Consider the following 55,976-nt stretch of genomic DNA (forward strand, 5'->3'; position numbering starts at 1 on the left):
TTCGCGCAGCGGTAGTTCAGTCGGTTAGAATACCGGCCTGTCACGCCGGGGGTCGCGGGTTCGAGTCCCGTCCGCTGCGCCATATTCGGTCACCTGGAACACTGAACGCCAGGTCACCACGGAAAGCCCGCTTAGTGCGGGCTTTTTGCTGTCTGGCGTTTGGGTTTAGCGCCGGTCTTCCCCGGCATTCCGGTCGTGACGGTAATCGCTGACAGCCTCGTAAACGGCCTTGCGCAAGCGGTTGATGCCGCCGATGGGGCGATGCGCTTCAATTCCGAACCATGGGTTGAAAGACAGGTTGTCGCATTGCAGGTTCTGCGCCGGCGTGTCGAAGTCCTGGGCCGGTACCCTGACCCGCGCCACCGTCTGGAACGGCGCGTCACTCCCTTGCCATTCAATGCTGGTGTCTTCGATCGGCATGTACTTGCTCGCGTCCTGGCGCTGGATCTGCAGGACGAAGCAGGCGGGCATCCGATCGGTCGATAGCTGCTGGTACAGTGCGCTGCGCAGGAAATTCGGCAACTTCTGATTCTGCGCGGGCAGGGTGTAGGCCGGGCAGCTGTCAGGGTCGGGAATCACGCGAAACTTGGCATTGGCCTCGCCAAACTTGTAGGGCGAAACCGAAAAGTAGGTCGTGCGCGTCGGGCTTTCCGGGGCAGGGGAGAGTGTCGCCAGGGCAATGAACAGATGGCGCACCTGCCAACTGCGCGGGTCCCAGGACGGGAAGAAGGCCATGGCCTTTTTGCCGTCCGCCTGGGCGGCCACATTCTGACGATACTCGGCGACATCGCTGACAAAGAAGTTCGGATGACTGAACATCACGAAGTCCTGTTCTGCTCGATCCGCTTGGTCGCCGAGCAGCTGTTTGCCGGGCACATCGCGGAGCTTGATCGCCATGCCGCGAGCATCACGGATGCTGTCGAATTGCGGGTAGGCGTTGCCATTGGACAGGCGCATCGTCGCTTGCCAGGTCTTGCCGGGTTCGCTGAACACCCCCTGACGCAGATCGCCCGCCAATTCCGGCAAAACCTGCACTTCGGCCTGCACACAGCCGTGTGCCTTGGCATGGGCGTCACGCAGGTAACGAGTGCTTTCGCGGTGCTGGTCGACGATGCGCACCGCCGTCTGGATGATGGCCTGGGTCATCGCGGCTTCGCCGGCCGGAATCAGCTCCTGATTTGAGACCGGTCCGCGGTGATGCCAGGCGAACCAGGCCGTGGCCACTGCCCAGCCGAGCACGCCCAGGCCCAGCAACCAGAGCAGGGTCTTGCCGAGAAAGGCGCCCAGACGCATCCATAGAAGCTTCATGGCAGTTGCGCCTCCAGGGGGCCGCCCAGCACTTTCAAATACTCCAGCAACGCCCAGCGCTCTTCGGGTTGCAGCAGGCGGCCGATCACGCCGTTGCCGCGTTTGCCGGCGCGAAATTCGTGGCCGCTGTTGTGATTGCCAGTGATGCGGGTGTCGAACACAAAACCATTGTCGAAGGCTTCGGTGCGATAGCCCAGGTGCCTCGGGTCGTATTCGAAGGTGCCTTTGTAAAAGGTGGTGGCGCGTTCGTCCTGGGGCGAAAGCAATTGGTAGATGCTCGGCACCGAACCGTTGTGCAGGAAGGGCGGCGTCGCCCATACGCCCGCTAGCGGTCGGGCCTTGTAGGCGCGCAATTCCTGGACCCCGATCGGCAGGCCGAAGCCATCCATGTCCGCGCGCTCGGCGGGCGTGATGGCTGCCTCGCGATAGGCGCGGTTGCCAACGAAAGCGGTGACGTAGGCCAGGCCCTTGGCGACCGACAGCTGGCTCAGGTCCAGGGGGGCGCTGGGGGTGGGATGCAGTTGTACGTCCAGTTGCGCCAGCTCGGCCGGGTCCCACTGCAAGGCCGTCAGGTCGAAGCGATGATCAGCGATATTGTTGGCGGCGCCAGGGTCGGTGCCGATCACGTGCACGGGCAGCATTTTCAGCTGTTGCACCGGCCGCCCCTCGCTGGGGATGACCTGCGGTACGTGGCAACCGGCGCAGTTCTGCGTGAACAGCACGCGACCCTTGGCGGCCAGCGGTTTGTCGACCACGCCTAGCAAGTCTTCCGGCCAGGCTGGCGGCTTGAGTCGTTGCAGGGTTTCTTCGATCAGGTGCAAGTCACGCACCCGCACGCTGGAGGGATAACGATCGTCGCCCTTGAGTGGCTGCCCGTTGCCATCGAAAAAGTTCAGCGTGGCGCCCACGCCCAGGGCTTCACCGATATTGCGCGCCATGGGCTGCTGCGCCGAGCCATTCCACTGCACCCAGTCGAACGTCCACATGTCCCACAACTGTGGGTAGTCGACGGGGGCGTTGGCCACGCGGTAGTTGGCGGGGGAAATCGCGTCGCCGAAGCTGGCATTGGCAATGCGCCCGAACGCGTCGGTGCGGCCGGGGCCTTCTTCGGTTGGGTAAAGCCCGCGATGGGTGTCGTTCCAGGCCACCTTGAGGAAGGTATCGAGGGAGCCCTTGAAGGCCTCGCGCAGAGCCTGCTTGCCGTCCTCATAGTCGGGGCCCAGGACCTTGCGGGCGAAACGTTCAAACTTCCATGGGTTGTAGTAGGTGGACACCAGGCTCGCCACCAGGGCCTGTCCGAAACTGCCGCCTCGCAGGGTGGGCACGCTGGAGGGCAACACATGCTGCGCGGCTCCGCCGTCGATGCGCACGGCTTGACCCTTCAGGTGCAGCTCACCGGTATGACAGGCAGCGCAGGTAATATCCAGAAATGTATCCGCACTGCCCGGATTCTGATGCCGGGCGAAACCCGCGGGCAGGTTGCCGGGGTTGTCCGATGTGGCTTTCTGCGCGGGATCGATCAGGAAACCGAAGCGTGCGAGGTACTCGGGGGCGGCGAATCGTTGCTGCGAAAAGGGCTGTTCCAGGGCGGTGAACCAGTCGTAGCGCAAGCCCTTGACCTGGGTCCCCTGGGGCGTGAAATAGTAGCGCTGGCGCTCTTCGGCGCTCCATTGATCCAGGTAGTGCACCTGTTGCGCGGCCGCGTGGCGCGGCAGTTTCGGGTTGGCGACGTAGTACAGGACCACGGCCAGGGCCAGGGCCAACAGGGCCACAATCAGGCCCAACAAACGGAGCAAGAGGCGCACGTAGACCATCCTTGTCGATCTTTTCTTCCGTTATGCCTCAGCCCCAGGTAGGCGGCAAGAGGCCATTACGCCATATGTTCGGCCTCCCTGAACGCAAGATGACAGAAGTTTCATCGTCAACAGGTCCAAATGCGTTTAAACACCTGAACTTATCGCCAGTTTGCGGCTCTCATGCCGGTAGCCATTGGTCGTGGCCGCCTGATAAGCTCGCGACTTTACTCGATTGCCCTTTAGGCGCATGAACAAGGAAATAGCATGAAACAGCATCGGTTGGCGGCGGCGGTGGCCCTGGTTAGCCTGGTACTTGCGGGTTGCGACTCGCAAACCAGCGTAGAGCTGAAAACCCCGGCGCAAAAAGCTTCCTACGGAATTGGCCTGAACATGGGCAAGAGCCTGGCTCAGGAAGGCATGGACGATCTGGACTCCAAAGCCGTCGCCCAGGGCATCGAAGATGCGGTCGGCAAGAAAGAGCAGAAGCTCAAGGATGAAGAATTGGTCGAAGCCTTCGCCGCGCTGCAAAAGCGTGCCGAAGAGCGCATGGCCAAGATGAGCGAAGAGTCGGCAGCCGCCGGCAAGAAATTCCTCGAAGAAAACGCCAAGAAAGCTGGCGTCGTGACCACCGCTTCCGGCCTGCAATACGAAGTGGAAAAGAAAGCTGATGGCGCCCAGCCTAAGCCGACTGACGTAGTGACCGTTCACTACACCGGCAAGCTGACCAACGGCACCGTTTTCGACAGCTCCGTCGAGCGCGGCAGCCCGATCGATCTGCCGGTCAGCGGTGTGATCCCGGGTTGGGTCGAAGGCCTGCAACTGATGCACGTCGGCGAGAAGTACAAGCTGTATATTCCTAGCGAACTGGCTTACGGCGCGCAAAGCCCAAGTCCGGCGATCCCGGCCAACTCGGTACTGGTGTTCGACCTGGAACTGCTGGCCATCAAGGATCCAGCAAAAGAAGACGCCGCCAAGTAATTCGCGTCTGCTTCGACAACAACGCCTCGCTCATGCGGGGCGTTGTTGCATCTGGTGCTGCATGGTAAACAAAGCGAACAGTTGCCGTATGCTGAAGTCATAGACAGTGTGGGGGGCGGCCCTAACCTTCGGCAGACCTCCAAGTCAATGAAATATTAGGATTTTTTAGATGGGCAAAAAACGCCCGATCTGAGTTAAGCCCTTATGAAACGGGCCTTTCAGCCATGAAAAGTGGCTCTGTTCACAAGGTTATCCACAATTTGTGTGGATAACATTCTTGCCGGAGGCATCATGAAAGCACCCTGGAATTTTGCTCGTTTCCTGCCCCTGGCCGGACGCCTGCTCGCCCGTGGGCGCTTGCCGACCTTGCTGTTCGCGGTGGCCAGTAAAAGTGCCAGCCAAGGCAACCGGCTCGGCAAACTCAAGGACGATCTGCGCCTGTTGCAGGCACTGTGCCTGGCCTATTGGCGCGGTGAATACCGCGCCATAAGCCCCAAGGCACTGATCTCGGTCGTCGCCGGCCTGATGTACTTTCTCAGCCCGGTCGATGCCATTCCTGATTTTCTGCCGCTGTTCGGCATGATCGACGACATCGCCGTGCTGGCCTGGCTGATGAAAGTCCTCGACGATGAACTCAACGCCTTCCGCGCCTGGCGCAAACGCCAGGTGCCGGAAAAGCTCGCCGTGGTCGAGCGCCTGCCCGATACCCCTGAGAAACTGAAGCTTCAAGGACCGAAAAAGTCCTGATTTGGTCCAGTCTGCGCCGCAGATAGATAGCCCCCGCGACCTTGGCCGCTGTTAGGATTACACTTCTAGGGAAAAGTGCCGACTCGCTAAGTGTTTTTGTCCTACGGGGTAGTCATGGATATTCAGATAATTACACGCGAAGGCGAGCCCGAATATGCGGTTCTGCCATGGGCTCAGTATCAGGCTTTACTCAAAGCAGCAGGCATCAACGAAGCACCGTCGCGTCCGGCCCCGGCGCCGCTCGCGACCACCCCGGACCCCATTCTTCCAGGTCTGGATCAACTCCGCAGTTTGCGCGAAGGGAAGGGCATCGCCATCGAGGCGCTGGCCCGCACGGTAGGCATCAGCCCGTCATACCTGGCCATGATCGAAAGTGGCGAGCGTCTGCCCGACGCCGCGATTCGCCGCAGCCTGGCCTGGGAATTGACGGTGCCAGGGTGGAGGGATGAATCGTGAGCGTACGCATCAGTCGTCAACATTGGGACGGTCTGTTAGGCGAACTGGACCAGGCGCGCCGACAGCGCCATCTCCTGACCTACCGCGCCTTGCTGGAGCGCTTGCAGCTGCCGACGCCCGCCATGCAAACCCTCACCGCCGCGCTCGAACACCTGGCCGCACTGGACGCCAAGGCCGAACAGCCACTGCGCAGCTCGTTGGTGATCAGCCAGGGCGCCAGCCGCTTGCCACGCACCGGTTTCTTTGAATGCGTCGAGCGCCTGGGCCGTTTCTCCGGCCCATCCGACGGCGTCGCCGCCGCCTCCTGGCACGCCTCGGAAGTGGTTCGCGTGTTCGAATACGAGTACCCCGAATCGGCGGAGGCCTGAGTGTTCCTGAAGCTCAAGGCACGGACCGGCTACTGGCTGGCCCGCCGGTTATTCCACTGGCCATGGTTCGTGCGCCAGCCCCGCGGCTGGAGCTGGATGGAGGGGCAGTTCGCACGCATGGCGAACCTGGGCGATGTCGGCGCGCAGAGTTTCTATGGTCACATCCTGACCTTTCGTGGCGTCGGCCTGGGAGCGCGGGAAGAGGGTGTCCGCCTGTTACGTCTGGCCGCATTGGCCGGTGATGGCAAGGCAGCCTACCAAGTGGGTGTGATCAGCCTGGCTGGGAGCCCGAGCAAGGCGCCGGACCCGGCGGAAGCGGCGCGGTTTTGGGAGATGGCCGCCAAGGCCGGGCATCCGTTGGCCGAGATCAAACTTAAAGAGTTGGATGCTGGCGGTTCTTCGCAGTAATTCGTTTATTTTTCGATACACACAGGTGGCGTGAGGGAAACCTCGTGCCTCGTTGCTTTTTATTGGGCGAATTTTCTGGGTAAGGTCCTCGGAAATTTCCTTCAAGTTGTGGCGGTTTTCGTGAACTGGACGAAAAAGCGAAAAAGCGAAAAAACGAAAAAGCGAAAAAGGCGAAAAAGGGGACGGATTTATTTTTCCAACAAAGGGATGGGAAAATAAATCCGTCCCCTTATCACTTATCAGTCGTCCCCTTATCAGTCCATGTAAACCTGATGGCTGACTAGGCTGCCGTATTCACGTTTCTGGCCTGAGTGGGCGTTTCTAGTGAGTTGCTGGAGCTAGCGGCCAGGTGGTCCTGCCCGACCACCGCCGTGATGCGCAAACTTTTCTAACTACTAATGAACGAACGCACTCAAGTCGGCGCCCAATCCATTGATTGCTTGCGTAAAATCCTCAGCCTTGATTGGCGTTGAAGCATTTTCCAGTTTGTTTCCAAATACCTTGCGCACGACTCTCGCTACCGGTTCGTTGGTCGCCGGGTCGAGCAAGACTGCCTCTACATACAACTCGGTGTCTTGATCGCGGTGCCCGGTGACGGCACCCACGCCTCCTACCACTGCCGCTACGGGAATGATTTCATACCACTTCATGCCTTCGTTGGAGGCGTTCACGCCGGTAATGGCAGCTCTCATGACCAAAGGACGTGCATTGGGGGGCAGGGGCTGCAAGGTATTGGATACCCTGTATCGCTTTGACAATGCGCTAACAACAGCCTGGTTGGTCGTCTGTTGAAGTTGCGTGAATGCCTGCATGTTTATGCGATCCGTCGCCGTGGGCGCAGGAAACAATTCCAACCCATCGAAGTTCACCGTATCAAATGCCGCAGGACTAAAGCCTGGGGAAACCCAGCGCAGTGTCGACGCGCCTGTGGCAGAAACCGACGGCTGCAAAACATCATAACGATCCAGGTACCCAGAGTACTGGTCTACTTCAGTGACCTTGGAAGCGCAGCCATTGAGCATCATTGCGCTCATGACCAAACCAGAAAGCCAATAGCGTGATTTATCCATGTTGAGTCCTGTATTGATAAGCAGGATTGACCCTTGAAGCAGGCCTGTCCTAGATTTCGCCGTTGGCCGGAACATCAAAATGACCGTTATTCAGCATAGTCAGGTAGGGGCGCTGCAACCGATTCATTTCTCCATGGTTTGTAGAGAGAGGGGGTAAATAACCAGGCGACACATGATGAACCGATGAAATCGGTGGTCAGTTCGAATGCAATCGCCCCGTCCCCGCCATGCTATCAATCACATGCACGCTATACCCCTGCACATTCTTCGCATGATGCTTCGCCTGCGAAGCCATCTCCGCCAACTGGCTCGCATCCAGCTGACCACATGCCTGCGGATGTAAATGCACCACCCCAATCGACAGCGACAACAAGGGAAACTCCTGGCGCACGCCCTGGCGGTTGGGGGCGGTGAAGCAGCCGGCTTCCAGGTGTTCGCTGCGGTAGAAGCGTCGGCACTGGCTGTGGAAGTCGTCGAGCAGTTGGTTTAAACGTTTGCGCCAGTCGTCCGGGCCCAGTACCAGCAGGAAGTCGTCGCCGCCGATATGGCCGACGAAGTCGCGGGAGGGGTCGATGCGGTCGTTCAGGCATTGGGCCAGGCACAGCAGGACTTCGTCGCCACGGCCGTAGCCATAGATGTCGTTGAAGGGTTTGAAGCTGTCGATGTCGACGTAACAGATCACCGATTCGCGCTGCTGTTGCAGCAGCCGTGTGAGGCATTGCTGGATGGGTACGTTGCCCGGCAGCAGGGTCAGGGGGTTGGCGTAGCGTGCTTGCTGGATTTTCAGTTCGGTGATCAGCTTGAGCACGTCGATCACCCGGCCCAGGCCCAGGTAATGGCCGTTGAGGGTGATGATGAAGTCTTCTTCGATGCGTTGCCGGGCGCGGCTGGTGATCAGTCGGCTGACCTGTTGCAGCGACTGGCTGATCTCGACGGCGAGGAAGTCGTCGCTCATCAGGCGGCTGATCGGTTTGCGGGCGAACAGGTCGGTGGCGAACGGCTTGAGCAGGGCGTCCGAGAGCGAGTGCCGATGGACGATGCCGCAGGGCTGGTCGTGCTCGTCCAGCACCGCCAGGGAGTTCAGGTTGGCTTGGCGGCGGAAGGCTTCGAGCACGGTGGCGGTCGGGGTGTTGCGGGGCACGGCGGGCTGGTCGTTGAGCAGGGCGCTGAGGTCGCTGCCGTCGTCGGCCAATGCCACTGCGCTGCTGTCGCGCCGGGGCATCAAGGTGCGGGCATCGCGCGGTGGATGCTCCTGGGGACGGCAGAGGAGATAACCCTGGACCAGGTCGATGCCCATTTCGGTCAAGACTGCCAGTTCCTCCGGCAACTCGATGCCTTCGGCGATCACCTGGGCCCGCGAGGCTTTGGCGATCTGCAGGATTGAGCCTACGAACTCGCGCTTGAGGGCATCCTGGTGGATGCCGTCGATGAAGTGGCGGTCGATCTTCACGTAGTCGGGGCGCAATTCGGACCACAGGCGCAAGCTTGAGTAACCCGCGCCCAGGTCGTCCAGGGCAATGGAAAAGCCCATGGCCCGATAATGATGCAAGGCGGTGTGCAGCAGATGGAAGTCGTCGGTCGGGGTCTGCTCGGTGAGTTCGATCACCACCTGGTTCGGTGCGATGCCGAAATCCTGCAGCAGCTGCAAGGTGCGACCCGGCTGGTGGGCCGCTTCGAGCAATGATTCCGGGGAGACGTTGAGGAACAGTTTGCCGGGCAGCTTCTGTTCGTTGAAACGCCGGCAAGCGCTCTGCCGGCAGGCGATTTCCAGTTCGCTCAGGCGACCCGCCTGGCGGGCGACGGCGAACAGGGCGACAGGAGAGTGCAACGGGCTGTTGGAGGGGCCGCGGCTCAGGGCTTCGTAGCCCAGGATGCGTCGTTCAGAGAGGCAGATGATGGGTTGGAACAGGCTGTGCAAACCGCTTTGAGCCAGTATTGAACTCAAGGCACTCAGCTGTTCGGTTGTGGTCATGGCGATCTCTGGCGAAAAAAAAGGACCGGAGCGCTCTTGGGTGCAAGAGGGCTACCGGTCCGTTATTTCACGACAGAATGATGACTGTTTGATGACGCTCCGGGGAGCGTCAGCATTAAATTGCCATCAGCTTAGTGCTTGGCGACCGCGGTATTGAGCTTCAGGTAATCCAGGAGGATGCGCCCGGTTTCGCTCAGGTAGGCATCGTCTTCCGGCTTCGTCTTGTCGTCCTCGGCCGCGATAGCGTCTTCGTCTTCTTTCTTCAGCTCCTTGAGCGGCTCTTCGCCCTTGGCCTTGCGACGGATGTTCTCCATGGCGAGCTGCTTGGCTTCGATATCGGCGTGCTGGGCACGACGCTCGGCTTCATTGAGGCTGACGGTTTTTTCCGCCATCAGTTTCTGCGCCAGGGCCAGTTTGTCGCGGATGAACACGAACTCCGCGTCCTTGGCCGTGCGTACGTCATGCTCGGACTTGAGCTGGGTGATGTACGGTTTGAATGGGTCGAGCGCAGGCTTGATCGCCGCCTTGATGGTGTCCCACGGCATGGCTTCGGGCAGGGCGCTTTCGCCGATTTCCTTGGTGTCGATGATCGACGGGTAATCGATGTCCGGCAGTACGCCCTGATGTTGGGTGCTCTGCCCGGAAACCCGGTAGAACTTGGCCAGTGTCAGCTTGAGCTCGCCATGGTTCAGCGGCTGGATGGTCTGCACGGTGCCTTTGCCGAAGGTCTGGCCGCCGATGATCAGCGCGCGATGGTAGTCCTGCATGGCACCGGCGAAAATTTCCGAGGCCGAGGCGGACAGGCGATTGACCAGCAACGCCATCGGGCCTTTGTAGAAGGCACCCGGGTTTTCGTCTTCGAGGACATCGACGCGGCCGTCGGCGTTACGCACGAGCACGGTAGGGCCCTTGTCGATGAACAGGCTGGTCAGCTCGGTAGCTTCCTGCAAGGAGCCACCGCCATTGTTGCGCAGGTCGATGACCACGCCGTCGACCTTGTCTTTCTGCAACTCGGTCAGCAGCTTCTTGACGTCGCGGGTGGTGCTCTTGTAATCCGGATCGCCGGCACGGAAGGCCTTGAAGTCCAGGTAGAAGGCCGGGATCTCGATGACACCGAGCTTGTAGTCCTTGCCGTCCTGCTTGAGGTTGAGGACCGACTTTTTCACCGCCTGGTCTTCAAGCTTCACCGCTTCGCGGGTGATCGGCACGACCTTGCTGGTCTGGTCGTTCGGTGCATTGCTGGCCGGGATCACTTCCAGGCGCACGATGGTGCCTTTCGGACCGCGGATCAGCTTGACCACTTCGTCCAGGCGCCAGCCGACCACGTCGACCATTTCCTTGTTGCCCTGGGCTACGCCGATGATCTTGTCGGCCGGTGCGACCTGCTTGGTCTTGTCCGCAGGGCCTGCCGGCACCAGGCGCACGATTTTCACCTGGTCGTTATCGCTCTGCAACACGGCGCCGATGCCCTCGAGGGACAGGCTCATGTTGATGTCGAAGTTTTCCGCGTTATCCGGCGACAGGTAGTTGGTATGCGGGTCGTAGGACATGGCGAAGGTGTTGATGTACGCCTGGAAGATGTCTTCCGCACGGGTCTGGCCCAGGCGCGCCAGCTGGTTCTTGTAGCGCTTGGTCAGGGTTTCCTGGATCTGCTTGGAGTCCTTGCCGGCGATCTTCTGCCGCAGCACTTCGTCCTTGACGCGTTTGCGCCACAGGTCGTCGAGTTCCGCGGTGGATTTCAGCCAAGGGGCATCCTTGCGGTCGACCAGCAAGGTTTCCTTGGAGGTGAAGTCGATCTTGTCGACGCCCTTGTTCAGCTCGGCAAGGGCAAAGTCCAGACGCGCCTTGACGCGGTCCAGGTAGCGCTTGTAGATGGTGAACCCGGCGTTGAGGTCGCCGCTCTTGAGGAAGTCGTCGAACTGGGTCTTCCACTTGTCGAATTCGGCGATGTCGCTGGCCATGAAGTAGCTGCGCGACGGGTCGAGCAGTTTCAGGTAGCTGTCGTAGATGATCAGCGAGCGCGCGTCATCGAGCGGCGGCTTACTGTAGTGGTGGCGCTTGAGCAGTTCCACGACATTCAGACTGGCGATGACTTCGTCACGGTCGGGCTGAAGCTTGTCCCAGCTATTGGCTGCGAAAGTATTGCCGGACATCGGCAACAGGCCGATACCGATGAAAAGGGCGAGGGCAGTGCTGGGGAACAAACGCTTCATGTTGATTCGACGCGGGGACAATTGATAACGCATATTAGGCCGTCTTTGAAGTCGCCGGTTCCACATGGGCCGGTCGCATAATGCAAAAAGCCCGGCGCTACAGCTTCGGGCTCAGTCCAGACTCACTATGGAGGCACTGTGAAAGCATTGCAAGGCGTTGACGGTCAAGTGGTGTGGGATGAAGAGCCCAGTCCTGCGTGTGATGCGGGGCAAGTTCGGATTCGAGTGGCAGCAGCGGGTCTCAATCGCGCCGATCTGTTGCAGAAGGCAGGCCTTTATCCTCCACCGCCGGGGGCCAGCCAAGTGCTTGGGCTCGAGTGTTCCGGGGTGATCAGCGAGGTGGGCCCGGGCTCGTCCTGGCAGGTGGGCGATCGGGTTTGCGCCTTGCTGGCCGGGGGCGGGATGGCCGAGGAGGTGGTGGTCGACGGGCGGCATGTGTTGCCGGTTCCCGACGAAATGTCACTGGCCGAAGCGGCCGCGCTGCCGGAAGTCTATGCCACCGTCTGGCTGAACCTGTTTCAACTGGCGGCACTCAAGCCGGGTGAAAAAGTGCTGTTGCACGCCGGAGCAAGTGGAATCGGTTCAGCTGCCATTCAGCTTTGCAAGGCGTTCGGCAATCCGTGCTGGGTCAGTGTCGGCTCTGCCGAGCGCCTGGCCTACTGTGAAGCGCTCGGCGCCCAGGGCGGCGTGGTGCGCACTGACGACCTGGACAGCCTGCGCGACCTGGGGCCGTTCGACGTCATCCTCGACCCGGTAGGCGGCAACTACGCAGCGCTGAACCTGAAACTGATGGCGGCCGATGGCCGTTGGGTGCTGATCGGCCTGATGGGGGGGCGTGAAGCGAAGCTGGACCTGGCGCAGGTGCTGGCCAAGCGCGTGCAGTTGCTGGGCTCGACCCTGCGCAGTCGTAGCGATCAGTTCAAGGCGGATCTGTTCAGGGATCTGGGCCAGCATGTCTGGCCGCTGTTTGCCGATAAACGCTTGAGCCCGCAACTGGCGAAGGCCTTCCCGATCAAGGATGCCGAAGCGGCGTTTGCGGAGTTGGCGAGTAATACGGTGGCGGGGAAGTTGGTGTTGGTGATTGACGAGAGCCTGAGCTGATATCGGGTTGGGCCTGAAAAGATCGCAGCCTGCGGCAGCTCCTACAGGGGATCGCATTCTCCTGTAGGAGCTGCCGCAGGCTGCGATCTTTTGCTTTTACTTCCAGTTATGGATCGGCCAGCCGGATTTTTCCGCCTGCTCAAGCAATACCGGGTCCGGATTGACCACATGCGGGAAATCCACCTTCAGCAGCAACGGCAAATCATTGCGTGAGTCGGAATAGAAACTCGCGCCCTCCAGGTTCTCCTCCTCCGCATCCAGCCACTCCAGCAGCCGGGTGATCTTGCCTTCGCGATACGTCAGCGTACCGACGGTCTTGCCGGTATAGGCCCCGTGCGCCACTTCCAGCTCGATCCCGAGAATCTCGTCGATGCCCAGACGTTCGGCAATCGGCCTCACCAAATGCGTGCCCGAGGCCGAAATCACCAGGATCCGGTCGCCGGCCTTGCGGTGGGCGGCGATGGTTTTGGTGGCGTCGCTGAAGATGATCGGTTCGATGAAATCTTCCACCCACGGGCCGACCAGGTGCTCGACTTCTGCGGGGGTACGGCCGATCAAGGGTTCCAGGCTGAAGGCCATGTAGTCCTCCATGGCCAGGTGACCCCTGCCGTAGGCGTCCATCAGTTCCTTGTCGCGACGCAGGAAGGATTCGCCGTCGACCCAGCCGAGGCGGACCATTTGCTCACTCCACAACGAGGCGCAGTCGCCGTGGATCAGGGTTTCGTCCAGATCAAAAATTGCCAGGGCCATTGGGGTTCTCTCTGAGAACAGCTGCAAGCTTCAAGCTTTAAGCTGCAAGAAGTGGATTCAGTGGTCAGCAGTCTACAACTTGAAGCTTGCAGCTTGAAACTTGCAGCTGCCTTCAAGCCACCTCACACAGGGCGGTCGGATCGATGGAAAGTGCCAGGCGCTGACCATCGGGATGCAGGTCGGACGCCGAGCGGTTCAGCACATCCACCACCAGCTCCACGCCGCGGGCTTCAATGCGGTAGCGAATCACATTGCCCAGCAGGCTGTGACTGCGCACCTGGGCGTCGAGATCGCCGTCCAGGCTCAGTTCGATGGCTTCCGGGCGAATGGCGATGCGGTGGTTGATCGGCCGTTGCAACAGCATGGATGCGCTGGCGGCGTCCAGCAGGTTGTAGTTGCCGATGAAACCGGCGGCGAAGACGTCCACAGGTGCCGTGTACAGGGTTTCGGCGTCACCGCTTTGTACGATTTTTCCCTGGTTCATCAGGAAAATGCGATCGGACATGGTCAGCGCTTCTTCCTGGTCGTGTGTGACGAAGATCGTGGTCAGGCCCAGCTCGCGCTGGATCTGACGGATCTGTTCGCGCAGGTGCTTGCGAATCCGCGCGTCCAGGGCCGACAGCGGTTCATCCAGCAACAGCAGGCGCGGGCGGGTGACCAATGAACGAGCCAGGGCGACACGCTGGCACTGGCCGCCCGACAACTGGTGCGGGTAACGGCTGGCAAAGTCGTTCAGTTCCACCAGCTGCAACACCTCGGCGACACGCTTGTGGCTGTCGCCGGCGTTGACCTTCTGCATGCGCAGGCCAAACGCGACGTTTTGTTCCACGGTCATGTTGGGGAACAGCGCGTAACTCTGGAACACCATGCCGATCCCGCGTTTTTGCGGGCTCAACGGGACGATATCGACGCCATCGAGCAGGATCTTGCCGCCATCCACCGGCGTCAGCCCGGCGATGCAGCGCAGCAGGGTGGATTTGCCGCAACCGGACGGGCCGAGCAGGGTGACGAATTCGCCTTTGTGGATTTCGCAGTTGATGTCGTTGAACACCGTGGTGCCGGCGTAATTCTTTTGCAGATGTTGGACGCTGACATAGCTCATTCGCTTTTGTCCCTGTTCAAGATGTTGGCGATCCAGGTCAAGACCAGCACAAAGAGGAAATAGGAAATCACCAGCGCGCTGGTGAAATGACCGCTGCTGTTGCGCATGTTGTTGAGGTAGACCTGCAGGGTTTCGTAGCGGGTGCCGACGAGGATGTTGGCGAACACGAACTCACCGAACAGGAACGAGAAAGACAGCAGCAACGCCACCATCAGGCCCTTGCGCAGGTTCGGCAGCACCACCAGGAACGCTGCCTGAAAAGTGCTGGCACCGAGCAGTTGGGCGGCGTCCATCAGGTCGCGCAGGTTGATCGCTTGCAGGTTGTTGGTGATGGCGCGGTACATGAACGGCAGCGCCACGGTGAAGTAGCAACCGATCAGGATCCAAGGCGTACCGACCATGGCGAACGGCCCGGAACCGTAGAGCTGCAGCAGGCCCACCGACGACACCACCGGCGGCACGGCGAAGGGCAGCAGGATCAGGATGTTCATCAGTGCATCGAGTCTGGGGAAGTGGTAATGCACCACGAACAGCAACGGCAGGATCAGTACCACCGCCAGAACCAGGGCGCCGACGCAGACCAGCAGCGACTGGCCGAAAGCGCTCAGGAACCGCGGATCGCTCCACAGTTGTACGTACCATTTGATGCTGAAACCGCTGGGCAGGATGGTGGCCGACCAACTGCTGGAAATCGAATAGATGAAGGTGCCGACCAGCGGCAGCAACATGATGGCAAACAGCAGGTAGACCACCACCCGATGGTAGACGCCGGCAGGCCCCAGTTCAGCGCGAGACATGGTAGCTCCTCTTCAGCAGCAGTTGATGGACGATGGTCACCAGGGTCATCAACGCCACCAGCACCACGGCCAGGGCACTGGCCAGGTTCGGGTCCAGGGAAATATCACCCGAGACCATCGCGGCGATCCGGATCGTCAGCACGTTGAAGTTGCCGGTAGTCAGGGCGTACACGGTGGCATAGGCGCCGAGGGCGTTGGCCAGCAGGATCACGAAGGTGCCGAGCAGCGCCGGGGTCAGCACCGGCAGGCCGATGTGCCGCCAGTACTGCCAGCCGTTGGCGCCGAGCAGCTCGGCGGATTCGCGCCAGTCTTCGCGCAGGGCGTCGAAGGCCGGGTAGAGCAGCAGCACGCCCAGGGGAATCTGGAAGTAGGTGTAGAGAATGATCAGCCCGGTTTTCGAGTACAGGTTGAAGTCCTGAATGATCCCGGCCTGCTTGAGCATGATGGTGAAGCTGCCGTTGAAGCCCAGCAGAATGATGAACGCGAAGGCCAGCGGCACACCGGAGAAGTTGCTGGTCATGTTGGCGAAGGCGTTGACGAAGTTGCGCAGCCTGGAGTCGACCCGGCGAAGGGAATAGGCACCGAGCACGGCGATGATGATGCCGAACACGCTGGACCAGAAACTGATCTCGAGGCTGTACTGGATCGCCTGCCGGTAGAACTTCGAGCTGAAGACCTTGGTGAAGTTGGCAATACCCCAACCGGACTCTTCCGATTCCAGGCTGTTGATGATGACCCATGTCAGTGGGGCGATTTCGAACACGATGAAGAACAGGGCGAAGGGCACCAGGCACAGGGCTGCCAGCCATTTGCCGCGAGTCATGGAGGTCACTTGAGCAGCTCCCGGCACACGGGCTTGTCGTGGGGGACGCCCAGCAGTTCGCAGACGGTGCCGCAGAGGTCGGTCTGTTTCGGCGCCGCGTCGGCATTGAAGCTGAAGGCATCGCCGAGTACGAACAACGGCACTTCGCGTTCCTCGGGCAGCAGGCCATTGTGGGAGCGGTCGTTGTTCATGCCGTGATCGGCGGTCACCAGCACCTGATAACCGGCGTCGAGCCAGCCTTGCAGATAGTCCGCGAGGTAGATGTCGGCAAAGCGCGCGCTGTTGCGGTACTGCGGGGTGTCGAGGCCGTGCTTGTGTCCGGCGTCGTCGATGTTCATGGGGTGAATCAGCAGGAAATTCGGCGCGTGAATCAAGCGCAGGTTTTCCGCGTCGGCGAACAGGTGCGAGTCGGGATAGTGATCGCTCCAGTAGAAATGCCCGTGCTGGATCGGCAGGTCGGGGTTGTCGGTATGACGATCCCGGGACGCTACGAAGGGCGAGCGGTTGTACAGCTCACTGACCCAGTGATAAGCCGCCGCAGCGGTTTTCAGCCCGGCGTCGGTGGCGTAGTGATAGATGCTGCGCTGGTTGGACAGGCGCGAGACGTTGTTGTGAACGATGCCGCTGTCGATCGGCTTGACGCCGGTCAGGATGCATTCGTAAAGCGGTCGCGACAGGGCCGGCAACTCGCACTCCAGTTTGTAGAGCGCTGCGCGTCCTGCGCCGACGTAAGCCTGCAGGTGCCCCATGGCGTGACGCGCGACTTCGTAGTTGAGGCCGTCGAGCACGACCAGGATGACGTTGTGTTTCATGGGGGCAAACACTCCGGGAAACAGTAATTGGAAATTCACTCGGTCCACTGTGGGAGCGGGCTTGCTCGCGAAGGCGGGTTGACATTCGACATTGATGTCGACTGACACCCCACCTTCGCGAGCAAGCCCGCTCCCACATTTGGATCTCCATCAGATCCCCAAATGGGATCTACCGCGTCATTTCATTTCGACGATGACTTCTTCGTTCCACTTCTGCGGCAGGGCCTTGGAGGTTTTTTCCCAGGCATCCGCGTCCTTGATCGGCGTGACCTTCTTGTACTGCTCGTTCGGCAGCAGCTTGGCTTTTACGTCATCCGGCAGCGTGATGTGTTCGGCGCGGATCGGACGCGCATTGCCCTTGGCCAGGTTGATCTGGCCGGCGTCGCTGAAGATGTACTCGCGGGTCAGCTTGGCCGCGTTGGGGTTCTTGGCGTATTTGTTGATGATGGTGGTGTAGCCGGAAATCACCGAACCATCGGATGGGATCAGCACCACGTAGTCATCCGGGTTGGCCATCTTGGCCTTGTAGCTCAAGCCATTGAAGTCCCAGACCACGCCGACTTCGATCTCGCCTTTCTCCATGGCGCCAATGACCGGGTTGGACATCGACAGGCGACCCTGCTTGGCGAGGTCGGCGAACAGCAACAGTGCCGGCTCAAGGTTTTTCTCGTCGCCGCCGTTGGCCAGTGCCGCGGCCAGAACGCCGTTTGCAGCCTGGGCCGCGGTGCTTACGTCACCAATGGAAACCTTGTACTTGCCGGTCTTGAGGTCAGCCCACTTGGTCGGCACGTCGGAACCGTGCAGCAACTTTTTATTGACGATGAAAGCAATGGTGCCGGTGTAGGCCAGTGCCCAGTTGCCGTCCTTGTCTTTCGCCCAGTCCGGGATCTGGTCCCAGGTCGTTGGTTTGTAGGGCTGCACTACGCCTTGCTTGACAGCGATCGGGCCGAAGGCGGCCCCGACGTCGCCGATGTCGGCGCTGGCGTTGTCTTTCTCGGCGGCGAACTTGGCGATTTCCTGGGCCGAACTCATGTCGGTGTCGATGTGTTTCAGGCCGTACTTCTTGGCCAAGTCTTCCCAGGTGCCTTTCCAGTTGGCCCAGTCATCGGGCATGCCGACGCTGTTGACGGCGCCTTCCGCTTTCGCAGCGGCCTCGAGAGTTTTCAAATCATCAGCCGCCATGGCGGCGGTGCACATGGCAATGGTCGAGCCTAACAGTGATGCCAGGAAAAGCTGTTTCATTCCGAAGCTCCTATGGGCGTTTTCAACGCTGCGATTGCGATTGTGTTGGTCTAGGTCAGCAATACCTGAGCCAATCTAAGGCGGCTCGATGACACTTTGATGTCGTTCGTCGCCCCGACGGACGTTTATTTGCCCGGTATCGGCGGGTGCCAAGTAAGCGTAGACCATGGGCGAAGCCCCATAACACAAGGGACTTGGCCGATGTCTTGCACGTTGTCGGGATGACCGTCGGGCGGCTGTGTCATCTCTCGGTCATCTGCATTGCCTACGCTTGCAGGATCTTGAAAGAACCGTTTTTTCCAGCGGTTGCGCCCCGAAAGTGTGCTGGTCTAGTCCAGATAGGTAACGTTGATGCGCGATGAGGCAACAAAAGCGGTGACAGCCATAGGCCAGGTGCTTCAGGAGCAGCTCGATAAGGGGCTGTTGGCGCCCGGGAGCAAGTTGCCAGCGGAGCGTAAGCTCAGTGAGTTGTTTGGGACGACCCGGATTACCGTGCGCGAGGCATTGCTGCAGCTCGAAGCACAGGGCCAGATCTATCGCGAGGAGCGTCGTGGCTGGTTCGTGTCGCCGCCGCGCCTGGCCTACAACCTCATGCAGCGCAGTCACTTCCACGCCATGGTCAGCGCCCAGGGGCGGGTGCCGTCCACCGAGGTCATTTCGGCGCGATTGTTGCCGGCATCGGCGGCGATCTGTGCCTGGTTACAGCTGCCGGCGTTGTCGAGCGTGATTCAGGTCTGTCGTTCGCGGCGTATTGATGGGCGACTGGTGCTGTACGTGGAGCACTATCTGAATCCGCAGTATTTTCCGGGCATTCTGGATTTCGACCTGAATCAGTCGATCACCGAGCTGTATGCGCGGCACTACGACCTGCACTACGGGCGGGTGCGCTTCGAGATCGTGCCGACGGCATTGTCGGCAGACGCGGCGGCCGCTTTAAGGGTGTCGGTGGGCAGTCCCGGATTGCGCATCGCCCGGGTCAATTACGATCAGCACGGGCGGCTGATCGATTGTGACCTGGAGTTCTGGCGCCATGATGCGATTCATGTCGGGGTCGATGTGGCCTGAACCGGGCCACCGCGGGCTTCGCAGCCTTATCCGAAACGGTAGATGTCCATGCCCAGCGCGCCCAGGGTGAACCCTTGGTGGGCGATGCTGAACTGCCCCCCGGCACTGCGGGCAAAGTACAACGGCAGCAAGTGTTCATCGCTGGGATGGTTGCGCACGGCGTTCGGTGCCTGCCGGCGATAGTCGTGCAGGGCGGCCTCATCCTTTGCCGCGAGCTTGTCGATCATCCAGTCGCGAAATTCCCGGGCCCAGGGTTCGACACTCTCCGGGCCGGCATGCCAGTCCAGCTCTCGCAGGTTGTGGGTGATGCTGCCGGAACCGATCAACAGCACACCCTGTTCGCGCAAGCCGGCCAACGCCTGGCCCACACGGGCCTGCAAGGCCGGGCCGCCTCGGGTAGGCAGTGAAACCTGGACAATCGGGATGTCGGCCTGGGGATACATCAACGACAGCGGCACCCAGACGCCATGGTCGAACGGTCGTGTGCTGTCGATGCGGGCGGGAAGGGCACTGGCGCGCAACAGTTCGACCACCTGTTCGGCCAGCCCGGGGTTACCAGGAGCCGGATATTGCACCTCGAACAAAGCCTTTGGAAAACCGCCGAAGTCATGCCAGGTGTCCGGCTGCGGGTTGCCGCCCACCAGCAGTTCATCGCTTTCCCAGTGTGCGGAGACAATCACGATGGCATCCGGCCTGGGCATCTCTGCGGCCAGGCGAGCCAGGGCCGGTCCGCTGGCGCCCGGTTCCAGGGCCAGCATCGGCGAACCATGGGATATGTACAGGCTGGGGAACATGGATGAGCTCCTGGGAGTTAAGATGGCGTCATCTTCTGTCAGATCATTGATCTAAATCTAATATAAGTTTTAGGGTGTTTTGATCGAATTTTCGGGGTTATTTATGCAGCCGGAGTTTTGGCACAAGAAGTGGGCGTCGAATCAGATCGGCTTTCACTTGCCGCAAGTTAATCCTTATCTGCAACGGTTTTGGCCGCAGTTGGGTGTGGAGGACGGCGCTCGCGTGCTGGTGCCGTTGTGCGGCAAGAGCCTGGATTTGTTGTGGCTCGCCCGCGAAGGCCATGAGGTGTTGGGCATCGAGTTGTCGGAGAAGGCCATCGAGGACTTCTTCAATGAGCACCATTTCGACCCTGATGTCAGTGAGCAGGGCCCGTTCAAGGTCTATCGGGCTGGCTCGATCGAGCTGTGGTGCGGTGACTTTTTCGACCTGACGGCTGGTGATGTGGCCGATTGCGCCGCTGTTTACGACCGCGCCGCGCTGATTGCGCTGCCGCCGCCCATGCGTGAGCAATACGCCGCGCACCTGACGCGGATTGTGCCGAAGGATGCGCTTGGGTTGTTGATCACGCTGGATTACGACCAGGCGCAGATGCCCGGTCCGCCGTTTGCCGTGCTCGATGAAGAGGTGCAGCGGTTGTTCGGTGCTGCGTGGACACTAAAAATCCTCGAAGACCAGGATGTACTGAGCGAGAGCGGGAAGTTTCTGGAGGCAGGCGTTACGCGGCTTGAGGAGCGCGTTTATCGGGTTTCCACTCAGTAAAAGGTGTTGGTTTACCGGGCTCCATCGCCAGCAGGCTGGCTCCCACATCTACTGTGGGAGCCAGCCTGCTGGCGATGGGGCCATGAAAAACACCATAACCATCCAGTAGAAAAAAAGGCCCGCATCTCTGCGGGCCTTCTTGTTTACTTCGCAAACGCTCAACCGCGACGACGGGCCAGTGCGTCAATGCGCTCTTCCAGCGGCGGGTGGCTCATGAACATGCGGGCAAAGCCCTGTTTGATGCCACCGTTGATGCCGAAGGCGTTCAGGGTGTCAGGCATGTGCACCGGCAGGCCCTGTTCCGCACGCAGGCGTTGCAACGCGCCAATCATCGCGGCGGTGCCGGCCAGGTTTGCACCGGCTTCGTCGGCACGGAATTCGCGCTTGCGCGAGAACCACATGACGATGGCGCTGGCCAGGATACCCAGGACCAGTTCGGCGAAGATGGTCGCCACGTAGTAGGCAATGCCCTGGCCTTCTTCGTTCTTGAAGATCACCTTGTCGACAAAGTTGCCGATGATCCGTGCGAAGAACATCACGAAGGTGTTCACCACGCCCTGGATCAACGCCAGGGTGACCATGTCGCCATTGGCCACGTGGCCGATTTCGTGGGCCAGGACGGCTTTCACTTCATCCGGCGAGAACCGCTCCAGCAGGCCCTGGCTGACGGCGACCAGTGCGTCGTTCTTGTTCCAGCCGGTGGCAAAGGCGTTCGCCTCATAGGCCGGGAAGATCCCGACTTCGGGCATCTTGATCCCGGCTTCGCGGGACAGTTGCTCGACCGTTTGCAGCAGCCATTGCTCGTGACGCGTGCGCGGCTGGCTGATGATTTGGGTGCTGGTGCTCATCTTCGCCATCCACTTGGAGATGAACAGCGAGAACAGGGAACCGGCGAAACCGAAGACCGCACAGAAAATCAGCAGCTGATTGAGGTTGAGATCAACCCCATTGGCCGCCATGAACCCGTTGAAGCCGAAAAGGCTCAGGGTGATGCTGGCAATCAGCACGACCGCCAGGTTAGTGGCCAAGAACAGCAGGATGCGCATCATGGTTGTAGAAATCTCCTCATGCTAAAGATGTAGCGTACTGCGGGGTATATAAGGTGCTGCACCGGGGTATTCAACCAAGTGACTATTTCAAACTGTGTCCTACAGCAAAAGCGTAGCTGGTTGCAGGGCATTTCCGACGTGGGACGGCGAAGTTGTTTGTCAGGCCACCGACGGCTGGGTGCCCGTGGTTACTCGACGTGACCAGGCAATGTGGCATTGCACAGGCATCGAGGCAGCAGTCATGGGTAGGACGTAATCATGTGTTGCAGAATGAATCACCGTGCGATGTTTCCGCCATCGCACGGTGACAGGCCGCTTACTGGCGGTAGGACTTGAGGAAATTGCCGATGCGTCCGATGGCCATGTCCAGGTCATCGACGCGCGGCAGGGTCACGACGCGGAAGTGGTCGGGCCATGGCCAGTTGAAGGCTGTGCCTTGCACCACCAGCAGCTTCTCGGAGAGCAGCAGGTCGAGGACGAACTTTTCGTCGTTGTGGATCGGGCAGACCTTCGGGTCGATCCGCGGGAAGGCATATAGCGCGCCCATCGGCTTGACGCAGCTCACCCCGGGAATGTCGTTGAGCAGTTCCCAGGTGCGGTTACGCTGTTCCAGCAGGCGCCCTTGCGGCAGCACCAGATCGTTGATGCTCTGGTAGCCACCCAGCGCGGTCTGGATCGCGTGCTGGCTCGGCACGTTGGCGCACAGGCGCATGTTGGCCAGCATGTCGATGCCTTCGATGTAGCTCTGGGCGTGTTGTTTCGGTCCGGAAATGGCGATCCAGCCGGAACGGAAACCGGCCACTCGATAGGACTTGGACAGGCCGTTGAAGGTCAGGCACAGCAGGTCCGGCGCCAGCGAAGCGGTGCAGATGTGCACGGCATCGTCGTAGAGGATCTTGTCGTAGATCTCGTCGGAAAACACCACCAGGTTGTGCTGGCGGGCCAGTTCCAGCATGCCCAGCAGTACTTCTTTCGAATACACCGCACCGGTCGGGTTGTTCGGGTTGATGATCACCAGGGCCTTGGTGTTCGGGGTGATCTTGGCCTTGATGTCGGCCAGGTCCGGCCACCAGTTGGCCTGCTCGTCGCACAGATAATGCACCGGGTTACCGCCCGACAGGCTCACCGCGGCGGTCCACAACGGGTAGTCGGGAGCCGGTACCAGCACTTCGTCGCCGTTGTTGAGCAGGGCCTGCATCGACATCACGATCAGCTCGGAAACGCCGTTGCCCAGGTAGATGTCCTCGATGCCGACACCTTCCACCTGCTTTTGCTGGTAGTACTGCATGACGGCCTTGCGCGCGCTGAACAGGCCCTTGGAGTCGCTGTAGCCCTGGGCGGTCGGCAGGTTGCGGATCACGTCCTGGAGGATTTCGTCCGGCGCTTCGAAACCAAAGGGCGCCGGGTTGCCGATGTTCAGCTTGAGGATGCGATGGCCTTCCTCTTCCAGGCGTTTGGCGTGCTTGAGCACTGGGCCGCGAATGTCATAGCAGACGTTGGCGAGCTTGTTCGATTTGCTGACCTGCATGGCGATGTGTTCCCGAAAATGAACGATCCAGGCGGCGTGTGGACAACCGTGCTGGGAAACCTGCGTTATCACACAGGCCTGGCGCCTTGAGAGGCAGCACCCATAAATCCGTTTGAATGCGCGTGGTCTGGCTGCCAGACTGGCGTTTGACGAGGCGCAATCATACGTGCCGCCCGATCCGTGGAAAAGGTACAGATCGGGCTTTTTCAGCTGCTGAGGTGTGATGATGGAAAAGTTGGAAAAATCCCTGGAAGAATGGAAGGCCATGCTCGATCCAGAGCAGTACAACGTTTGCCGGCTCAAGGGCACCGAGCGCCCGTTTTCCGGCAAGTACAACGGCACCAAGACCGATGGTGTCTATCATTGCATCTGCTGCAACGAGCCGTTGTTCGACTCCGCCACCAAGTTCGATTCCGGTTGCGGCTGGCCGAGTTTCTACGCGCCGATCGGTGACAGTGCGATGGTCGAGATCCGTGATGTCAGTCACGGCATGATCCGTACCGAAGTGGTCTGCGCCAAATGTGACGCGCATTTGGGCCACGTATTCCCCGATGGCCCGCCGCCGACCGGGTTGCGTTATTGCATCAACTCCGTGTGCCTGGACCTGGTACCCCGCGAATAAGATCACCTCGATTCTCTGTAGGAGCCGGCTTGCTGGCGATAGCGGTGGATTTGACACACCGCGGCGTGCCGATCGCCAGCAAACCGGCTCCTCCAGGTTTGGCGCTCGATTAATTACATTGCACACAATTCAATTGCTCGCTATGTTTGTCAAATCACCCCCATCTAGAGCGCCCCAATCATGAGCGACAATCTCCTCAGCATCCCTTGCACCACCATCAAGGGCGAACAGAAAACCCTGGCGGATTACGCCGGCAAGGCCGTGCTGGTGGTCAACACCGCCAGCAAATGCGGTTTCACCCCGCAATACAAAGGCCTTGAAGAGCTGTGGCAGACCTACAAGGACCAGGGCCTGGTGGTACTGGGCTTTCCCTGCAATCAGTTCGGCAAGCAGGAGCCGGGTAACGAAGGGGCGATCAGCGAGTTCTGCGAGCTCAACTACGGAGTCAGTTTCCCGCTGTTCAAGAAAATCGAAGTCAATGGCGACGGTGCCCATCCATTGTTCGTGCAGCTGAAAAAGCGTGCGCCGGGTGTGCTCGGTTCCCAGGGCATCAAGTGGAACTTCACCAAGTTCCTGATCGGCAAGGACGGCCAGTTGGTCAAGCGCTTCGCGCCGGCGACCAAGCCGCAGGACTTGAGCAGCGAGATCGAAGCCCTGCTCAAATGAACACCTTGTCCGTTGATTCGCTGAGCCTCGACAGCCAGCTCTGCTTCAAACTGTATGCCGCGTCCCGGGCGGTGATTCGCGCCTACAAGCCGATGCTCGATCAGTTGGGCCTGACTTACCCGCAGTACCTGGCGATGCTGGTGTTGTGGGAATGGCAGGCAACAGCCCCGGAGCAGCCCACGGTCAAGGCCCTGGGCGAACGCCTGGCGCTGGATTCCGGCACGCTGACGCCGTTGCTCAAGCGTCTTGAGCAATTGCAGCTGGTTCAGCGCCAGCGCTCGGCGCGGGATGAGCGGGAGGTGCACCTGAGCCTGTCGCCCCAGGGCACGGCGCTGCGTGAACAGGTCGGCCCGCTCAAGGCCCGCCTGTTGTGCGACAGCGGCGTGGACCTGGATCGCCTGAATGAGCTGCGCGACGGCCTGGATCACTTGTTGGGGCAGATCAAGGCGCTGTCGTAGCCGGTATCCACACATCCAGCAGGGCGGCCAGCTCTTCTCGACGAAAAGGTTTGGCCAGGTAGTCGCTCATGCCCGCCGCACGGCAGCGTTCGCGCTCTTCGGACATGGCGTTGGCGGTCAGGGCGACGATGGGTAACTGCGGCCAGCGACCGCTGCGACGGATTTGCCGACTGGCCTCATAGCCATCCATGACCGGCATGTTGCAGTCCATCAGCACCAGATCGAAGTCGCGGCTCTCCAATTGATCCAGCGCTTCGGCGCCGTGCGCGGCGACGATCACGTCGCAACCGAGTTTGCCCAGCATGCCCTTGGCCACCAGCTGGTTGACCGGGTTGTCCTCGACCAGCAGCACCCGCGCCCGACGCTGCGCGAGGGTGGCGTCGACCCGGGTATCGCTGGGGGTGTCGGTTTGCACCAGGAGGATTCGCTGCAAGGTCTGGTGTAGCGCATTGCGTGCCAAAGGACGGGCCTGCTGCTGCAAGGGGGCGAGGGCGCTGGCCTCTTCGCTGGGCAGGAAGCTGCCGTAAGCGGTCACCAGCAGGATCGGCGCGCGGATGGTGGGGCGCAGGTTGAACAGGCACTCGGGGCAATCGGTGATCAGCACATCGGGGTCCAGACCGAGCAATGAGTCATCGATCGTGCGCTGTTGATAATCGAGCCCCCAACCAGGCAAAACACTTTTCAGCAGTTCCGCCAGGCCGCTGCCGGCGGCGGTAATTGCCACGATTTTGCCCTGCAGGGGGGGCGGGGCCAGTGCCCGGGTATGACTGGGCAGCGGCAGTTGCGCGCAGAACTGGCTGCCGAAACCGGCTTCAGAACTGATGGTGAGGCGACCTTGCATGGCTTCGCACAGGTTGTAGGTCAGGGCCAGGCCCAAGCCGGTGCCGCCGAATTGTCGGGTGATGCCGGCACCCGCCTGGGTGAAGGGCTGGAAGATCTTGACCTGCGCCTCCCGCGGGATGCCGATGCCCGTGTCGCAGACTTCGATGCTGACGCCATCCTTATAGGTCGACAGGCGCACATCGACCCGGCCGAAACGGGTGAACTTGAGCGCATTGGACAGCAGGTTGCTGACGATCTGCCGCACCCTTGTCGGATCGCCGAGCACCAGCGCAGGAAAGTCCGGGTCGATCAGGCAGGTCAGTTCGACACTCGGCGCGGCGTTCTGTGACAGCAGGTTGGCGGTGTCCTCGACCAGCGAGCCCAGGTCGAACGGGATGTGTTCGAGTTCGAGTTGGCCGGCGTCGAATTTCGACAGGTCGAGGATATCGTTGAGCAACTCCACCAGGACTTTGCCCGAGTCATGGGCGATGGCCAGCTGTTGCTGTTGCTCGGCATTCAGCGGGCCGTCCAGCGACAGCGCGATCATGCCCAGCAGGCCATTGAGGGGCGTGCGGATTTCGTGGCTCATGTTGGCCAGGAACACCGAGCGCGCTTCGGCCATGTCCAGGGCGGTGCTGCGAGCGACTTCCAGCTCCTGATTGGATTGACTGAGCCGGGCATTGATGGCCTTGAGCTCGGTCGTGCGCGCCGACACGATGTTTTCCAGCTGGGCAAGATAGTCGGTCAGGCGATTTTCGGCGTTGCGTCGCTGCTGGATTTCGGTGGCGATGTTTTCGAATTGCTGGTTGGCAACTTTCACCAGCACGCCGATTTCGTCGTTGGCGTGTCCCGCCGGGCATTCCAGCGACGTCGGCTCGGCGTTGCGTGGATCGCGGCCGCTGAGTTCGCGGATGACCCGCACCAAGGGCTTGGTCAGCATCACGTAGAACAGCGCCAGGAGGATGCCACTCAGCAGCAGGCTGCGGGCGAAACCGTTGATCAGGGTGACCTCGGCCCGGCGCAGGAAGCGGTAGCCGAATGAGTAAGTGTCGACGTCCAGTTGCAGGGTGCCCAGGGATTCGCCGGGCAAATGATCCAGGTACAGGCGGTCTTCGAACTGCCGATTGGCCCCGAATAGCAGGTCACTCAATACCCGATAGCCGCTTTGCAGGCCGGGACGCTTGACGTTGGCCAGGATATTGCCGTTGTTGTCGGTCAGTTTCGCACCAATGATCGCGGGCGAGCGCAGCAGGCCCAGGGTCAGTTCCTGGGCGAGTTCGGCGTCGATGTTGTAGGCGATGCGCGAGGCGGGGTTGTGGCTGATTTCGAGCAGAGACAGTATTTCACGGTTGATGGAGGCGTCTTCGCTGGCATAATCGATGCCTATTTGCAGCACGCTGAGCAGCATACCCAGGACGAAACCGACCAGCACGGTGAGCCGCGCCTGTTTGTAAGACAGGCGGTTGGTGAACTTGATATCCATGGGGTGCTGAATCACTTCCGTTTTCCTTCGCTGCTCAAGCATAGTCGATCATGCAGGGTGTTCCCATGAGCCCTGCCATAGGGCGGTTGACCGTTCATCGAACGCTGTATGTCGTATCTGTATCGCCATCATCACTGTGAACGTGCCCGAGGAGAAGACGTGGATTCCCGATTGAATGCTTTTCTTGAACGTGCCGATGCCGTTCTGGCCCGTATCGAACCGCTGCTGCCCACCCCTCGGCAAGCCATCGACTGGACCCATTGCCTGGCTGCGCGCTGGCAGCGCGAGGGACGCAGCGGTTTTCTGCTGCCGCTGCAGGTCAGCCTGGACATGCGCCTGAGCGACCTGATCGGCGTCGATCGCCAGGTTGAGCAACTGGGGCGTAATACCCGCCAGTTCCTCGATGGCATGCCGGCCAACCATGCGCTGCTCTGGGGTTCGCGCGGCACCGGTAAATCGTCGCTGGTGCGCGCCTTGCTGGCCGAGCACGCCCAGGCCGGTCTGCGCCTGATTGAAATCGAGCGCGATCACCTGGCGGACTTGCCGCGGGTGGTCGAGCAGATCGCCAAGCTGCCGCAGCGTTTCGTGCTGTTCTGCGATGACCTGTCTTTCGAGTCGGGCGAAGGCGATTATCGCGTACTCAAGAGCGTACTCGACGGTTCGCTCGAACAGGCGCCGGACAACGTGTTGCTCTACGCCACGTCCAACCGTCGCCACCTGGTGCCGGAAAAGGAAAGCGATAACGAAAACTGGAAACGCGTCGATGGCGAATTGCACCCCAGCGAGGCGGTGGAAGACAAGATCGCCCTGTCGGACCGTTTCGGCCTGTGGCTGTCGTTCTATCCGTTCACCCAGGAGCACTTCCTGAACGTGGTCGAGCACTGGATCGGCCAGTTGGCCGACAAGGCCGGCCTGCCGTGGCAGCGCACCGAAGAGCTGGACATCCTCGCGGTGCGCTGGGCCACCGGGCGGGGCAATCGCAACGGACGTTGCGCGTATCAATTTGCCCGCTATTGGGTGGGGCTCAAACTGTTGGAGCACAAGGCATGATCGATTTACAAAACAGCGGGCAGGGCCTCGAGGGCTACGGCATGCTGCACGCGCAGCTGGAATCCTTGCTGGCGGACGAGCGCGATTTCATTGCCAACGCCGCGCAGTTTTCGGCGTTCCTGTTCAATCAGCTCGAGGGCTTGAACTGGGCCGGGTTCTACCTCAATCGTAACGAAGAGCTGGTGCTGGGCCCGTTTCAAGGGCAGATCGCCTGCGTGCGGATTCCGTTCGGTCGGGGTGTGTGCGGCACGGCGGCGGCGACCTTGCAGACCCAGCGGGTCGAAGACGTGCACGCGTTTGCCGGGCATATCGCCTGCGACAGTGCATCGAACAGCGAACTGGTGGTGCCCCTGGTCAAGGACGGTCGCCTGATCGGCGTACTCGACCTCGACAGCCCGCAACTGGCGCGTTTCACCGCGCAGGATCAGGCCGGTATCGAGCAGCTGGCGGCTATCTTCCTGCGCCTGACCGACTGCTGATCAGCCTTTCAAGCCTGCCTTGACCAGCAGGCTTGAGGTATCCACGGCATCGATCTGCCCTGGATCGAGGAAGCGCCGGGCGTACTGCAGATAGATCTGTGCGTTGATGAACAGCTCGAACAACTGCGGGTCGATGTGCGCATCCCGGCACATGTTGGCCATGATGCCCAGCGCTTCGCTCAGGGTCTTGGCTTTCTTGTAGGGGCGGTCGGCGGCGGTCAGCGCCTCGAAGATATCGGCAATCGCCATCATCCGCGCCGGCAGGCTCATCTGCTCACGCTTCAAGCGTTTCGGATAACCCGTGCCGTCCATTTTTTCGTGGTGGCCGCCGGCGATCTCCGCGACATTGCCCAGGTGTTCGGGGAAGGGCAGTTGGCTGAGCATCAGGATCGTCTGCACCATGTGGTGGTTGATGATGTAGCGCTCCTCAGAGGTCAAGGTGCCTCGGGTTATGCTCAGATTGTAGAGCTCGCCGCGGTTGTACTTGTAGCGCGGGACATCGAGCTTGAAACCCCAGGGATTGTCCTCGGCAATCAATTCGGTTTCGGCGCGCTCGAACAGATGCTCGGGCCGGTCCGCCAGCAACGCCTCGCGGACCGGCAGCGTGGGTGCCGGCGTACGCGCCTGGCGCTGGTTTTCTTCCCAGGAAACACCCAGCCGGTCATCCAGGGTTCGCGTCCAGGTGCGCTGCGCGATGCTGCGCAGGCGCTGCAGGTCGGCTTCGGCCATGGCCTCGCCGCCCAGGTTGCAGCGGGCGATGAAGGCGAAATCGTCATTGAGCGCCGTCAGGCTGGCCTCTCGCTGTTGCGCCAGCTGTTGCTCGTCGCCACCTTGGGCGATGGCTTGCCAATAGTCGATCCAGGCATCGCGCTTGAGAACTTCGAAGCGAGTGCGTATTTCGTGGATACGGTCGTTCAGGGTTTCCAGTTTCGTGGCTTTGTCGACCACGTATTCCGGGGTCGTCACCTTGCCGCAGTCGTGCAGCCAGGCGGCGATGTGCAGCGCCTCCCAATCATCGTCCGTGGGCTGATAGCCGCGAAAGGCCGGGTCCTGGCTGGCGGCCGCGGCCTGGGCGAGCATCAGTGTCAGGGCCGGGACTCGCTGGCAATGGCCACCGGTGTAGGGGCTCTTGGCATCGATCGCGCCGGCCAGCAGTTTGATGAAGGCGTCCAGCAGCTGTTTTTGCCGGTCTTGCAAGCGCTGGCTTTCGATACTCACGGCGGCCGCACCGGACACCGCCTGCAGGAACGCGATGCGGTCGGGACGCAGTTTGTCCAGGTCGCTCTGGTTGCCGCTGTCGGCCAGCAGAAACACCAGCAGGCCCACGGTTTCGTTGTGACGATTGTGCAAGCGGATGCCGATCAGGTGAACTCGGGGACAGGCCATGGCCAGCAGGACTTTCTGCATGTCTCCCGCCTGTTCGAAGCCCAGGTGGGAGACGACGTTGTCGGCCGTCGATAGCTGCTGCAGCCAGGCGGGGCTGTGCGCATCATGAAGCCCGTGTGCGCTGAGGTCGAAAGACGACAGAGTTTGTGCCGTGTCGTTGATCACCAGGCCCTGGGGTTCCATAAGATCGCCATCCCCTTCGCGCAGGTAGATCAGGCCGGCCTGGGCCTGGCCAATCCTGACCGTTTCAAACAGCACCCGCTGCAGCAATGGGGCAAACCGGGTCTCGGCGCTCAGGCTGTCGGTGATCTGGAAGAAGCTCGCCAGGGTGTCTTTCATGCGCGCCATGGACAGGCTCAGTTGGTCGACCTCGAGCACCGGAGAGCGACGGGCGGCGGGAAAATTGAAATCGAAGCTGCGAATGGCATCCGCCTCCTGCACCAGGGCGCGCAGGGGCTTGACCAGGATCCTGGACGTCAGCCATCCCAATGGCACGCACAACAACAGGGTCGCCAGAGTAATCAGTGCGCCTTGCCAGCGCATGCGATAGGCGTCGGCAAGCAATTCATCTTCCGGTACCAGCATCGCCAGTTGCAGCCCCTGGGGGCCGCCTTCCTGCATGCTGCTGCGGGCAACGATCCAGCTACGGCCCATGGCCGTCAGGCGATTGCCAGGCCTGGGGTTGTCGAGCAGTGCTTTCAGACCGGGACTCAGGTCGGCGGCCTTGGCCAGGCGGGCGGTTTGATCGTCGACGATCAGGCGACGACTGTCGGGATAAGCGATGGCATTGCCCTGGGCATCGAACAGGACGATCTCGGTCGCCGGTGTCACCACATGTTTGGCCAAGGTGGCCGAGAGCTCGGCCAGGGTCAGGTCGGCAGCGATCACCGCATGCTCGCCGCTACGCCGTGCCAGGGTGGTGCCGACATGGTGGGTCGAGAAAAAGACGTAGGGTTCGGTGGTGATCTGGTCGACATCCTGGCTGGCACTGGTGAACCAGGCCCTGCTACGCGGATCATAGGTTTCGTCGAGATTGTCCTGACGACCGAGGAGCGTCAGGTCCTGATCGAAAAACAAGGATTGCGAATGCACCTGGCCGCTGCTGTTTCGCTCGATGCTCCATACCTGGTAGGCCGCGGTATCCGGGGCCTTGAGCAGCGCTTTCAGGTCTGGCGTGCGCAGCGGGCGAACCATGAAAAAGTCACCGTTGTCGTATCCCAGGTATAACGAAGCCAGGTCGGGGTTGTCCTTGAGCGACTGGCTGAAAGGCTGGAGCAGCGCCAGGCGCTGTTGCAGGTCGAGGGCCTGGGCTGCGGGGTTGTGCCGCAACAGGCTCAACAGATGCCGAATCGGCTCATAGGTGGCGTGCAGGTCCAGGCGCACATCCTGCTCGATTCGACTGAACAGCTTTTCGCTGCTCGAAAGAATGATCTGAGTGGTTTGCCGGTAGTGGAAAATGCCCAGCACGACCCCGGTCAGCAACAGCAGCAAAGTGAACATCACGCTGATATGAACGTGCAGGGGAAATCGCCGTTGAACCGGGCGCAGTGGGCTGGGCATGCAGGTCACTCCGTGATGGTTAACACACTGCTCCGGGTCCAAGCATAGTTAAGGCTCGGGTATTGTGCCTTTGTCGTTTTGTCCGATTTGTTGCAGCAATGCCTGTTCCAGTTCGAGCAGGGCGCGCTCCACGGCGTCGCAGTATTTGGCAACGTTCTCAGGGGAGAAGCGCTCATGGCAGGTGGCTTCGAGCGCCTCGCAGCTGTCGATCAACCGGGTGGCCTGAACGATTCGGGCGGCGCCCTTGATTTTATGGGCTATGTCGAGAAAGGCCTGCGGGTCCGGGGTGTCGGACAGTGCCAGCAGTTCCTGTCGATCCAGGCGGTTGCTGTTCAACAGTTCGGTCAGCAGGCGCAGGTCCAGCGCCGGGTCGCCCCCCGTCAACAAATGCAAGCCTTGCAGGCTGAAGGCCGGGGCCACGACCCTGGGCTTGATTTCCTTTATTCCCTTGATGCCCGTGACCCATTGACTCAAGGCGGCCAGGGACAGGGGCTTGAACAGGCAGTCGTCCATCCCGGCCTGTTTGCAGCGTTGAACTTCTTCCGGCTGAGCGTTGGCGGTAAAGCCCAGGAGGGTGCAACGCGGCTGTTGAGTGTGTCGTTCGTGTCGACGAATGGCCTGGGCCAGTTCATACCCATTCATGACTGGCATGTTGCAATCGGCGACCACCAGGTCGAAGGCGGCGGATTTCCATGCGTCCAATCCAGCCTGGCCGTCCGCCGCGACGCTGAATCGATGACCCAGGAACTCAAGCTGCTGGCACATCAGCAAGCGGTTGGCCGCGTGGTCGTCGACCACCAGCACATTCAAGGGGATTGTCGCGCAGTAGATGGGAGGCTCGGCGGTTTGCGCCCTGGAGTCGCGAGGCAGTGTGGATAACGGCAACGAAATCCTTACCCGGGTACCGACGCCCGGCTGGCTGCTCAACTGCAGGCTGCCGTTCATCATTTCGCACAGGCTGCGACTGATCACCAGTCCAAGCCCGGCACCGCCCCGTGCCGACTGCCCGGTATTGGCGGCTTGAGCGAAAGGTTCGAACAGGCGTTGCTGATCCTCATGACTGATCCCCGGGCCGCTGTCTTCGACCAGCAACAGCATGTGCGCCCGGTCAGCCTCGCTGCTCAGGTCCAGGGTCACAATAATCCTGACCTGGCCGTGCTCGGTAAACTTGATGGCATTGCTGACCAGGTTCGACAACACCTGCTTGAAGCGCAGGGGATCGAGCAACACGTCGATAGCCGGATTGGCCGGGTTGAATTGCAGTTGCAACTCGAGTCCCTTTTGCCGGGCCAGCCCATCGAAGATACGCGCTACCGACGCCACGATTTCCTCCGGGTTGACCCGTTCCGGGTTCAGGCTCAGGTGCCCGGACTCGATGCGCGCAATATCGAGAATGTCCCCGATCAGTTCCAGCAGGTCCTTTGCCGAGTGGTACGCCACATCAATGGCGGGACGATCCGGGTGGTGTTGTTCGATGCGCTTGAGCGTCAGTTCGAGCATGCCGATGACGGCATTCATCGGGGTGCGGATTTCATGGCTCATGGTGGCCAGGAACGTGCTCTTGGCCCGGTTGGCTTCGTCGGCGCGCTCTTTGGCGCATCGCAGGTCATCGAACAATTGGCGCCGTTCGCTGATGTCGATCCAGCCGCCAATGATGCCTTGCACCTCACCGCTCGAGTCGCGGTAGGGAAGAATCCAGTGATAGATGGTCAACCGGCGACCGCCAATGTGCAGCGCACGGTCAAGGATCATCGGCGTGCCTTCGGCCACCACTCGCTGGTAATCGGCCTGGTACTCGCGCGCTTCGAAGGCGTTGCTCATGGTGCCCTGGATCACGCTTTTGCCGATCACGTCTTCGCGTTTTGCGTTAAAGGCGCGCAAGTAGCTGTCGTTGCAACTTTGCAGCAGTCCTTGACGATCACGCACATAGATCGGGTGAGGCGTGCCGTTGACCAGTGAACGCATGAACTCGAATTGATCGTTCAGCGCTCGTTCGGCCGCCTTGCGCTGGTTGATCTGGCGCCGCATGTAGGCGTTCCAGGTCACGGAGATCAGCAACAGCAAGCCGGCGCCGATCACGATCTGATAGAACACCCGCTGATATTGGCGCCAGGTGTTTTGCGAGGAGGCCGAATAGCCGCGCCAGCGACTGTTGATGACGCCCAGCTCCTGCGGCGCGATGCTCAACAGTGCCTTGTTGAGGATGTCATTGAGTTCCTTGGCCTCGCGCCCCGTTGCCAGGGAGAACGCCGCCTGCTGGGTGCCTATGGTGGTGCTGATTTGCAGCTCGGTTTCGAACAGTTGCGAGGCGATGAAGTAGTTGGCGATCACCAGTGAATTCACCGCTCCTTCAACCCGGCCTTCGGCGAGCATTTCCACGGCGCTGAAGGCGTCCGGGGTCTGGATCAACCTGATCTGCGGGAACTCGCTGCGCAGATAGTCCATAAGCGGGTTGCCGCGGGCAATGGCCAGGCTTTTGTTCTTGAGCTGTGCAAGGTTTGTCGGACTGTCGTGCGCCTTGCGTGTCAGCAGGACATAGGAGTTCTGCAGGTACGGGCGGGTAAAGTTCAGCAAGGTATCCCGTTGTGCACTAGGGAGCATCGCGGCGATCAGATCGGCTTGATCGGTGTTGATTCGCTTGATCATGTCGCTGTCGCTACGGCTGCGCTGAACGTCGAAGCGCAGGCCGGTGCGCAATCTGATCAGCTCAAGCAAATCCGCGGCAATCCCGCGAAAGTTACCGGCACTGTCAAAAAACGTCAGCGGCGCATAGGCCTCATTGACGACCACCCGGACCACTGGATGTTGCGCCAGCCAGCGCTCCTCACTGTAACTGAGCTGCAGTTTTTGATCGGTGAGCAGGATATCGCTCCCGGCGCTCCAGCGTTTGGCGATGTTTTCCCGTTCGCTGGCGGGGATGGCCATGAGCGTCGTATTGATGATGGCGAGCAGTTGAGGATTGTTCCTGTGCACGGCAAAGCTGAAACCATGGGCTTCGTGCTTGCCGAAACTGGCCATGCGAATATTGTTCAGATAACCCTTGTTGATCATGTAATGGGTTGAAATGGTGTCGCCGAGAAAAACATCGGCCTGGCCGAAAGCCACTGCATTGATCGCGTTCTGGTAGGACGGGTAGGCGTCGATGATTGCCTTCGGGTATAGGGCCTTGACCTCCTCCAGGGGCAGGTAGTGATACACCATGCTGAGCCGCAAACCGGCCAGGCCATCATTGAGCGGCCGGGTTTCGCCTTCACGTGTCACCAGCACCGGTTGATCGACCGCATAGGGTGTGGAAAGCGCGATGTCGTCATTGTTCGCTTCGAATCCGTTGGCGGTGCCCAGCAGGTCGACCTCGCCTTTTTCGAGCGCTTCGATCGCCGCTCCCCGGGAGGCGAAGCGTTGAACCTTGACGGGCAGGCCGAGGGCCTCGCCGAGTATGCCCGCGTAGTCGGCGGTAAACCCTTCATATTCACGGCCGCTGCTGGTCAGGTCGAAAGGGGGGTAGTCGGGTGCCGAGGTGCCGAGGATCAGCTCACGTTTACCCTCGACCCATTGTCGTTGTGATTGATCCAGCTGGACTTCCAGGTGCAGGGGCGCTGAACGACTGAGCAAGGCATATTGTTCATGCTCCTGCGCGGCGTACAGCTCGGTGCACAGGCACAAGCCCGTGGACATGATCAGCAGATAGTCCTTCAAGCGGCTGGGCATTCTGTGCCTCACACTAACGCGTTACGTTTTGCCATCTCGATGAGTTCAACCAGGGATTTGGCCTTGAGTTTCTGCATGAGTCGTTTTTTATAAGTGCTGACGGTCTTGTTACTCAGGAACATGCCTTTGGCAATTTCCTTGTTACTGCGACCCTGGGCAAAAAGTTGCAATACCATGAGTTCCCGGTCATTGACTGACTTGAACAGTTCAAGTTCGGCGCACCGCGCTTCGTCACCACGGGCAGGGTTCAAGGCTTCACTGGGAAAGTAGTTATAACCGGACAGTACCGCTTTGATGGCGCTCACCAGCTCACTTAGATCTTCCTGTTTGCATACATAACCCGAGGCACCGGATTGCATGCAGCGGATACCGAATAATGTTGGGCATTGTGCAGTCAATACCAGGATTCTCAGGGGTGTACTCATTGCGTTGAAACGGGCAAGCACTTCCAGTCCATCCAGTTTGGGAATGCTGATATCGAGAATGACCAGGTCGGGCATGCATTCACGCACCATCTGCATGGCATCGACACCATTATCGGTTTCACCGACGACCTTGTAGCCCTCGTGTTCCAGCAACATGCGAACGGCAAGGCGGATGACAGGATGATCGTCGACAATAAAAACGGAGTTCATAATCAAATCCCTGCGAGCTCGGATAAAGCGCGCACCTTAGCTCAGATAGTTAGGGGGACGTATGAACTGACGGGTCTGTCGTAGCAATATAGGAATGTTCCTACATGCGAAAAGGAAATGGATTACGTGTCAACCGGTATTTTTTGGTAAGTTGCCACAAAAGATGTTGCTGTTTAGTTATTGGGAGCAGGGTGGTGATATGTGGGTTACACACTTTTTAAAGGCGCTTGGTTGCTGGGTGACGGTATCAGTTTCAATAAGTATCTCAGCTCGCACTGTTTTAATGGTTTTATCAAGCAGCCAAGTAATGGCAGTCCATTGACGAGGGCCAGATTTTCAAGTTCGCCCAGTTCATTGGATGTCAGGCTGCTTAACAGTATGGCCTGCTTGATCAGCCCCTGGTGGCTGGCGATTGATATCAGGTCGATGCCGCAAACGTCGGGCAGGCATTGGTCGCATAACAGGATGTCGAAGGGCTGCTCGGCGCTGAGCATGTGGTGCAAGGCGCTCCTGGCACAATCGCTGGTGGTCAAGTGAGTGAAGCCGTAACTCTCGAGCAGACATTGGGTGGCCCTGAGCTGAAACGGATGGTCCTCCACCAGCATGATGCGCAGATTGTCGTTGATCATGGTGTTCACGCTTCTTCTGTCGGAACGATAGGCGTGATTGTTTCCCGACAGCCGCCGCGCATTCGATCAGTGCACTCGACAGGCGTTGTAGGGGGATTCGGTGTTGCTTGAATGTTTTTGGATTTTCAGGACTGATCGGCCATTACCGAGGGGGTAATGGCTGATCTATCGCTTGTCGTCAGTGGCTGGAACGACCGGTCATTTCCAGGGCCATGTGGCTGGCGTAGCTGTCGGTCATGCCGGCGATGAAATCGATCATGCGCAAAAACGAGTTGTGCAGAGGGCCGTTCGGATCGGGTGCATTGTTGCCCAGCAGGTCGAGCACCCGCCGGCTCTTGAAGGACGGCGTTCGACCGTTGTGCTGCTCCAGTGCGGCACCGCAAAAAGCATTGAGCAGAATTTCCAGGGTGGTATAGGCACCGATCTCATGCAGGGTCTTGCGCTTGTCCTGGAAGATCTTCTGCCGCGCCATGTCCTTGGCATTGAGCACACAGCGTTTGGCCGGGCCGTGCATGTGCTCCACCAGGTCACCCGCCAGGGTGCCGGCCAACAGCGCATCCTGCTGCTCGACAAAGGCGCGGGCCGCGGCATTGGTCAGGTGTTCGATGGCCTTGCCGCGCAGGATCGCCAGTTTGCGCCGCCGCGAATCCTGCGGGCCGAGCAGGCGATAGGTTTGCGGCAGATCGTCGCCCACCAGGTCCAGTAACAGCGACTCGACTTCGGCATACTCCAGCAAGTCCATTTCCAGGCCGTCTTCGAGGTCGATCAAGGCGTAGCAGATGTCATCGGCGGCCTCCATCAGGTACACCAGCGGATGGCGCGCCCAGCGCTGCTCCTCCAGTTGCGGCAGGCCAAGTTTTTGCGCGATCTGCTCCAGCAGCGGCAGCTCGCTCTGGTAGCAACCGAACTTGTGTTTCTTGTACCCCAGCGAGTCGGCGTGCCTGGCCGTCCATGGATACTTCAGGTAAGTGCCCAGGGTGGCATAGGTCAGCCGGGTTCCGCCGTCGAACTGGTGGTACTCAAGCTGGGTCAATACCCGAAAGCCCTGGGCGTTGCCTTCGAAGTTGAGGAAGTCATTGCGTTGCGCTTCGCTCATCGCATCCAGCCAGCCGCGTCCCGCGGCCTGCTGGAACCAGTGCCGGATCGCGTCTTCGCCGGAATGGCCGAAGGGTGGATTGCCAATGTCATGGGCCAGGCAGGCCGATTGCACCACCATCCCCAGGTCACTGGGATCACACCAGTCGGGCAGGGCGCCGCGGATGGTTTCGCCGACGCGCATGCCCAGTGAGCGGCCGACGCAACTGACTTCCAGCGAATGGGTCAGGCGCGTGTGGATATGGTCGTTGCTGTGCACGGGATGAACCTGGGTCTTGCGCCCCAGACGGCGGAACGCCCCCGAGAAAATGATGCGGTCATGGTCTTTGTGAAAAGGACTGCGGCCCAGTTCTTCCGGGCTGTGCAGGGGCTTTCCGAGGCGTTCGCGGGTAAGCAGGGTAGGCCAATCCAAGGCTGGTTCGCTCCGTCAGGGGACTGATCGGGTAGCTTCCCGGTTCGCAACGCTGCCTGCAAGCGTCACTACAGCCCGACCGCGTCGATATCGATGAGCAGCAGGCGTTCGCCGTTGTCGAAAAATTGTCCGGCGGTGAGGCAGTACTGATTGCTGGTGGCGTCGCGGTAGGTGTTGGAGAGGGTCAGCTGCGGCTCCTCACAACCCTGCGCCAGCAGGTGATAGAAATACGGGCGCCAGGACCAGTTATGGCCCAGGTAGCGGTTGTCGGCGACCCAGCCGTTGTTGCGCCATTCCAGGTTGGGCGTCAACTGCGTGCCGTGACGGTCGCACTGATAGAAACGCAGCAGCCAGGGAAAGGCATCCAGTTGTGGCAGGGCACTCAGGGGCGCGCAAGTCTGTGCCCAGTGCTGCAGGATCGCCATCAGTTCGCCCAGTTGTTGGCGCATGATCATCAGGCGACCGCGTTCGGCCAACTTCTGCTGCACATAGCGCTGGCGCAGGTGGGCAAAGCGCTCGACGAAGGCATCGGCGGCAAAGAAATCCGCTTGTGCCCGGGCAAACAGAAACCCCTGGACATAACGTGAGCCGCACTCCAGGGCAAAATTCAGTTGCGCTTCGGTTTCCACGCCTTCGGCAATGATCCAGCACCCGGTTTTTTCCGCCATTTGTGCCAGCGCCTTGACCACGTCACTGCTGGGGCCGCCCAACGCGGCTGCCTGGAACAGGCGCATGTCGAGCTTGAGGATGTCTGGCTGCAGCGCCAGTACCCGATCGAGCTGGGAGTAGCCGGCGCCGAAATCATCGATGGCAATCCGTGCGCCGGCTTGCCGGTAACGCGCCACTACCTGTGCCAGGCGCTGGATGTCGCCACCCAGTTCGGTAATTTCGAAAACGATGCGCTGCGGATCTATTCCGTGCTTTTGCAGCTGACCAAGACTTGGCAAGGGTTGGTCCGGGCGCAGGCGGCTGATCCAGCGGGGGGAAATGTTCAGGCTGAGAAACCAGTCGCCAGGCGCTTCGTGCAGGCGACTCAGGGCGTTATCGCGCAGCTGACGGTCGAGGCGACGCAGGGCGACGGCGTTGGTGCGGGGATCGGCGAACAGCGGCCCCACCGAGGCGAGTTGGCCGTCGGCCTGACGCAGTCGGCCCAGGGCTTCCACGCCGGCGATACGGCCGGTGGCGGTATCGATGAACGGCTGAAAGCAGGCGAGCGGTTGCCCGTCGATCACAAGGCCTCCTTGGATGGATCTTGTTGTTGGATAAAGCCTGGTCACCGGGTAGGCGCGCAGGATCGAACCCCTCGATAGAGAGGTTCGATCCTGCGGTTACTGCAAGAATGTAGCCAGATACTGACAGGGTCAGTGTTTACGCGAAGAGCCTTGCATGACCAGCTTGACCAGAGGCCCCAGCGTGGTGCCCAGGCGGATCAGCCGGGTCAGGCTGCCCACGCCTGCGCCGCTCCGCGTGCCCTTACCGGTCAGGAAGCCCAACAAGGTAACGGCCGCCACGCCCCACAGCGGTGCATGCTTGATGCCGAACCCATCGTGCAGGTTCTGGCCCATGCCACGCAGCCGATGCAGGGGTTGCAGCAGTTGCCCGGATTCGTGACGGATTTCCTGGCGATGCATTTCCATGCGCAGGCGGATCAGTGCCTTGCGCATTTCCGTGCGTGAGCTGTTTCGAGGCAGTTCAGGCAGGTTCATGGCAGCAGGCGCTCCCGATCATTGGCCAATTCTTCCAACGTGCCATGGAAGGGCGAGGATTCATCGAAGATTGCCGCTCTCAGGCGTATCCCGCAGAACACGCAGGCAAGGGTGTAGAACACGCACAGTGAGATGATGGCGGGCAGGCGATAGGTGTCCCAGAACACGATCAACACCAGTGTCGACAGCCCAACCAACAACAATAACGCGAACACCAGTGCCAGGCCGGCAAACAGCAACAGGCTTACGGTGCGGGCCTTTTGCTCCTGCAATTCGATACCGAACAGTTCGACGTGACTGTGCAGCAACCCAAGAACGGCGGCGCCGAGGCGTCGCGGTGAGGAACTGGCGCCCGTCCCGGACGAGCCGATTTCATCGATCGCCATGATCAGCGCCGGGTTGCCAGCAAGCCAATGAGGAAACCCACGCCGGCGGCAATACCGACCGATTGCCATGGGTTGGCCTGGACATAGTCCTCGGTGGCGGTCACGGCAGCCTTGCCGCGTTCGCGCAGGGAGTCTTCGGTCAGTTTCAGGGTTTCCCTTGCACGCAGCAGACTGTCGTGGATCTGGTCGCGCAATTCATCGGCCTGGTCACCGGCCAGGGAGGCGGTGTGTTCCAGCAACCGTTCGGTATCGCTGACCAGTGTCTGAAAATCGCTCATCAGGATTTCTTGAGCAGTCTTTGCCTTGATGCTGGCCATTGGTGATCTCCATAAGTGGCGTCTGAATCGTTCGAGTATGAGCCTTGTGCGAAGGTTCAGTACAAATGACTGGTACAACTTTTGCTGTGTCGTGGTGCGTCGGCTCGCGCCGTTGCGCTGTTGCTGGGCAAGATTCCAGTAAAACCTTAACTCAAACAATCAAAACCCGCGCAAATGTCCCGGTCGTGATTGGCCTTGATGAACCCCGTGCTTCAAAACGGTTCATCGGGAGAGACCTGTTCGATTCGACAAGTCTCAACTTGGTGCATGGATTGCCCGCGCGAACTGCTTTGGTGCTTTTTTTCAGCCTTAAGGTCTGCCAAATCCATGGAAAATCTGCAAAGCGCTGTGGACACCCTGGTTCATAGCTCCAATACATTGTTCATCCTGATCGGTGCGGTCATGGTGTTGGCCATGCACGCCGGCTTCGCCTTCCTGGAAGTCGGGACTGTCCGGCAAAAAAACCAGGTCAATGCCCTGTCGAAAATCCTCAGCGACTTCGCCGTTTCCACACTGGCTTACTTCTTTATAGGCTATTGGATTTCCTACGGCGTCACCTTTATGCAACCGGCGGCCGTGATCAACGCCGATCACGGCTATGGCCTGGTGAAGTTTTTCTTCCTGCTGACCTTTGCCGCGGCGATCCCGGCGATCATTTCCGGGGGCATCGCCGAGCGTGCCCGGTTCGTTCCGCAATTGTGCGCGACAGCGTTGATTGTGGCGTTCATCTATCCCTTCTTCGAGGGCATGATCTGGAACGGCAACCTGGGTCTGCAGGCCTGGCTGCTGGAGCGCTTTGGCGCCAGCTTCCATGATTTCGCCGGTTCCGTTGTCGTTCACGCCATGGGCGGTTGGCTGGCGCTGGCGGCGGTGCTGTTGCTTGGGCCACGCAATGGGCGTTATCGCGAAGGGCGGCTGGTGGCGTTCGCGCCGTCGAGCATTCCGTTCCTGGCGTTGGGCTCGTGGATTCTCATTGTCGGCTGGTTCGGCTTCAACGTGATGAGTGCGCAAACCCTGCAAGGGGTCAGCGGGCTGGTTGCGGTGAACTCGTTGATGGCCATGGTCGGCGGCACGATGGCGGCGCTGATCGTCGGGCGCAATGACCCGGGCTTTCTGCACAACGGGCCGCTGGCCGGTCTGGTGGCGATCTGTGCTGGCTCCGACCTGATGCATCCGGTGGGTGCGCTGGTCACCGGTGCCATTGCCGGGGCGCTGTTTGTCTGGTGCTTTACGGCCGCACAAGGCAAATGGCATATCGATGACGTGCTTGGCGTGTGGCCGCTGCATGGTCTGTGTGGCGTCTGGGGCGGGGTAGCCTGTGGCATCTTCGGCCAGGCGGCCTTGGGCGGGTTGGGCGGTGTGAGCATCGTCAGCCAGTTGATCGGTACGGCACTGGGTGTGGTGGTAGCGCTGGCCGGTGGTTTTGCGGTGTATGGCGTGATCAAGGCATTCCATGGTTTGCGCCTGAGCCAGGAAGAAGAGTATTACGGCGCGGACTTGTCGGTGCACAAGATCGGCGCCGTCAGCCAGGATTAGCCGTGGTTCATTGGCTCGACGACATTTCGGGGCGGGCCTAGAATAAGCACTCAATTTCTTGGTAGAGCGCTCATGCTTCCTGAATGTCAGCTGTTCGGCACTCTCGGGTGTCATCTCTGTGAAGTGGCCGAAGCCATGTTGATGGAGTTTGTCGAGCGTGGCCTGCTGGTGGAACTGGTGGACATCGCTGACGACGAATCCTGGTTCGCCGCCTACAGCCTGCGCATCCCGGTATTGCGTCGGGTCGATACCGGCGCGGAACTGGGTTGGCCGTTCAGTGCCGACGAAGTGGTTGCCTTCCTGGGTTAAACGGTTTTGTGGGTGGACAGGTTCCGCCCGTCGAACTTTAGAGCCGATCCCCTTGGCTTAATCGACGCTATTCGGATACTGTATGCGCATACAGTTATCCGGATTGCTGTCCTGCTGCCGTTGATTTTTGGCGTTGGGCGGGGCAACTCCGGGCGTGAGGGGGATGAGTCGTGGTCAATGTCGAACAATTGAAAAGCAGCGTTAATCGCATGTCGGTGGATGTGGTACGCGAAGCCGTCGCCGAATTGCGCCTGGACGGCCTGGTGACGGAAGGAAAAACGCCCTTCAACAAGCTGCATTTCAATACCTGCTTTGCCGAAATCGAAGCCTTGTTCCAGCGCGCGGGCTTTCACCGCCAGCTGGATGTCGTGGGTTATCAGGGGTTGTTGTATGCACTGTATGACCCGGGTCGCTGGGAGGCGGTCGACGTGCTGCGCTGGCTCAAGGAGTACACCGAGGCGGCGCAGATACCGGCGTGAGGATTCTGCGCTAGGTTCGTTTGCGCTGCTGTTGGATAATGCCGCTCTGCATTCAAGGTAAGAGCTTTTGTATGTCCACTTCAGCATTTTCTGCTGCACACAGCCAGGCCAGCACGCTGTACCTGCCGCCTGGCCCGTGGCAGACCGTTTTCGATTGCCTGTGCGAGCACTTCAGCGCCATCAGTCGTGAACAATGGCTGGACAGAATCGCTCGCGGTCGCGTCCTCGATGGGCAGGGCGCGCCCATTGCCCTTGACCTGCCTTACAGGGAAGGCCTGCGGATTCACTATTTTCGCGAAGTGCCTGACGAAAAACCGATCCCGGTGGTCGAGTCGATCCTGTACGCGGACGAGCATCTGGTGGTGGCGGACAAGCCACATTTTCTACCCGTAACCCCGGCGGGTGAGTACGTCGAACAGACCTTGTTGCGTCGCCTTATCCGTCGCCTGGACAACCCGCACCTGGTTCCCTTGCATCGCATCGACCGGCATACCGCGGGTCTGGTGCTGTTTTCCGCCAACCCGCAGAGCCGTTCGGCGTATCAGTCGCTGTTTCCTTCGCGGCAGATCGAAAAGCGCTACGAGGCTATCGCCCGGGCATTACCTGACCTGACGTTTCCACTGGTGCACAAGAGCCGACTCATCGATGGCGAGCCGTTCTTTCGCATGCAGGAAGGGCCGGGCGCCAGCAACACCGAGACGGCTGTGGAAGTCCGGGAAAAGAACGGCGACCTCTGGCGCTATGGGCTTTATCCGGTGACGGGCAAGAAACATCAGTTGCGGGTGCACATGACCGCCCTGGGCGCCAGCATCTGCAACGACCCGTTTTATCCCCGGGTGCTCAAGGACGTGGAAGATGACTATGCCAACCCGCTGAAACTGCTGGCCCAGGGGCTGAAATTTGTAGACCCGGTGACGGGTGAGGGCCGGGAGTTCGAGAGCGCAATCACGTTGCAGTGGTGAGCAGGGCATTCAAAAAAATCGAATTTATGCCCAGGTCTGCAGTCTTTTGATCAGGCGCCACGCCTGTGGCGTTCGATACCTCCCATGCAAGGAGATATTCATGAAACGCACGGTTTTCGCCGGAATGTTGATTTGCACCGCCCTGTTGGCCTCTCCCGTATTCGCCGCAGACAGCGACCTGTGCACCATCAAGCTCCAGGAGCTCAAGGACAAGGTCACCAGCCTGCCGGCCACGTCCGAAAACACCACCATGGAAATCAAGCGGATGCAGGCCAGCGCTGAATCGGCCCGGGCCGCCAACGACGACAAGAAATGCATCACCGAGGCCACGCAGGCACTGGCACGCGTGGATAAACTGAACAATGAGCCGAACCCTTAGCGAGGGTTTTCCAGAGGCGAATAAAAATGCCCCGACCAGTCGGGGCATTTTCATGTATCCGGTAGTCGCCGCGAAGATTACAACTCTTTGACGGTACGAACCTGATCCTTGTTGATGCGGGTCTGCTTGCCATCCAGCTGTTCGAATTCGTAGAAGCCCGAATCCTGGTCGTAGTTTGGCGTGTCGACGGCCTGGATTTCGCGACCGTCATTCAAGGTGATCACAGTAGGCGATGCGCAACCGGCGAGGGTAGCGAGGCCCAGTGCAAGCATGAAAGTGGCCAGGGTCCGTTGAGTCATGGAAGTGTCTCCGAAAAAATGAATTCTTTTGGTTGCTGGGCTTGAGACGTAAACAGCGCGCGCAAGTTCCTTGGTACTCAGTCTGACACAGTGTCTGACGTACTTAACAGTTCGGGCGTGTTGAGGTTTGCCAGGCGCGGATCGTTGTCGGGGCACTGCAACGCAGTAGCACCCAGCTGGCGCATCAGTCGACCCGGGCTACGTTCACCCTCCTTCCAGGCCGTTTCGAAATCAGCGCGCAGTGCCACTGGAATAATGCACAGCAACGGCTCCCAGTGGCCGTCATGGCGCAGCATCAAGGGTTTGTCCGGATGCTGGCTGGCGGCTTCGCGCATGCTGCTGAGCAGTGCCTGGTCAATGCGCGGGACATCACATGGCAAGACTAGCAGATGATTGTGACGGGCCGCTTTGAGACCGGCACGAATGCCCGCCAATGGCCCCGGAAAATCGCCTTCGTCGTCATGGACCAATTGATCGGCGTAGGGCGCGTACTTTTCCAGGTTCCGGTTGCACGAGATGATCAGGTCATCGCTCAGCGCACGTGTCTTGCGATGCAGATGTGCAATCAGCGGCTCGCCGTGCCATTCCAGCAATCCCTTGTCCTGGCCGCCCATGCGCTGGCCGCGGCCGCCTGCCAGGAGCAAAATGGAGCAGGGTGGCAACGCTGGGTTCGAAGTCATGGCAGGCCTCCATGGGGGCGGCGAAAAATGAGGTCGCTGTGATATAACACCGGGCTGTTTCTCCTACAACTGGACGAGCCTATGAAAGCCAAGGCTGATGTACCTTTCGCGCCGCTCAACATCGCGGTGCTGACGGTCAGCGATACCCGTACCCTGGAAACCGATACCTCAGGCCAGCTATTCGTTGACCGCCTGACGGCTGCCGGACACAACCTGGCCTGCCGGGTTTTGCTCAAAGATGACCTCTACAAGATTCGCGCGCAAGTTGCCAACTGGATCGCCGACGAGGTCGTACAGGTGGTGCTGATCACCGGCGGCACCGGGTTCACCGGTCGTGACAGCACGCCGGAAGCAGTGAGCTGCCTGCTCGACAAACAAGTCGATGGTTTTGGTGAATTGTTCCGCCAGATATCGGTGGCGGACATCGGCACATCGACCGTCCAGTCCCGCGCCTTGGCCGGCCTGGCCAACGGCACGCTGGTGTGCTGCCTGCCGGGGTCGACCAATGCGGTACGCACCGGTTGGGATGGCATTCTTGGCGAGCAGCTGGATTCGCGCCATCGCCCGTGCAATTTCGTGACTCACCTGAAACAGGCGGCACCCTGTGAATCCCGCGGGTAAGCCGGGCAAGACCGGGACCCTGATGCCGGTCGAGGTAGCCCTGGCGCGTCTGCTGGAAATGGCCGACGCCTCACGGATTGTAGAGCGCGAGCGTTTGCCGTTGGCGCAGGTCGAGGGCCGGGTGCTGGCCGACGATCTGCTGTCGTCCCTCGATCTGCCGCCGTGGCCCAATAGCGCGATGGATGGTTATGCCTTGCGCGTGGCTGACTGGAACGCAGAGCCGCTGGTGGTCAGTCAGAAAGTCTTTGCCGGCCAGGCCCCCGTTGCGTTGACGCCGGGCACCTGCGCGCGAATCTTTACCGGCGCACCTGTGCCGCCGGGTGCCGATTGCGTCGAGATGCAGGAGAACGCCGAAGTCCAGGCGGATGGACGTGTCCGTTTCACCGAGTCCCTGGTCATCGGGCAGAACATTCGTCCACAAGGACAGGAAACCACCGTTGGTGAACTGATCCTGCCGGCGGGCACGCGGCTGGGGCCGATCGAGCAAGGTCTGGCCGCCTCGCTGGGGTGTGCCGAGCTTGCGGTGATCCGCAAGGTTCGCGTAGCGGTGCTGTCCACCGGGGATGAACTGATCGAGCCGGGTCAGCCGCTGGGGCCGGGGCAGATCTACAACAGCAACCGTGTGTTGCTCTGCAGCTGGTTGCAGCGCCTGGGTTGCGAGGTGATCGACGCCGGGATCCTGCCGGATGACCTGGACACCACGCGCGCGCGCCTGGGCGAACTGGGGAATGTCGACCTGATTCTCTCGACCGGCGGCGTATCGGTGGGGGAGGCCGACTTCCTGGGCATGGCCCTGCGAGAAGAGGGCGAGCTGGCGCTGTGGAAACTGGCCATCAAGCCCGGAAAACCCCTGACCTTCGGACATTTTCGTAGCGTGCCGGTGATCGGCCTGCCGGGCAATCCAGCCTCGACCCTGGTGACCTTTGCCTTGCTGGCAAGGCCTTACCTGCTGCGCCGCATGGGTGTGCAGGAGGTGGAGCCGCTGAAGGTGCAAGTGCCTGCAGGGTTCGACTGGACTAAGGCCGGCAATCGACGCGAGTACCTGCGCGGTCGCCTGGAGAACGGCCAGGCCATCATCTACCGCAATCAGAGTTCCGGTGTGCTGCGCAGCGCCGCGTGGGCCGATGGACTGGTCGAGGTCATGGAGGAGCGGACGCTGGTGGCAGGTGACAGCGTCTACTTCATTCCGCTGAGCGAAGTATTGAGCTGATCTGGGCCACGCGGTGACGCAAGCCCGGTCGATTGAGCCGGGTTTTGCGTCCATGGTAGATCAATGAGCCAGCAGCAGGGAGACGACCTGGTCGAAACGGCTGTTGGCGATCCAGCCCAGCAGCCCCAGGACAACGACTGTTCCGCCCACCGAATAGGCAAGCCTGAGCCTGATTGACTTGACGTCACTGCGAATCCTTTCCAGGTCGCCTCGCAGGGTTTCGAGGTGTGTCTCAAGCTCGTTGACGCGAGGTTGCATAGGAACTTCTCCACTGGATTTTGCACTGCTGACGAGTTCAGCTGGATGATCGGCCCGTTTCATTGCGAGCGGCACTACCGGCATCACCGGTGACCTGATGTCATGTCGTTGCATTGCACATCCTTGTGTCTGTCCTGCTGATGACTGAAAACCGCTGACACAAAAGTGTACCAATCGCCATTTCTGGTCAATTGAGCCGATTCCTCACGTTTTGTAAGAAAATTCTCCTTATTGGACTCAAGCGTAAATAATTCATTTTTTTGCGACTTTTCAGGAGGGTGGTGAGGTCACATGTCCCATACGCCTTCAATGATGGGGAGTGACGACAATGAGCGAACGCAAGGCACTGTTGATTCTGCATGGCAAGCAGGCGCTCAACGAAGCGGTTCGGGCCGCCGTCGAGGAAAAGCGTGAACAAGGCTGGGACCTGGCCGTGCGCCTGACCTGGGAAGCCGGGGATGCGCAACGGCTGGTGAGCGAAGCGCTGGAGGCGGGTTATCGGCGGATCATTGCCGGTGGCGGCGACGGCACCTTGCGCGATATTGCCGAAGCCATGGCCGGCCAGTCGCCGGAGGCCAGCCTGGTGCTGATGCCGCTGGGCACCGCCAACGATTTTGCCCGTGCTGCCGGTGTGCCGCTGGAGCCGGATCAGGCACTGGCGCTGCTGGACGTTGCCCCCAGCGCCATCGACCTGGGGGAAGTCGGTGGCCAGGTGTTCCTGAATATGGCCACCGGTGGTTTTGGCAGCCAGGTCACGGCCAATACCTCCGAAGAACTGAAGAAAGTCCTCGGTGGTGCGGCGTATCTGTTCACCGGCTTGACGCGTTTCAGTGAGCTGCATGCGGCGTATGGTGAATTGCAGGGGCCTGATTTTCACTGGAGTGGCGAGTTGCTGGCGCTGGGGATCGGTAACGGTCGACAGGCGGGTGGTGGGCATGTGCTCTGCCCAGAGGCTTTGGCGGACGACGGGCTGCTCGACATCAGCATTCTGCCGGCACCGCAGGAGCTGGTCGGCACCTTGAAGAACCTGCTGGCCGATGGTTTCGGACTCGATAGCATGTTCGTCCGCGCCCGCCTGCCATGGGTTGAGATCAAGGCCTCTGAGGGCCTCTACATCAACCTTGACGGCGAACCGCTCGAGGGTGACAGCCTGCGGTTCTCGGCTCGGCCGGCGGCGCTGCAGGTGCATTTGCCCGAGCAGTCACCCTTGTTGAGCAGGGCTGGAGCTGTCAGTCGTCCAGACTGATGATCTGCTCGCGCACGGCGAACAAGACAAGGCCGGCCACGTCAAATATCTGCAAGCGCTTCATGACTTGCGAGCGATGGGTTTCCACGGTCTTGACGCTCAGGCCCAGGCCGTTGGCGATTTCCCGGGTGGATTTGCCACGCACGATCAACCGCAGGATTTCCAGCTGACGGGCTGTCAGGTTGTGCGAGTCTGCCGCGGCCGCCGGGCTGTTCTGGGTCCGGTTCAACGCCTGGGTGATCACGGTATGGGCGATGGCCGGGCTCAGGTAGCGCTCATTGTTACGCAAGGCTTCCAGCGCGTGTTCCAGTTCGGTGGCCGTGGTGTCCTTGAGTAAATAGCCATGGGCCCCGGATTCCAGGGCTTGCATGATGAGTGCCGGGTCGGTGTGCATCGACAGGATCAGCACCTTGCTGTGCGGACGGACCCGCTTGAGCTGTTGCAAGGCTTCGAGGCCACCGGTCTGCTTCATGGAAATATCCAGCAGCACGATATCCGGCGACAGTCGCTGGGCCATTTCGAGCAGCTGCGAGCCATCGTTGGCCTCGCCGACAACCGCATAGCCAGGAAGGTCCAGCACCAGGGCGCGCACGCCAGCCCTGATCAGCGAGTGGTCATCCACCAGAAGCAAGTTACAAGTCAATGCATAACCTTATTCGTATTGGCCCGTTCGAACTCACGGGGTGCCCATGGGAAGAGGGCTTCGATTTGGGTGCCTTTGCCTGGCTGACTGGTCACGGTCAGCGTGCCGCCCAGTTGTTTGATCCGTTCCGACATCCCGGCCATGCCGCGTTGTCCTTCACGCCCCGGATCGGTGGCCGGCGCGAAACCGCGGCCATCGTCACTGATCAGCAATGCCAGGCCCTGGGGCAAACGCTGCAGGCAGACCAGCAGGTTTTGCGCATCGGCATGGCGCAGCATGTTGGTGACGGCCTCCTGGGTGATGCGAAAGGCCGCCACTGCCATTTCTTCCGGGATGCCGGTCAGTCGTTGCTGGCACTCCAGGCTCCAGTGCACCGGGGTGTTGCTCAGCGTCTTGAGCAAATGCGCCCGCAGGCTGGCTTCCAGCCCAAGGCTGGCCAGTTGTCGGGGGTTGAGGATGGCCGATACATCGCGAACCTTGGCGAGGGTTTCATCCAGCGTGTCGCACAGCACCGAGCATTGCCCCTGCAGGTCTTCGGGCATCCTGCGCTTGAGCCAGTCACTCTGAAGTTTTGCCGCGGTCAGCAACTGGCCGATGTCGTCGTGCAATTCCCGACTGAGGCGATGGCGTTCGTTTTCCTGGACTTGCAGCATCCGTTCGGCCAGCTCCTGAGGTTGGAACTTGATCGACTTGCGTGACAGGCGGTATTGCATCCAGACGCAGCCCAGCGCAGCAAGATCGAGCGCCAGCAGACCCAGCGGCAACTGCGTGGACAGGCCGTAGACCAGCAGGCTGCCGAGTGTCGAGCCGGCGCATAGAAGCAGCGTGAACCGGCGTGCGTTATCTGGGGAGGGTGGCCATTTGGCGATTGAATTGAGGCTGGCGTACATAGCGGATGGAGCCAATGGATGTTCGCTGCGGGCCGATCGGTCATGTTCGCTGACAGATCGATGATTTTTTTATGTCAGCTTTCGACTTCAACGGTTTTTTGTATAAGAAAACCACGGTCTTGTATAAGAAATCAGACCTGAACTTTTTAGCTGAGTTGTCTGCAATCGCGTTGCCGTTAATTGACGTCAACTAATGGGCGGCATAATAGCACTTCGAATACCGTTGGTCGCGCTTGTGATTAGATGTCCAGGAGGACAGGAGATAGCGCCCAGGAAGGTGGGAACACCGTTTAGGCCACGATTATTTGGATCCAATAAAAATCGGCGCAGACACACGAATACTTGTACAAGCAATAGTTACTTGTTTCGAGGTGTCGTTAGCAGATATGAAGTATTCAATTGCGACATGAGTCCGCACAAGTTGTGATGCAGTCATCTATTCGCAGCTTGACGTACTTGCGCAAAGTTAAGCCTGGCGCTGCGAATAAGAAACGAGTGTGTACGGCCTGGAATCAACCGGGGGGCGAAACTGACTCTGGCCGACCTGGAACGCGAAGGCTTCGATCAGGGAGGCCTGTTCAGTTTCATCGAGGCTGAGCTGCCCGGTTTTCTGGTCGATCAGTTCAAGTTGCCAGGCGATCAGCGTCAGGCAGTCCTTGAGCGCATCCAGGGCTTCGTCGTGCAGTGCCATGTGGTTGTGGGCGTGATTGAGCAGGCCATGAATGTGCAATGAAAACTCTGACACGGCCGCGAGGGCGAGGGCATCCGCCTTGCACGCCAGTTTGAGCAGGGTGCTGAGCATGCAGTCAATGGCGTCCGGGTCATTGCTGATCAATTGCAGATGACTCAGGCACTCCTCGGTCCTGGCCAGGAGTGTTTCAGCCTCGACGAGAAACTCGGGAATGCGCTTTGCCCACTCTTTACGATTGTTCGGCATGCTTGTCTCCACAACGTCATGTCAAATGAGGAGGGTGTCTTGAGTTCGCGCTCTGGACGGCTCAAGTGCGGGCTGAACGCTTGAAAGGTTGATTGGCCACTGGTTTGCGATCGCAGACAAATGCCCGACTCCATTCATGCAATGAGAATGGCGTCACATTAATGGCTATTGGATATTGCGAATATCAGGTTGCACCTGATTGTTGCTAGGGGAATCCCTTACAGGGCGGAACCAATCGCGCAAATGATGGTCGCGGCGAAAAGCATGGCAATAGAAGAAATTACAGGATCAGTAAAGCATGATGTTAATGTGACATCAATTCCTCGCGTGGCATTTGCCAAGGGGTCAAGGTCCGGCGAAAACAGCCGATAACCCTCTATCCAGTGAATTCATCCGCAAAAGCCCCAGGAGTCATAGATGGCCGGTATTCTCGATACGGTAGACCAGCGTACGCAACTTGTGGGTGAGAATCGCCTGGAAATTCTCATGTTCCGGCTTGCCGGGCGGCAATTGTTCGCGATCAACGTGTTCAAGGTGCAGGAAGTCCTGCAACTGCCGAAGCTGACCCTGATGCCCCAGCGGCATCCGTTCGTGTGCGGCGTGGTCAATCTGCGCGGCCAGACCCTGCCGGTCATCGACCTGTCCCAGGCCATCGGCATGCGTGCGCTGGTGCCAGGCCCTGGCAGCACGATCATCGTCACGGAGTACAACCGCTCGGTGCAGGCCTTCCTGGTCGGAGGGGTGGACCGCATCGTCAACATGAACTGGGAAGCGATCCTGCCACCGCCCAGCAGTGCCGGCCGGCAGCATTACCTGACCGCGATCAGCAAGGTCGATGATCAGTTGGTGGAGATCATCGACGTCGAGAAAGTCCTCGCCGAAATCGTGCCTTACAACGCCAAGGTCTCCCGGGAAAAACTCGAGGATCCGGTGCTCGAACGCGCCCGTGGCCGCGAAGTGTTGCTGGTGGATGACTCGAATGTGGCCCTGACGCAACTGCGCGATACCCTGGGGCAACTGGGGGTGAAGATGCACATTGCCAGCGATGGCTTGAAGGCCCTGAACATGCTCAAGGCCTGGGCGGACACCGGCGTCAACATGACCGACAAGCTGCTGATGGTCTTCACCGACGCGGAAATGCCGGAAATGGACGGTTACCGCCTGACCACCGAAATCCGCAACGATCCGCGACTGCGCGGCCTTTATGTGGTGCTGCACACGTCCCTGTCCGGCAGCTTCAACGACTCGATGGTCAAGAAGGTCGGCTGTGACAACTTCCTCTCCAAATTCCAGCCGGACAAGTTGGTTGATGTGGTGCGTCAGCGTTTGATGCGCGATGCAGTGCCGGCCTGATCCGAGGACGAATGCCCAACACTAAACATTGTGGGAGCTGGCTTGCCAGCGAAGAGGCCCGAAAGGTCAATGCAATATTCAAGGACGCCTTCGCTGGCAAGCCAGCTCCTACAGGGGCGGGACCTTTGATTCGCTGATCAAGCTCGTATAGGGTGGCGTTTTTGTCCGTCAGGGAGCTGGCCATGTTGCGTCTGAGCGCGCTGTATCGTTATCCGTTGAAATCCGGCAAAGGCGAGATCCTGCAACAGGTCGGCCTCGACAAGCTGGGGCTGGACGGCGATCGACGCTGGATGCTGGTGGATGAAGCCAGCGGACGCTTCCTGACCCAGCGCGCGGTCGCGCAGATGAGCCAGCTGTCGGCGTTGTGGAATGCCGAGGGTGGCTTGACCCTCAGCGCCCCCGGCCATTCGCCGATCGATGTCGCCTTGCCCACCAGCGATGCTCAATTGCGCGGTGTGACCATCTGGCGTGACAGCTTGCGCGTGCCCGATGCCGGCGACGCGGCCGGCGCCTGGGTCAGTGGGTTCATCGGCAAGCCGACGCGCCTGGTGCAGGTGCCACTGGATCGCGCACGGACCACCGCCTCGGGCTATGGCAAGGACGACGATCAGGTCGCCTTCGCCGATGGCTTCCCGCTGTTGCTGATTGGCCAGGCATCGCTGGATGACCTGTCGCAACGCGTCGGCCGCTCGCTGGAGATGCTGCGTTTCCGGCCCAACCTGGTGATCGAGGGCAGCGAGGCGTATGCCGAGGATGGCTGGAAGCGCCTGCGCATCGGCGATGTCGAGTTCCGGGTGGTCAAGCCCTGTTCACGCTGCATCATGACAACCGTCGACCCGCAAACCGGCGAGCGTGACGCTGGCCGCGAACCCTTTGCCACCTTGCAGAAGTACCGTACCGAAGCCGATGGTGCGATGTTTGGGCAGAATCTGGTCAACGACGGTAATGGCCGGCTCGAAGTCGGCATGCCGGTCACCATCCTCGAATAAACGCCCTTCAACGAAAAATGCCCGTGTCGATGGACACGGGCATTGTCTTTTCGCAGTGAACCCGGGGTTTTAGCCGCGGTATTCGCACAGGTAGGCAGTGTCGACCGCCACTTTGAGCTGGAACTTGCTGTTGGCGGGCACGTTGAACTGGCTGCCGGCGGCGAAGGTTTCCCAATCGGTGCTGTCCGGGAGCTTGACGGTCAGGGCGCCGGAGACCACGTGCATGATTTCACGCTGGCTGGTGCCGAATTCGTATTCGCCCGGGGCCATGACGCCGATGGTCGCTGGGCCTTCGGCAGTGCCAAAGGCGATCGACTTGACGGTGCCGTCGAAGTACTCGTTGACTTTAAACATGGGCGATTCCTCGAAAAGGGCTTAAAAGGGCCGGCCAGTATGCACAAGGCCCAAGGACTCGTCACCTCTCTAGAGCGGCAGGACAAGCGGCAACAGGCGTGCGGTGTTGCGCGCGTCTTCCAGCGCCCGATGTTGCTGCCCCGTGAACTGCAGTCCCGCCAGTTGCAGGGCGCCGTTGAGCCCCAGCGGTCGTTCCAGGCGTCGGGCCTTGGCAAAGCGCTGCTTGAGATTCATGTGCGGCACGTTGCTCAACGCGCTGTCGAAGGGCAGGCGCTGCCATTCCTGGAGCAACTGTTTGCGATCGTAGTCACCCCAGCTGACCCAGCCTTCAAGCCGCGAGTGATGTTGGCCCAGCCAGCGCTCGAACGATGGCCAGACCTCGGCCAGGGGCTGTGCGGCATCGATGTTGGCCTGGGTGATGTGCGTCAGCTCCCGGCAAAACGGCGTCAACAGAGGGCGGCGCAACGGGCGCACGAAACGCTGGAAGCAATCCAGCTCGCGGCCTTTGCGATCCACCAGGGTGGCACCGATTTCGATGATTTCCATTTCCGTTATGGGCCAACCACCCTCATCGGTGGTGGCTTCCAGATCAATGACCAACCAGTGAGGCATCGCAGGGTTCCCGGTATCCGCGTGCTGATAGGGCTTGAGCGTAGCCAAACCCGGCGGTTACGCCTAGCGACTTATTCGACCTCAAGCAGAATCTGCCGGTTTTTCACCTGGTCGCCCACCTGCACCTGCAAGCGCTTGAGCACGCCGTCGATGCCCGCCTTGAGTGGGTGTTCCATTTTCATGGCTTCCAGCACCACCAGCAATTGGCCTTTGCTGACCTGGCTGCCTTCACTGACCAGCACGTCGATGACCGCACCGTCCATGGGCGCCTTGAGGGTGCCGGAGCTGATGCTGGCCTGGCTGCAGACCGGCGCTTGGGTGCGATCCAGCAGTTGCAGGCTGCCGGGGCGAGTGAATAGCCAGAGTTGCTCGCCTTCGAGAAGGTAGGCATGACGCTGGCGGATGCCGTCGATGTCCAGGGTGACCCAGCGACCGTCGCACTGGATAACGGTCAGGTTGAGCACCTGTGCGGCGATTTGAATCCGGTAGGGCTGCCCCGGTACCGCGTTGAGTTGCACGGGCCAGTCCTGATCCCCCAAGCCGATGTGGTAGTGCAGCGGCACACTGGCGTTGTTACGCCAACCGGCCAGCGCGGCGGGATGAATCCGTGCCGACCCGTGGTGGAACAGCGTCGCGGCAATCGCCAGTTCTTCAGCGCGGGGTACAGGGGCCTGAAGGCAAGGGTGTTCGGCGAAATGCGCCGCAATGAATCCGGTGCTGAATTCGCCACGGATGAACCGCGGATGTTCCAGCAGGCCGGCCAGCAAACGCTGGTTGCTCGGCAGGCCCAGCAGGACGCTGTCCTGCACCGCCCGCAGCAACTTGCGCCGGGCTTCTTCACGGGTCGCGCCGTGGGCAATGATCTTGCCCAGCATCGAATCGTAGAACGGGCTGACCTGCTGTCCTTCCATCAGCCCATGGTCGATGCGCACGCCGCTCTGCAGCGCCGGTTCCCAGCGGGCGATGCGCCCGGTTTGCGGGACAAAGTCCTGGGCCGGGTCTTCGGCGTACAAGCGCACTTCCATGGCGTGACCGCTGAGTTGCACCTGCTCCTGGCGCAACGGTAGCGGCAGCCCTGCGGCGACCTGCAGTTGCCAGGCCACCAGATCCAGCCCGGTGATCAGTTCGGTGACCGGATGCTCTACCTGCAGCCGGGTGTTCATTTCCAGGAAATAGAACTGCCCGCAGGCAGCCAGCAGGAATTCCACGGTGCCGGCGCCGACATAGTTGACCGCGCGACCGGCCTTGAGCGCCGCTTCGCCCATGGCCTGGCGCAGTTCGGCGGTCATGACCGGGCAGGGCGCTTCCTCGATGACTTTCTGGTGACGGCGCTGGATGGAACAGTCGCGCTCGCCGAGGTAGATCAGGTTGCCCTGATGGTCGCCGAACAGCTGAACCTCGACATGACGCGGGTCGATCAACGCCTGTTCGAGGATCAGTTCATCGCTGCCGAATCCATGCAGCGCTTCGGAGCGTGCGGTGCGGATCTGCGCCAACAAATCGCCGGCATCGTGCACCAGGCGCATGCCGCGACCGCCACCGCCAGCGCTGGCCTTGATCATCAGCGGGTAGCCGATGCGATCGGCTTCGCGGCTGAGCGTCGCATCGTCCTGCTCGGCGCCCTGATAACCGGCGATGCAGGGAACCCCTGCGTCGAGCATGGCCA

General features: G+C 60.3%; 56 protein-coding genes and 1 tRNA gene (1 of these 57 running past the window's edge). 24 read left to right on the forward strand and 33 right to left on the reverse strand.

Going from position 1 to position 55,976, the window contains the following annotated elements:
- Window positions 1-5 precede the first annotated feature (5 nt).
- Window positions 6-82 (forward strand) — tRNA-Asp (locus SOP95_RS10175).
- A gap of 83 nt (window positions 83-165) precedes the next feature.
- Here SOP95_RS10175 and SOP95_RS10180 read toward each other — a convergent pair.
- A complete protein-coding gene (locus SOP95_RS10180) occupies window positions 166-1,308 on the reverse strand; it encodes a catalase family protein (RefSeq protein ID WP_323607011.1) in 1,143 nt (380 codons plus the stop codon).
- On the reverse strand, window positions 1,305-3,113 hold the full coding sequence (locus tag SOP95_RS10185) for a di-heme-cytochrome C peroxidase (RefSeq protein WP_323607012.1): 1,809 nt from the start codon (window positions 3,111-3,113) through the stop codon (window positions 1,305-1,307). The genes SOP95_RS10180 and SOP95_RS10185 overlap by 4 nt, the downstream gene beginning before the upstream one ends.
- Window positions 3,114-3,368: 255 nt before the next feature.
- Here SOP95_RS10185 and SOP95_RS10190 point away from each other — a divergent pair, with 255 nt between their 5' ends.
- From SOP95_RS10190 to SOP95_RS10210, 5 genes are all read left to right on the forward strand, one after another.
- Window positions 3,369-4,082 carry an FKBP-type peptidyl-prolyl cis-trans isomerase gene (locus SOP95_RS10190; protein ID WP_008060887.1) on the forward strand — a complete coding sequence of 238 codons (714 nt, stop codon included), beginning with the start codon at window positions 3,369-3,371 and terminating at the stop codon, window positions 4,080-4,082.
- A 291-nt stretch (window positions 4,083-4,373) separates the two neighbouring features.
- Entirely contained in the window at window positions 4,374-4,829 is a 456-nt protein-coding gene (locus SOP95_RS10195; protein ID WP_274073023.1) for a YkvA family protein, read from the forward strand.
- Between the two features lie 114 nt (window positions 4,830-4,943).
- Window positions 4,944-5,285 carry a helix-turn-helix domain-containing protein gene (locus tag SOP95_RS10200; RefSeq protein WP_323607015.1) on the forward strand — a complete coding sequence of 114 codons (342 nt, stop codon included), beginning with the start codon at window positions 4,944-4,946 and terminating at the stop codon, window positions 5,283-5,285.
- Window positions 5,282-5,653 (forward strand): hypothetical protein, encoded by a 372-nt coding sequence (locus SOP95_RS10205; RefSeq protein ID WP_003223109.1) that lies wholly within the window; start codon window positions 5,282-5,284, stop codon window positions 5,651-5,653. The genes SOP95_RS10200 and SOP95_RS10205 overlap by 4 nt, the downstream gene beginning before the upstream one ends.
- Window positions 5,654-6,061, forward strand: a complete 408-nt coding sequence (locus tag SOP95_RS10210; protein ID WP_323607017.1) for a sel1 repeat family protein — start codon at window positions 5,654-5,656, stop codon at window positions 6,059-6,061.
- Between the two features lie 395 nt (window positions 6,062-6,456).
- Here the strand turns inward: SOP95_RS10210 and SOP95_RS10215 are convergent, their stop codons facing one another.
- The 3 genes from SOP95_RS10215 to SOP95_RS10225 form a co-directional block, all read right to left on the reverse strand.
- Window positions 6,457-7,131, reverse strand: coding sequence for a DUF3313 domain-containing protein (locus SOP95_RS10215; RefSeq protein WP_274073027.1), 675 nt, complete (start codon window positions 7,129-7,131; stop codon window positions 6,457-6,459).
- A gap of 196 nt (window positions 7,132-7,327) precedes the next feature.
- Window positions 7,328-9,103, reverse strand: coding sequence for a bifunctional diguanylate cyclase/phosphodiesterase (locus tag SOP95_RS10220; protein WP_323607019.1), 1,776 nt, complete (start codon window positions 9,101-9,103; stop codon window positions 7,328-7,330).
- Between the two features lie 131 nt (window positions 9,104-9,234).
- On the reverse strand, window positions 9,235-11,316 hold the full coding sequence (locus SOP95_RS10225; protein ID WP_274073029.1) for a carboxy terminal-processing peptidase: 2,082 nt from the start codon (window positions 11,314-11,316) through the stop codon (window positions 9,235-9,237).
- Window positions 11,317-11,454: 138 nt separating this feature from the next.
- On the opposite strand from SOP95_RS10225, the gene SOP95_RS10230 reads away from it, so the two are divergent.
- Window positions 11,455-12,417, forward strand: coding sequence for an NAD(P)H-quinone oxidoreductase (locus SOP95_RS10230; RefSeq protein WP_274073030.1), 963 nt, complete (start codon window positions 11,455-11,457; stop codon window positions 12,415-12,417).
- A gap of 96 nt (window positions 12,418-12,513) precedes the next feature.
- Here the strand turns inward: SOP95_RS10230 and SOP95_RS10235 are convergent, their stop codons facing one another.
- The 6 genes from SOP95_RS10235 to SOP95_RS10260 form a co-directional block, all read right to left on the reverse strand.
- Entirely contained in the window at window positions 12,514-13,167 is a 654-nt protein-coding gene (locus tag SOP95_RS10235) for an HAD family hydrolase (protein WP_323607023.1), read from the reverse strand.
- Between the two features lie 112 nt (window positions 13,168-13,279).
- Window positions 13,280-14,269: an ABC transporter ATP-binding protein gene (locus tag SOP95_RS10240; protein ID WP_323607025.1), complete on the reverse strand. Its 990-nt coding sequence runs from the start codon at window positions 14,267-14,269 to the stop codon at window positions 13,280-13,282.
- Complete coding sequence (locus SOP95_RS10245) at window positions 14,266-15,066, reverse strand: ABC transporter permease (RefSeq protein ID WP_274073033.1); 801 nt, start codon at window positions 15,064-15,066, stop codon at window positions 14,266-14,268. Before SOP95_RS10245 ends, SOP95_RS10240 begins: the two co-directional genes overlap by 4 nt.
- Window positions 15,053-15,889: an ABC transporter permease gene (locus tag SOP95_RS10250; protein ID WP_274073283.1), complete on the reverse strand. Its 837-nt coding sequence runs from the start codon at window positions 15,887-15,889 to the stop codon at window positions 15,053-15,055. Before SOP95_RS10250 ends, SOP95_RS10245 begins: the two co-directional genes overlap by 14 nt.
- A 5-nt stretch (window positions 15,890-15,894) precedes the next feature.
- Entirely contained in the window at window positions 15,895-16,701 is an 807-nt protein-coding gene (locus SOP95_RS10255) for an alkaline phosphatase family protein (protein WP_274073034.1), read from the reverse strand.
- Between the two features lie 177 nt (window positions 16,702-16,878).
- Window positions 16,879-17,943 carry an ABC transporter substrate-binding protein gene (locus SOP95_RS10260; protein ID WP_323607028.1) on the reverse strand — a complete coding sequence of 355 codons (1,065 nt, stop codon included), beginning with the start codon at window positions 17,941-17,943 and terminating at the stop codon, window positions 16,879-16,881.
- Between the two features lie 351 nt (window positions 17,944-18,294).
- Between SOP95_RS10260 and phnR the strand changes: the two genes are divergently transcribed.
- A complete protein-coding gene (gene phnR, locus SOP95_RS10265; RefSeq protein WP_274073036.1) occupies window positions 18,295-19,008 on the forward strand; it encodes a phosphonate utilization transcriptional regulator PhnR in 714 nt (237 codons plus the stop codon).
- A 26-nt stretch (window positions 19,009-19,034) separates the two neighbouring features.
- Here phnR and SOP95_RS10270 read toward each other — a convergent pair whose 3' ends face one another.
- Window positions 19,035-19,802, reverse strand: a complete 768-nt coding sequence (locus SOP95_RS10270; RefSeq protein ID WP_274073037.1) for a DODA-type extradiol aromatic ring-opening family dioxygenase — start codon at window positions 19,800-19,802, stop codon at window positions 19,035-19,037.
- Window positions 19,803-19,905: 103 nt separating this feature from the next.
- On the opposite strand from SOP95_RS10270, the gene SOP95_RS10275 reads away from it, so the two are divergent.
- Entirely contained in the window at window positions 19,906-20,562 is a 657-nt protein-coding gene (locus tag SOP95_RS10275; RefSeq protein ID WP_323607030.1) for a thiopurine S-methyltransferase, read from the forward strand.
- Between the two features lie 158 nt (window positions 20,563-20,720).
- Here SOP95_RS10275 and htpX read toward each other — a convergent pair whose 3' ends face one another.
- Window positions 20,721-21,611 carry a protease HtpX gene (htpX, locus tag SOP95_RS10280; protein WP_008059113.1) on the reverse strand — a complete coding sequence of 297 codons (891 nt, stop codon included), beginning with the start codon at window positions 21,609-21,611 and terminating at the stop codon, window positions 20,721-20,723.
- A 316-nt stretch (window positions 21,612-21,927) separates the two neighbouring features.
- Window positions 21,928-23,139, reverse strand: coding sequence for a pyridoxal phosphate-dependent aminotransferase (locus SOP95_RS10285; RefSeq protein ID WP_034151309.1), 1,212 nt, complete (start codon window positions 23,137-23,139; stop codon window positions 21,928-21,930).
- Window positions 23,140-23,365: 226 nt separating this feature from the next.
- Between SOP95_RS10285 and msrB the strand changes: the two genes are divergently transcribed.
- From msrB to SOP95_RS10300, 3 genes are all read left to right on the forward strand, one after another.
- Window positions 23,366-23,761, forward strand: coding sequence for a peptide-methionine (R)-S-oxide reductase MsrB (msrB, locus tag SOP95_RS10290; protein ID WP_323607032.1), 396 nt, complete (start codon window positions 23,366-23,368; stop codon window positions 23,759-23,761).
- A 180-nt stretch (window positions 23,762-23,941) separates the two neighbouring features.
- On the forward strand, window positions 23,942-24,427 hold the full coding sequence (locus SOP95_RS10295; RefSeq protein ID WP_323607034.1) for a glutathione peroxidase: 486 nt from the start codon (window positions 23,942-23,944) through the stop codon (window positions 24,425-24,427).
- Entirely contained in the window at window positions 24,424-24,885 is a 462-nt protein-coding gene (locus SOP95_RS10300) for a MarR family winged helix-turn-helix transcriptional regulator (protein WP_323607035.1), read from the forward strand. Before SOP95_RS10295 ends, SOP95_RS10300 begins: the two co-directional genes overlap by 4 nt.
- On the opposite strand, the gene SOP95_RS10305 is transcribed toward SOP95_RS10300, so the two are convergent.
- Window positions 24,869-27,232: a hybrid sensor histidine kinase/response regulator gene (locus SOP95_RS10305; protein WP_323607037.1), complete on the reverse strand. Its 2,364-nt coding sequence runs from the start codon at window positions 27,230-27,232 to the stop codon at window positions 24,869-24,871. The genes SOP95_RS10300 and SOP95_RS10305 overlap by 17 nt on opposite strands.
- A gap of 117 nt (window positions 27,233-27,349) precedes the next feature.
- Here SOP95_RS10305 and SOP95_RS10310 point away from each other — a divergent pair, with 117 nt between their 5' ends.
- Window positions 27,350-28,240 carry an ATP-binding protein gene (locus SOP95_RS10310; RefSeq protein WP_274073043.1) on the forward strand — a complete coding sequence of 297 codons (891 nt, stop codon included), beginning with the start codon at window positions 27,350-27,352 and terminating at the stop codon, window positions 28,238-28,240.
- Complete coding sequence (locus tag SOP95_RS10315; RefSeq protein WP_274073044.1) at window positions 28,237-28,719, forward strand: GAF domain-containing protein; 483 nt, start codon at window positions 28,237-28,239, stop codon at window positions 28,717-28,719. Before SOP95_RS10310 ends, SOP95_RS10315 begins: the two co-directional genes overlap by 4 nt.
- Here the strand turns inward: SOP95_RS10315 and SOP95_RS10320 are convergent, their stop codons facing one another.
- The 9 genes from SOP95_RS10320 to SOP95_RS10360 form a co-directional block, all read right to left on the reverse strand.
- Window positions 28,720-31,665 carry an HD domain-containing phosphohydrolase gene (locus SOP95_RS10320; RefSeq protein WP_323607040.1) on the reverse strand — a complete coding sequence of 982 codons (2,946 nt, stop codon included), beginning with the start codon at window positions 31,663-31,665 and terminating at the stop codon, window positions 28,720-28,722.
- Between the two features lie 48 nt (window positions 31,666-31,713).
- On the reverse strand, window positions 31,714-35,373 hold the full coding sequence (locus tag SOP95_RS10325; RefSeq protein ID WP_323607041.1) for a transporter substrate-binding domain-containing protein: 3,660 nt from the start codon (window positions 35,371-35,373) through the stop codon (window positions 31,714-31,716).
- A gap of 8 nt (window positions 35,374-35,381) precedes the next feature.
- Window positions 35,382-36,008 carry a response regulator transcription factor gene (locus SOP95_RS10330; RefSeq protein ID WP_274073047.1) on the reverse strand — a complete coding sequence of 209 codons (627 nt, stop codon included), beginning with the start codon at window positions 36,006-36,008 and terminating at the stop codon, window positions 35,382-35,384.
- A gap of 206 nt (window positions 36,009-36,214) precedes the next feature.
- Window positions 36,215-36,637 (reverse strand): response regulator, encoded by a 423-nt coding sequence (locus SOP95_RS10335; RefSeq protein WP_323607043.1) that lies wholly within the window; start codon window positions 36,635-36,637, stop codon window positions 36,215-36,217.
- A gap of 178 nt (window positions 36,638-36,815) precedes the next feature.
- Complete coding sequence (locus tag SOP95_RS10340; RefSeq protein ID WP_323607045.1) at window positions 36,816-38,144, reverse strand: deoxyguanosinetriphosphate triphosphohydrolase; 1,329 nt, start codon at window positions 38,142-38,144, stop codon at window positions 36,816-36,818.
- A 68-nt stretch (window positions 38,145-38,212) separates the two neighbouring features.
- Window positions 38,213-39,376 carry an EAL domain-containing protein gene (locus SOP95_RS10345; protein WP_323607047.1) on the reverse strand — a complete coding sequence of 388 codons (1,164 nt, stop codon included), beginning with the start codon at window positions 39,374-39,376 and terminating at the stop codon, window positions 38,213-38,215.
- 129 nt (window positions 39,377-39,505) lie between these two features.
- Complete coding sequence (locus tag SOP95_RS10350) at window positions 39,506-39,850, reverse strand: hypothetical protein (protein ID WP_323607049.1); 345 nt, start codon at window positions 39,848-39,850, stop codon at window positions 39,506-39,508.
- Entirely contained in the window at window positions 39,847-40,236 is a 390-nt protein-coding gene (locus SOP95_RS10355; RefSeq protein WP_274073096.1) for a phage holin family protein, read from the reverse strand. Before SOP95_RS10355 ends, SOP95_RS10350 begins: the two co-directional genes overlap by 4 nt.
- 2 nt (window positions 40,237-40,238) lie before the next feature.
- On the reverse strand, window positions 40,239-40,553 hold the full coding sequence (locus SOP95_RS10360) for a DUF883 family protein (protein ID WP_008055105.1): 315 nt from the start codon (window positions 40,551-40,553) through the stop codon (window positions 40,239-40,241).
- 327 nt (window positions 40,554-40,880) lie between these two features.
- Here SOP95_RS10360 and SOP95_RS10365 point away from each other — a divergent pair, with 327 nt between their 5' ends.
- The 5 genes from SOP95_RS10365 to SOP95_RS10385 all read left to right on the forward strand — a co-directional run bounded on the left by SOP95_RS10365 (window position 40,881) and on the right by SOP95_RS10385 (window position 44,218).
- Entirely contained in the window at window positions 40,881-42,089 is a 1,209-nt protein-coding gene (locus SOP95_RS10365; protein ID WP_323607053.1) for an ammonium transporter, read from the forward strand.
- Between the two features lie 72 nt (window positions 42,090-42,161).
- Window positions 42,162-42,398 carry a glutaredoxin family protein gene (locus tag SOP95_RS10370; RefSeq protein ID WP_102700819.1) on the forward strand — a complete coding sequence of 79 codons (237 nt, stop codon included), beginning with the start codon at window positions 42,162-42,164 and terminating at the stop codon, window positions 42,396-42,398.
- Between the two features lie 170 nt (window positions 42,399-42,568).
- Entirely contained in the window at window positions 42,569-42,877 is a 309-nt protein-coding gene (locus SOP95_RS10375) for a transcriptional regulator (protein ID WP_274073098.1), read from the forward strand.
- A gap of 71 nt (window positions 42,878-42,948) precedes the next feature.
- Window positions 42,949-43,839: a pseudouridine synthase gene (locus tag SOP95_RS10380; protein WP_274073099.1), complete on the forward strand. Its 891-nt coding sequence runs from the start codon at window positions 42,949-42,951 to the stop codon at window positions 43,837-43,839.
- Between the two features lie 100 nt (window positions 43,840-43,939).
- Window positions 43,940-44,218 carry a hypothetical protein gene (locus SOP95_RS10385; RefSeq protein ID WP_323607054.1) on the forward strand — a complete coding sequence of 93 codons (279 nt, stop codon included), beginning with the start codon at window positions 43,940-43,942 and terminating at the stop codon, window positions 44,216-44,218.
- Window positions 44,219-44,295: 77 nt separating this feature from the next.
- Here SOP95_RS10385 and SOP95_RS10390 read toward each other — a convergent pair whose 3' ends face one another.
- A complete protein-coding gene (locus tag SOP95_RS10390; protein ID WP_274073101.1) occupies window positions 44,296-44,517 on the reverse strand; it encodes a YgdI/YgdR family lipoprotein in 222 nt (73 codons plus the stop codon).
- A 77-nt stretch (window positions 44,518-44,594) separates the two neighbouring features.
- The gene (mobA, locus tag SOP95_RS10395) at window positions 44,595-45,197 is read right to left on the reverse strand and encodes a molybdenum cofactor guanylyltransferase MobA (RefSeq protein WP_274073102.1); all 603 of its coding nucleotides are present in this window, start codon (window positions 45,195-45,197) and stop codon (window positions 44,595-44,597) included.
- Between the two features lie 81 nt (window positions 45,198-45,278).
- On the opposite strand from mobA, the gene moaB reads away from it, so the two are divergent.
- Entirely contained in the window at window positions 45,279-45,818 is a 540-nt protein-coding gene (moaB, locus tag SOP95_RS10400) for a molybdenum cofactor biosynthesis protein B (protein WP_008055114.1), read from the forward strand.
- 22 nt (window positions 45,819-45,840) lie between these two features.
- The gene (locus tag SOP95_RS10405; protein WP_425313617.1) at window positions 45,841-47,028 is read left to right on the forward strand and encodes a molybdopterin-binding protein; all 1,188 of its coding nucleotides are present in this window, start codon (window positions 45,841-45,843) and stop codon (window positions 47,026-47,028) included.
- Window positions 47,029-47,088: 60 nt separating this feature from the next.
- On the opposite strand, the gene SOP95_RS10410 is transcribed toward SOP95_RS10405, so the two are convergent.
- Complete coding sequence (locus SOP95_RS10410; protein ID WP_323607055.1) at window positions 47,089-47,400, reverse strand: hypothetical protein; 312 nt, start codon at window positions 47,398-47,400, stop codon at window positions 47,089-47,091.
- Between the two features lie 214 nt (window positions 47,401-47,614).
- Here SOP95_RS10410 and yegS point away from each other — a divergent pair, with 214 nt between their 5' ends.
- Window positions 47,615-48,532 (forward strand): lipid kinase YegS, encoded by a 918-nt coding sequence (gene yegS / locus SOP95_RS10415; protein ID WP_323607056.1) that lies wholly within the window; start codon window positions 47,615-47,617, stop codon window positions 48,530-48,532.
- On the opposite strand, the gene SOP95_RS10420 is transcribed toward yegS, so the two are convergent.
- The 3 genes from SOP95_RS10420 to SOP95_RS10430 all read right to left on the reverse strand — a co-directional run bounded on the left by SOP95_RS10420 (window position 48,516) and on the right by SOP95_RS10430 (window position 51,002).
- Window positions 48,516-49,175, reverse strand: coding sequence for a response regulator transcription factor (locus tag SOP95_RS10420; RefSeq protein WP_323607057.1), 660 nt, complete (start codon window positions 49,173-49,175; stop codon window positions 48,516-48,518). The two genes, yegS and SOP95_RS10420, sit on opposite strands and share 17 nt — an antisense overlap.
- On the reverse strand, window positions 49,172-50,065 hold the full coding sequence (locus tag SOP95_RS10425) for a sensor histidine kinase (RefSeq protein WP_274073284.1): 894 nt from the start codon (window positions 50,063-50,065) through the stop codon (window positions 49,172-49,174). The genes SOP95_RS10420 and SOP95_RS10425 overlap by 4 nt, the downstream gene beginning before the upstream one ends.
- Window positions 50,066-50,531: 466 nt before the next feature.
- Window positions 50,532-51,002, reverse strand: coding sequence for a hypothetical protein (locus SOP95_RS10430; RefSeq protein WP_274073107.1), 471 nt, complete (start codon window positions 51,000-51,002; stop codon window positions 50,532-50,534).
- Between the two features lie 417 nt (window positions 51,003-51,419).
- Here SOP95_RS10430 and SOP95_RS10435 point away from each other — a divergent pair, with 417 nt between their 5' ends.
- Together SOP95_RS10435 and SOP95_RS10440 are read left to right on the forward strand one after the other, a co-directional pair.
- Window positions 51,420-52,355 (forward strand): chemotaxis protein CheV, encoded by a 936-nt coding sequence (locus SOP95_RS10435; RefSeq protein WP_274073108.1) that lies wholly within the window; start codon window positions 51,420-51,422, stop codon window positions 52,353-52,355.
- A gap of 182 nt (window positions 52,356-52,537) precedes the next feature.
- Window positions 52,538-53,344, forward strand: coding sequence for an MOSC domain-containing protein (locus SOP95_RS10440; RefSeq protein ID WP_323607058.1), 807 nt, complete (start codon window positions 52,538-52,540; stop codon window positions 53,342-53,344).
- Window positions 53,345-53,413: 69 nt separating this feature from the next.
- Here SOP95_RS10440 and ppnP read toward each other — a convergent pair whose 3' ends face one another.
- The 3 genes from ppnP to SOP95_RS10455 form a co-directional block, all read right to left on the reverse strand.
- Window positions 53,414-53,698, reverse strand: coding sequence for a pyrimidine/purine nucleoside phosphorylase (gene ppnP / locus SOP95_RS10445; RefSeq protein WP_045058110.1), 285 nt, complete (start codon window positions 53,696-53,698; stop codon window positions 53,414-53,416).
- 69 nt (window positions 53,699-53,767) lie between these two features.
- Complete coding sequence (locus SOP95_RS10450) at window positions 53,768-54,310, reverse strand: exonuclease domain-containing protein (RefSeq protein ID WP_274073110.1); 543 nt, start codon at window positions 54,308-54,310, stop codon at window positions 53,768-53,770.
- Between the two features lie 71 nt (window positions 54,311-54,381).
- A protein-coding gene (locus SOP95_RS10455) for an acetyl/propionyl/methylcrotonyl-CoA carboxylase subunit alpha (RefSeq protein ID WP_323607059.1) crosses the window boundary here: on the reverse strand, window positions 54,382-55,976 show its 3' portion. It continues 367 nt past the right edge of the window; the window shows 1,595 of its 1,962 coding nt (coding positions 368-1,962); its start codon lies beyond the right edge, outside the window — the gene reads right to left on this strand; its stop codon occupies window positions 54,382-54,384.

The sequence above is a fragment of the Pseudomonas sp. YuFO8 genome, assembly GCF_035065025.1.
GTDB lineage: Bacteria > Pseudomonadota > Gammaproteobacteria > Pseudomonadales > Pseudomonadaceae > Aquipseudomonas > Aquipseudomonas putida_AE.

Coding starts and splice junctions, on each gene's coding strand:
- ppnP (WP_045058110.1), bottom strand. CDS start 53,698: ATGTTTAAAGTCAACGAGTACTTCGACGGCACCGTCAAGTCGATCGCC.
- SOP95_RS10350 (WP_323607049.1), bottom strand. CDS start 39,850: ATGAACCTGCCTGAACTGCCTCGAAACAGCTCACGCACGGAAATGCGC.
- yegS (WP_323607056.1), top strand. CDS start 47,615: ATGAGCGAACGCAAGGCACTGTTGATTCTGCATGGCAAGCAGGCGCTC.
- moaB (WP_008055114.1), top strand. CDS start 45,279: ATGAAAGCCAAGGCTGATGTACCTTTCGCGCCGCTCAACATCGCGGTG.
- SOP95_RS10390 (WP_274073101.1), bottom strand. CDS start 44,517: ATGACTCAACGGACCCTGGCCACTTTCATGCTTGCACTGGGCCTCGCT.
- SOP95_RS10385 (WP_323607054.1), top strand. CDS start 43,940: ATGAAACGCACGGTTTTCGCCGGAATGTTGATTTGCACCGCCCTGTTG.
- SOP95_RS10305 (WP_323607037.1), bottom strand. CDS start 27,232: ATGCTTGAGCAGCGAAGGAAAACGGAAGTGATTCAGCACCCCATGGAT.
- SOP95_RS10200 (WP_323607015.1), top strand. CDS start 4,944: ATGGATATTCAGATAATTACACGCGAAGGCGAGCCCGAATATGCGGTT.
- SOP95_RS10215 (WP_274073027.1), bottom strand. CDS start 7,131: ATGGATAAATCACGCTATTGGCTTTCTGGTTTGGTCATGAGCGCAATG.
- SOP95_RS10300 (WP_323607035.1), top strand. CDS start 24,424: ATGAACACCTTGTCCGTTGATTCGCTGAGCCTCGACAGCCAGCTCTGC.
- SOP95_RS10425 (WP_274073284.1), bottom strand. CDS start 50,065: ATGTACGCCAGCCTCAATTCAATCGCCAAATGGCCACCCTCCCCAGAT.
- SOP95_RS10315 (WP_274073044.1), top strand. CDS start 28,237: ATGATCGATTTACAAAACAGCGGGCAGGGCCTCGAGGGCTACGGCATG.
- SOP95_RS10325 (WP_323607041.1), bottom strand. CDS start 35,373: ATGCCCAGCCGCTTGAAGGACTATCTGCTGATCATGTCCACGGGCTTG.
- phnR (WP_274073036.1), top strand. CDS start 18,295: ATGCGCGATGAGGCAACAAAAGCGGTGACAGCCATAGGCCAGGTGCTT.
- SOP95_RS10180 (WP_323607011.1), bottom strand. CDS start 1,308: ATGAAGCTTCTATGGATGCGTCTGGGCGCCTTTCTCGGCAAGACCCTG.
- SOP95_RS10220 (WP_323607019.1), bottom strand. CDS start 9,103: ATGACCACAACCGAACAGCTGAGTGCCTTGAGTTCAATACTGGCTCAA.
- SOP95_RS10365 (WP_323607053.1), top strand. CDS start 40,881: ATGGAAAATCTGCAAAGCGCTGTGGACACCCTGGTTCATAGCTCCAAT.
- SOP95_RS10260 (WP_323607028.1), bottom strand. CDS start 17,943: ATGAAACAGCTTTTCCTGGCATCACTGTTAGGCTCGACCATTGCCATG.
- SOP95_RS10285 (WP_034151309.1), bottom strand. CDS start 23,139: ATGCAGGTCAGCAAATCGAACAAGCTCGCCAACGTCTGCTATGACATT.
- SOP95_RS10195 (WP_274073023.1), top strand. CDS start 4,374: ATGAAAGCACCCTGGAATTTTGCTCGTTTCCTGCCCCTGGCCGGACGC.
- SOP95_RS10435 (WP_274073108.1), top strand. CDS start 51,420: ATGGCCGGTATTCTCGATACGGTAGACCAGCGTACGCAACTTGTGGGT.
- SOP95_RS10240 (WP_323607025.1), bottom strand. CDS start 14,269: ATGAGCTATGTCAGCGTCCAACATCTGCAAAAGAATTACGCCGGCACC.
- SOP95_RS10255 (WP_274073034.1), bottom strand. CDS start 16,701: ATGAAACACAACGTCATCCTGGTCGTGCTCGACGGCCTCAACTACGAA.
- htpX (WP_008059113.1), bottom strand. CDS start 21,611: ATGATGCGCATCCTGCTGTTCTTGGCCACTAACCTGGCGGTCGTGCTG.
- SOP95_RS10245 (WP_274073033.1), bottom strand. CDS start 15,066: ATGTCTCGCGCTGAACTGGGGCCTGCCGGCGTCTACCATCGGGTGGTG.
- SOP95_RS10330 (WP_274073047.1), bottom strand. CDS start 36,008: ATGAACTCCGTTTTTATTGTCGACGATCATCCTGTCATCCGCCTTGCC.
- SOP95_RS10450 (WP_274073110.1), bottom strand. CDS start 54,310: ATGCCTCACTGGTTGGTCATTGATCTGGAAGCCACCACCGATGAGGGT.
- SOP95_RS10370 (WP_102700819.1), top strand. CDS start 42,162: ATGCTTCCTGAATGTCAGCTGTTCGGCACTCTCGGGTGTCATCTCTGT.
- SOP95_RS10430 (WP_274073107.1), bottom strand. CDS start 51,002: ATGCCGAACAATCGTAAAGAGTGGGCAAAGCGCATTCCCGAGTTTCTC.
- SOP95_RS10270 (WP_274073037.1), bottom strand. CDS start 19,802: ATGTTCCCCAGCCTGTACATATCCCATGGTTCGCCGATGCTGGCCCTG.
- msrB (WP_323607032.1), top strand. CDS start 23,366: ATGGAAAAGTTGGAAAAATCCCTGGAAGAATGGAAGGCCATGCTCGAT.
- SOP95_RS10335 (WP_323607043.1), bottom strand. CDS start 36,637: ATGATCAACGACAATCTGCGCATCATGCTGGTGGAGGACCATCCGTTT.
- mobA (WP_274073102.1), bottom strand. CDS start 45,197: ATGACTTCGAACCCAGCGTTGCCACCCTGCTCCATTTTGCTCCTGGCA.
- SOP95_RS10190 (WP_008060887.1), top strand. CDS start 3,369: ATGAAACAGCATCGGTTGGCGGCGGCGGTGGCCCTGGTTAGCCTGGTA.
- SOP95_RS10275 (WP_323607030.1), top strand. CDS start 19,906: ATGCAGCCGGAGTTTTGGCACAAGAAGTGGGCGTCGAATCAGATCGGC.
- SOP95_RS10235 (WP_323607023.1), bottom strand. CDS start 13,167: ATGGCCCTGGCAATTTTTGATCTGGACGAAACCCTGATCCACGGCGAC.
- SOP95_RS10360 (WP_008055105.1), bottom strand. CDS start 40,553: ATGGCCAGCATCAAGGCAAAGACTGCTCAAGAAATCCTGATGAGCGAT.
- SOP95_RS10320 (WP_323607040.1), bottom strand. CDS start 31,665: ATGCCCAGCCCACTGCGCCCGGTTCAACGGCGATTTCCCCTGCACGTT.
- SOP95_RS10380 (WP_274073099.1), top strand. CDS start 42,949: ATGTCCACTTCAGCATTTTCTGCTGCACACAGCCAGGCCAGCACGCTG.
- SOP95_RS10405 (WP_425313617.1), top strand. CDS start 45,841: ATGCCGGTCGAGGTAGCCCTGGCGCGTCTGCTGGAAATGGCCGACGCC.
- SOP95_RS10250 (WP_274073283.1), bottom strand. CDS start 15,889: ATGACTCGCGGCAAATGGCTGGCAGCCCTGTGCCTGGTGCCCTTCGCC.
- SOP95_RS10225 (WP_274073029.1), bottom strand. CDS start 11,316: ATGAAGCGTTTGTTCCCCAGCACTGCCCTCGCCCTTTTCATCGGTATC.
- SOP95_RS10355 (WP_274073096.1), bottom strand. CDS start 40,236: ATGGCGATCGATGAAATCGGCTCGTCCGGGACGGGCGCCAGTTCCTCA.
- SOP95_RS10410 (WP_323607055.1), bottom strand. CDS start 47,400: ATGCAACGACATGACATCAGGTCACCGGTGATGCCGGTAGTGCCGCTC.
- SOP95_RS10440 (WP_323607058.1), top strand. CDS start 52,538: ATGTTGCGTCTGAGCGCGCTGTATCGTTATCCGTTGAAATCCGGCAAA.
- SOP95_RS10295 (WP_323607034.1), top strand. CDS start 23,942: ATGAGCGACAATCTCCTCAGCATCCCTTGCACCACCATCAAGGGCGAA.